The 55,669-nt window shown below is 55.1% G+C and carries 62 protein-coding genes and 3 tRNA genes (1 of these 65 cut by a window edge); 28 read left to right on the forward strand and 37 right to left on the reverse strand.

The window, feature by feature from the left end; genetic code table 11:
- The first annotated feature begins 672 nt into the window (after positions 1-672).
- Entirely contained in the window at positions 673-1,092 is a 420-nt protein-coding gene (gene uspC / locus V6942_RS13145) for a universal stress protein UspC (RefSeq protein ID WP_182967638.1), read from the forward strand.
- A gap of 94 nt (positions 1,093-1,186) precedes the next feature.
- On the opposite strand, the gene araH is transcribed toward uspC, so the two are convergent.
- The 4 genes from araH to V6942_RS13165 all read right to left on the reverse strand — a co-directional run bounded on the left by araH (position 1,187) and on the right by V6942_RS13165 (position 5,601).
- Positions 1,187-2,167: an L-arabinose ABC transporter permease AraH gene (araH, locus tag V6942_RS13150; RefSeq protein WP_333501330.1), complete on the reverse strand. Its 981-nt coding sequence runs from the start codon at positions 2,165-2,167 to the stop codon at positions 1,187-1,189.
- 14 nt (positions 2,168-2,181) lie between these two features.
- Entirely contained in the window at positions 2,182-3,696 is a 1,515-nt protein-coding gene (araG, locus tag V6942_RS13155) for an L-arabinose ABC transporter ATP-binding protein AraG (protein WP_106927843.1), read from the reverse strand.
- Positions 3,697-3,759: 63 nt separating this feature from the next.
- Positions 3,760-4,740: an arabinose ABC transporter substrate-binding protein gene (locus tag V6942_RS13160; RefSeq protein ID WP_106927845.1), complete on the reverse strand. Its 981-nt coding sequence runs from the start codon at positions 4,738-4,740 to the stop codon at positions 3,760-3,762.
- A 303-nt stretch (positions 4,741-5,043) separates the two neighbouring features.
- Positions 5,044-5,601 carry a DJ-1/PfpI family protein gene (locus V6942_RS13165; RefSeq protein ID WP_106927847.1) on the reverse strand — a complete coding sequence of 186 codons (558 nt, stop codon included), beginning with the start codon at positions 5,599-5,601 and terminating at the stop codon, positions 5,044-5,046.
- Between the two features lie 632 nt (positions 5,602-6,233).
- Between V6942_RS13165 and V6942_RS13170 the strand changes: the two genes are divergently transcribed.
- Positions 6,234-6,740: a non-heme ferritin-like protein gene (locus tag V6942_RS13170; protein WP_106927849.1), complete on the forward strand. Its 507-nt coding sequence runs from the start codon at positions 6,234-6,236 to the stop codon at positions 6,738-6,740.
- Positions 6,741-6,814: 74 nt separating this feature from the next.
- On the opposite strand, the gene V6942_RS13175 is transcribed toward V6942_RS13170, so the two are convergent.
- Both V6942_RS13175 and azuC read right to left on the reverse strand, forming a co-directional pair.
- Positions 6,815-7,066 carry a DUF2766 family protein gene (locus tag V6942_RS13175; protein ID WP_064544613.1) on the reverse strand — a complete coding sequence of 84 codons (252 nt, stop codon included), beginning with the start codon at positions 7,064-7,066 and terminating at the stop codon, positions 6,815-6,817.
- Between the two features lie 81 nt (positions 7,067-7,147).
- Positions 7,148-7,237, reverse strand: coding sequence for a stress response protein AzuC (gene azuC, locus V6942_RS13180; RefSeq protein ID WP_015963980.1), 90 nt, complete (start codon positions 7,235-7,237; stop codon positions 7,148-7,150).
- A 210-nt stretch (positions 7,238-7,447) separates the two neighbouring features.
- Here azuC and V6942_RS13185 point away from each other — a divergent pair, with 210 nt between their 5' ends.
- Entirely contained in the window at positions 7,448-8,875 is a 1,428-nt protein-coding gene (locus tag V6942_RS13185) for an MFS transporter (RefSeq protein ID WP_333501331.1), read from the forward strand.
- Positions 8,876-8,928: 53 nt separating this feature from the next.
- Here the strand turns inward: V6942_RS13185 and V6942_RS13190 are convergent, their stop codons facing one another.
- Positions 8,929-9,567, reverse strand: a complete 639-nt coding sequence (locus V6942_RS13190) for an RpiB/LacA/LacB family sugar-phosphate isomerase (protein WP_106927853.1) — start codon at positions 9,565-9,567, stop codon at positions 8,929-8,931.
- Between the two features lie 289 nt (positions 9,568-9,856).
- Between V6942_RS13190 and V6942_RS13195 the strand changes: the two genes are divergently transcribed.
- The 3 genes from V6942_RS13195 (at position 9,857) to ftnA (ending at position 13,153) form a co-directional block, all read left to right on the forward strand.
- Positions 9,857-12,046 (forward strand): HD domain-containing phosphohydrolase, encoded by a 2,190-nt coding sequence (locus V6942_RS13195; RefSeq protein ID WP_182967634.1) that lies wholly within the window; start codon positions 9,857-9,859, stop codon positions 12,044-12,046.
- Between the two features lie 85 nt (positions 12,047-12,131).
- A complete protein-coding gene (yecR, locus tag V6942_RS13200) occupies positions 12,132-12,467 on the forward strand; it encodes a YecR family lipoprotein (RefSeq protein WP_106927915.1) in 336 nt (111 codons plus the stop codon).
- 188 nt (positions 12,468-12,655) lie between these two features.
- The gene (gene ftnA / locus V6942_RS13205; protein WP_106927857.1) at positions 12,656-13,153 is read left to right on the forward strand and encodes a non-heme ferritin; all 498 of its coding nucleotides are present in this window, start codon (positions 12,656-12,658) and stop codon (positions 13,151-13,153) included.
- A 34-nt stretch (positions 13,154-13,187) separates the two neighbouring features.
- On the opposite strand, the gene V6942_RS13210 is transcribed toward ftnA, so the two are convergent.
- On the reverse strand, positions 13,188-13,427 hold the full coding sequence (locus V6942_RS13210; protein WP_106927917.1) for a YecH family metal-binding protein: 240 nt from the start codon (positions 13,425-13,427) through the stop codon (positions 13,188-13,190).
- A gap of 194 nt (positions 13,428-13,621) precedes the next feature.
- On the opposite strand from V6942_RS13210, the gene tyrP reads away from it, so the two are divergent.
- A complete protein-coding gene (gene tyrP / locus V6942_RS13215; RefSeq protein ID WP_333501332.1) occupies positions 13,622-14,833 on the forward strand; it encodes a tyrosine transporter TyrP in 1,212 nt (403 codons plus the stop codon).
- Positions 14,834-14,886: 53 nt separating this feature from the next.
- Here tyrP and V6942_RS13220 read toward each other — a convergent pair whose 3' ends face one another.
- The 7 genes from V6942_RS13220 to V6942_RS13250 all read right to left on the reverse strand — a co-directional run bounded on the left by V6942_RS13220 (position 14,887) and on the right by V6942_RS13250 (position 21,733).
- Positions 14,887-15,555 carry a YecA family protein gene (locus tag V6942_RS13220; RefSeq protein ID WP_333501333.1) on the reverse strand — a complete coding sequence of 223 codons (669 nt, stop codon included), beginning with the start codon at positions 15,553-15,555 and terminating at the stop codon, positions 14,887-14,889.
- A gap of 85 nt (positions 15,556-15,640) precedes the next feature.
- On the reverse strand, positions 15,641-16,357 hold the full coding sequence (locus V6942_RS13225) for an ABC transporter ATP-binding protein (protein ID WP_333501334.1): 717 nt from the start codon (positions 16,355-16,357) through the stop codon (positions 15,641-15,643).
- Positions 16,354-17,232 (reverse strand): ABC transporter ATP-binding protein, encoded by an 879-nt coding sequence (locus tag V6942_RS13230; protein WP_333501335.1) that lies wholly within the window; start codon positions 17,230-17,232, stop codon positions 16,354-16,356. The genes V6942_RS13225 and V6942_RS13230 overlap by 4 nt, the downstream gene beginning before the upstream one ends.
- Complete coding sequence (livM, locus tag V6942_RS13235) at positions 17,229-18,518, reverse strand: high-affinity branched-chain amino acid ABC transporter permease LivM (protein WP_106927867.1); 1,290 nt, start codon at positions 18,516-18,518, stop codon at positions 17,229-17,231. The genes V6942_RS13230 and livM overlap by 4 nt, the downstream gene beginning before the upstream one ends.
- 9 nt (positions 18,519-18,527) lie before the next feature.
- A complete protein-coding gene (locus tag V6942_RS13240; protein ID WP_106927869.1) occupies positions 18,528-19,442 on the reverse strand; it encodes an ABC transporter permease subunit in 915 nt (304 codons plus the stop codon).
- A 79-nt stretch (positions 19,443-19,521) separates the two neighbouring features.
- Positions 19,522-20,640: a branched-chain amino acid ABC transporter substrate-binding protein gene (locus V6942_RS13245; RefSeq protein ID WP_182930402.1), complete on the reverse strand. Its 1,119-nt coding sequence runs from the start codon at positions 20,638-20,640 to the stop codon at positions 19,522-19,524.
- Positions 20,641-21,028: 388 nt separating this feature from the next.
- On the reverse strand, positions 21,029-21,733 hold the full coding sequence (locus V6942_RS13250) for a GNAT family N-acetyltransferase (RefSeq protein ID WP_106927873.1): 705 nt from the start codon (positions 21,731-21,733) through the stop codon (positions 21,029-21,031).
- Positions 21,734-21,977: 244 nt separating this feature from the next.
- Between V6942_RS13250 and cho the strand changes: the two genes are divergently transcribed.
- Positions 21,978-22,853, forward strand: coding sequence for an excinuclease Cho (gene cho, locus V6942_RS13255; RefSeq protein ID WP_333501336.1), 876 nt, complete (start codon positions 21,978-21,980; stop codon positions 22,851-22,853).
- Between the two features lie 92 nt (positions 22,854-22,945).
- Here cho and V6942_RS13260 read toward each other — a convergent pair.
- The 6 genes from V6942_RS13260 to uvrY form a co-directional block, all read right to left on the reverse strand.
- A tRNA-Leu gene (locus V6942_RS13260) sits at positions 22,946-23,032 on the reverse strand.
- Positions 23,033-23,044: 12 nt separating this feature from the next.
- Positions 23,045-23,118: transfer RNA gene (locus V6942_RS13265), tRNA-Cys, on the reverse strand.
- 40 nt (positions 23,119-23,158) lie between these two features.
- Positions 23,159-23,234, reverse strand: a tRNA-Gly gene (locus tag V6942_RS13270).
- A gap of 151 nt (positions 23,235-23,385) precedes the next feature.
- On the reverse strand, positions 23,386-23,934 hold the full coding sequence (gene pgsA / locus V6942_RS13275; protein WP_182930399.1) for a CDP-diacylglycerol--glycerol-3-phosphate 3-phosphatidyltransferase: 549 nt from the start codon (positions 23,932-23,934) through the stop codon (positions 23,386-23,388).
- Positions 23,935-23,989: 55 nt separating this feature from the next.
- Complete coding sequence (gene uvrC, locus V6942_RS13280) at positions 23,990-25,822, reverse strand: excinuclease ABC subunit UvrC (RefSeq protein WP_106927881.1); 1,833 nt, start codon at positions 25,820-25,822, stop codon at positions 23,990-23,992.
- Positions 25,819-26,475 (reverse strand): UvrY/SirA/GacA family response regulator transcription factor, encoded by a 657-nt coding sequence (gene uvrY, locus V6942_RS13285; protein ID WP_064544562.1) that lies wholly within the window; start codon positions 26,473-26,475, stop codon positions 25,819-25,821. The genes uvrC and uvrY overlap by 4 nt, the downstream gene beginning before the upstream one ends.
- A 457-nt stretch (positions 26,476-26,932) precedes the next feature.
- Here uvrY and V6942_RS13290 point away from each other — a divergent pair, with 457 nt between their 5' ends.
- The gene (locus tag V6942_RS13290) at positions 26,933-27,157 is read left to right on the forward strand and encodes a DUF2594 family protein (RefSeq protein WP_035894108.1); all 225 of its coding nucleotides are present in this window, start codon (positions 26,933-26,935) and stop codon (positions 27,155-27,157) included.
- Between the two features lie 72 nt (positions 27,158-27,229).
- Here V6942_RS13290 and sdiA read toward each other — a convergent pair whose 3' ends face one another.
- From sdiA to V6942_RS13330, 8 genes are all read right to left on the reverse strand, one after another.
- Entirely contained in the window at positions 27,230-27,952 is a 723-nt protein-coding gene (gene sdiA / locus V6942_RS13295) for a transcriptional regulator SdiA (RefSeq protein WP_106927883.1), read from the reverse strand.
- Positions 27,953-28,270: 318 nt separating this feature from the next.
- Positions 28,271-29,023: an L-cystine ABC transporter ATP-binding protein TcyN gene (gene tcyN, locus V6942_RS13300; protein WP_182930398.1), complete on the reverse strand. Its 753-nt coding sequence runs from the start codon at positions 29,021-29,023 to the stop codon at positions 28,271-28,273.
- Positions 29,020-29,688 (reverse strand): cystine ABC transporter permease, encoded by a 669-nt coding sequence (tcyL, locus tag V6942_RS13305; protein ID WP_106927887.1) that lies wholly within the window; start codon positions 29,686-29,688, stop codon positions 29,020-29,022. The genes tcyN and tcyL overlap by 4 nt, the downstream gene beginning before the upstream one ends.
- Positions 29,689-29,701: 13 nt before the next feature.
- Entirely contained in the window at positions 29,702-30,688 is a 987-nt protein-coding gene (dcyD, locus tag V6942_RS13310; protein WP_106927889.1) for a D-cysteine desulfhydrase, read from the reverse strand.
- Between the two features lie 81 nt (positions 30,689-30,769).
- On the reverse strand, positions 30,770-31,570 hold the full coding sequence (tcyJ, locus tag V6942_RS13315) for a cystine ABC transporter substrate-binding protein (protein WP_333501337.1): 801 nt from the start codon (positions 31,568-31,570) through the stop codon (positions 30,770-30,772).
- 86 nt (positions 31,571-31,656) lie between these two features.
- A complete protein-coding gene (gene fliZ / locus V6942_RS13320) occupies positions 31,657-32,208 on the reverse strand; it encodes a flagella biosynthesis regulatory protein FliZ (RefSeq protein WP_106927891.1) in 552 nt (183 codons plus the stop codon).
- A gap of 60 nt (positions 32,209-32,268) precedes the next feature.
- Positions 32,269-32,988 (reverse strand): RNA polymerase sigma factor FliA, encoded by a 720-nt coding sequence (locus V6942_RS13325; protein ID WP_106927920.1) that lies wholly within the window; start codon positions 32,986-32,988, stop codon positions 32,269-32,271.
- A 164-nt stretch (positions 32,989-33,152) separates the two neighbouring features.
- On the reverse strand, positions 33,153-34,865 hold the full coding sequence (locus tag V6942_RS13330; RefSeq protein WP_333501338.1) for a FliC/FljB family flagellin: 1,713 nt from the start codon (positions 34,863-34,865) through the stop codon (positions 33,153-33,155).
- A 264-nt stretch (positions 34,866-35,129) separates the two neighbouring features.
- Here V6942_RS13330 and fliD point away from each other — a divergent pair, with 264 nt between their 5' ends.
- Genes fliD through fliT form a run of 3 tightly spaced genes read left to right on the forward strand, consistent with a single transcriptional unit; the run spans position 35,130 to position 37,351 of the window.
- Positions 35,130-36,542: a flagellar filament capping protein FliD gene (fliD, locus tag V6942_RS13335; RefSeq protein ID WP_333501339.1), complete on the forward strand. Its 1,413-nt coding sequence runs from the start codon at positions 35,130-35,132 to the stop codon at positions 36,540-36,542.
- A gap of 24 nt (positions 36,543-36,566) precedes the next feature.
- On the forward strand, positions 36,567-36,977 hold the full coding sequence (gene fliS, locus V6942_RS13340) for a flagellar export chaperone FliS (RefSeq protein WP_106927897.1): 411 nt from the start codon (positions 36,567-36,569) through the stop codon (positions 36,975-36,977).
- The gene (gene fliT / locus V6942_RS13345) at positions 36,977-37,351 is read left to right on the forward strand and encodes a flagella biosynthesis regulatory protein FliT (protein ID WP_106927899.1); all 375 of its coding nucleotides are present in this window, start codon (positions 36,977-36,979) and stop codon (positions 37,349-37,351) included. Before fliS ends, fliT begins: the two co-directional genes overlap by 1 nt.
- Before the next feature lie 42 nt (positions 37,352-37,393).
- On the opposite strand, the gene yedD is transcribed toward fliT, so the two are convergent.
- Both yedD and fliE read right to left on the reverse strand, forming a co-directional pair.
- Positions 37,394-37,807, reverse strand: coding sequence for a lipoprotein YedD (gene yedD / locus V6942_RS13350; RefSeq protein ID WP_106927901.1), 414 nt, complete (start codon positions 37,805-37,807; stop codon positions 37,394-37,396).
- A 230-nt stretch (positions 37,808-38,037) separates the two neighbouring features.
- On the reverse strand, positions 38,038-38,349 hold the full coding sequence (gene fliE, locus V6942_RS13355; RefSeq protein WP_106929938.1) for a flagellar hook-basal body complex protein FliE: 312 nt from the start codon (positions 38,347-38,349) through the stop codon (positions 38,038-38,040).
- 214 nt (positions 38,350-38,563) lie between these two features.
- On the opposite strand from fliE, the gene fliF reads away from it, so the two are divergent.
- From fliF to rcsA, 14 genes are all read left to right on the forward strand, one after another.
- Positions 38,564-40,255, forward strand: a complete 1,692-nt coding sequence (gene fliF / locus V6942_RS13360; protein ID WP_106929940.1) for a flagellar basal-body MS-ring/collar protein FliF — start codon at positions 38,564-38,566, stop codon at positions 40,253-40,255.
- A complete protein-coding gene (gene fliG, locus V6942_RS13365; protein WP_182930393.1) occupies positions 40,248-41,243 on the forward strand; it encodes a flagellar motor switch protein FliG in 996 nt (331 codons plus the stop codon). The genes fliF and fliG overlap by 8 nt, the downstream gene beginning before the upstream one ends.
- Complete coding sequence (gene fliH, locus V6942_RS13370) at positions 41,236-41,934, forward strand: flagellar assembly protein FliH (RefSeq protein ID WP_106929944.1); 699 nt, start codon at positions 41,236-41,238, stop codon at positions 41,932-41,934. Before fliG ends, fliH begins: the two co-directional genes overlap by 8 nt.
- Positions 41,934-43,304: a flagellar protein export ATPase FliI gene (gene fliI, locus V6942_RS13375; protein ID WP_333501340.1), complete on the forward strand. Its 1,371-nt coding sequence runs from the start codon at positions 41,934-41,936 to the stop codon at positions 43,302-43,304. The genes fliH and fliI overlap by 1 nt, the downstream gene beginning before the upstream one ends.
- 21 nt (positions 43,305-43,325) lie before the next feature.
- Positions 43,326-43,769 (forward strand): flagellar export protein FliJ, encoded by a 444-nt coding sequence (fliJ, locus tag V6942_RS13380; protein ID WP_106929946.1) that lies wholly within the window; start codon positions 43,326-43,328, stop codon positions 43,767-43,769.
- Positions 43,766-44,974 (forward strand): flagellar hook-length control protein FliK, encoded by a 1,209-nt coding sequence (locus tag V6942_RS13385; protein ID WP_333501341.1) that lies wholly within the window; start codon positions 43,766-43,768, stop codon positions 44,972-44,974. Before fliJ ends, V6942_RS13385 begins: the two co-directional genes overlap by 4 nt.
- A 104-nt stretch (positions 44,975-45,078) precedes the next feature.
- Positions 45,079-45,549, forward strand: a complete 471-nt coding sequence (gene fliL, locus V6942_RS13390; RefSeq protein WP_182930390.1) for a flagellar basal body-associated protein FliL — start codon at positions 45,079-45,081, stop codon at positions 45,547-45,549.
- A 4-nt stretch (positions 45,550-45,553) separates the two neighbouring features.
- Positions 45,554-46,558, forward strand: a complete 1,005-nt coding sequence (gene fliM, locus V6942_RS13395) for a flagellar motor switch protein FliM (protein WP_106929952.1) — start codon at positions 45,554-45,556, stop codon at positions 46,556-46,558.
- Positions 46,555-46,971, forward strand: a complete 417-nt coding sequence (gene fliN / locus V6942_RS13400) for a flagellar motor switch protein FliN (RefSeq protein ID WP_106929954.1) — start codon at positions 46,555-46,557, stop codon at positions 46,969-46,971. The genes fliM and fliN overlap by 4 nt, the downstream gene beginning before the upstream one ends.
- Before the next feature lie 100 nt (positions 46,972-47,071).
- Positions 47,072-47,410, forward strand: coding sequence for a flagellar biosynthetic protein FliO (fliO, locus tag V6942_RS13405; RefSeq protein ID WP_106930063.1), 339 nt, complete (start codon positions 47,072-47,074; stop codon positions 47,408-47,410).
- A complete protein-coding gene (gene fliP, locus V6942_RS13410; RefSeq protein WP_106929956.1) occupies positions 47,410-48,147 on the forward strand; it encodes a flagellar type III secretion system pore protein FliP in 738 nt (245 codons plus the stop codon). Before fliO ends, fliP begins: the two co-directional genes overlap by 1 nt.
- 9 nt (positions 48,148-48,156) lie before the next feature.
- Positions 48,157-48,426, forward strand: coding sequence for a flagellar biosynthesis protein FliQ (gene fliQ, locus V6942_RS13415; RefSeq protein WP_035896987.1), 270 nt, complete (start codon positions 48,157-48,159; stop codon positions 48,424-48,426).
- Between the two features lie 5 nt (positions 48,427-48,431).
- Positions 48,432-49,226 carry a flagellar biosynthetic protein FliR gene (fliR, locus tag V6942_RS13420; RefSeq protein WP_106929957.1) on the forward strand — a complete coding sequence of 265 codons (795 nt, stop codon included), beginning with the start codon at positions 48,432-48,434 and terminating at the stop codon, positions 49,224-49,226.
- Positions 49,227-49,503: 277 nt separating this feature from the next.
- Positions 49,504-50,127 (forward strand): transcriptional regulator RcsA, encoded by a 624-nt coding sequence (gene rcsA / locus V6942_RS13425; protein WP_182930389.1) that lies wholly within the window; start codon positions 49,504-49,506, stop codon positions 50,125-50,127.
- A gap of 50 nt (positions 50,128-50,177) precedes the next feature.
- Here the strand turns inward: rcsA and dsrB are convergent, their stop codons facing one another.
- Positions 50,178-50,366, reverse strand: a complete 189-nt coding sequence (dsrB, locus tag V6942_RS13430; protein ID WP_181358039.1) for a protein DsrB — start codon at positions 50,364-50,366, stop codon at positions 50,178-50,180.
- Between the two features lie 171 nt (positions 50,367-50,537).
- Here dsrB and V6942_RS13435 point away from each other — a divergent pair, with 171 nt between their 5' ends.
- A complete protein-coding gene (locus V6942_RS13435) occupies positions 50,538-50,744 on the forward strand; it encodes a YodD family protein (RefSeq protein WP_182930388.1) in 207 nt (68 codons plus the stop codon).
- 317 nt (positions 50,745-51,061) lie between these two features.
- On the opposite strand, the gene dgcQ is transcribed toward V6942_RS13435, so the two are convergent.
- The 3 genes from dgcQ to V6942_RS13450 all read right to left on the reverse strand — a co-directional run bounded on the left by dgcQ (position 51,062) and on the right by V6942_RS13450 (position 54,038).
- The gene (gene dgcQ, locus V6942_RS13440) at positions 51,062-52,765 is read right to left on the reverse strand and encodes a cellulose biosynthesis regulator diguanylate cyclase DgcQ (RefSeq protein WP_227673958.1); all 1,704 of its coding nucleotides are present in this window, start codon (positions 52,763-52,765) and stop codon (positions 51,062-51,064) included.
- A 117-nt stretch (positions 52,766-52,882) separates the two neighbouring features.
- The gene (locus V6942_RS13445) at positions 52,883-53,062 is read right to left on the reverse strand and encodes a YodC family protein (RefSeq protein ID WP_182930386.1); all 180 of its coding nucleotides are present in this window, start codon (positions 53,060-53,062) and stop codon (positions 52,883-52,885) included.
- 73 nt (positions 53,063-53,135) lie between these two features.
- Entirely contained in the window at positions 53,136-54,038 is a 903-nt protein-coding gene (locus V6942_RS13450) for a DUF808 family protein (protein WP_146145738.1), read from the reverse strand.
- A gap of 177 nt (positions 54,039-54,215) precedes the next feature.
- Between V6942_RS13450 and yedA the strand changes: the two genes are divergently transcribed.
- Positions 54,216-55,127, forward strand: a complete 912-nt coding sequence (yedA, locus tag V6942_RS13455) for a drug/metabolite exporter YedA (RefSeq protein WP_106929971.1) — start codon at positions 54,216-54,218, stop codon at positions 55,125-55,127.
- On the opposite strand, the gene V6942_RS13460 is transcribed toward yedA, so the two are convergent.
- Positions 55,102-55,596, reverse strand: coding sequence for a very short patch repair endonuclease (locus V6942_RS13460; RefSeq protein ID WP_182930385.1), 495 nt, complete (start codon positions 55,594-55,596; stop codon positions 55,102-55,104). The genes yedA and V6942_RS13460 overlap by 26 nt on opposite strands.
- Positions 55,577-55,669 carry the 3' portion of a DNA cytosine methyltransferase gene (locus V6942_RS13465; protein WP_333501342.1) on the reverse strand. The gene runs 1,329 nt beyond the window's last position, so the window shows 93 of its 1,422 coding nt (coding positions 1,330-1,422); the start codon falls outside the window, past its right edge — the gene reads right to left on this strand; it ends in the stop codon at positions 55,577-55,579. The genes V6942_RS13460 and V6942_RS13465 overlap by 20 nt, the downstream gene beginning before the upstream one ends.

Consider the following 55,669-nt stretch of genomic DNA (forward strand, 5'->3'; position numbering starts at 1 on the left):
CTCCGGATGAATATGATGATCTCATATCAGGAACTTGTTCGCACCTTCCCTAAACATTTCTTACAATTTACTAAGATTTTTCCTAATTCGACGCAACTTTACTCGCCAGATGTGACACATACAATGTTACTTCACTGTTAATGTGAAATTTATGTGATCTGCATCACAAAATCAAAGCCTATTTTTATTCTCTATCCATCAGTCATTGTTGTATTTTGAACAATAATTAACCAATCAAAACGCTGTTTTATTCCTGATTGATGGATATTCATTCACCCCAACTATTAAACAACCGCAGGGGACGGGCAACTTTACGCGAGCCAATGACGAAAGAATTATCACAGATCATAGTTTCATTCGATATACAAAATTCATCGTAAATTCAATAAATTGAAACAATGAATCATTTGCAGCATATTCATTTGCATGTAATTTACCTTTAGTTAACATTGTTTCAGCAAAAATAAAATATTAAATAACCATATTGATTACATAAAACATCACGTGACGCGGATAGAAACTGCGTAGCTTTTAATCAATAATTAGCATAAAGAATGCTAATGTATTTGGTTAATATATCGTCATAAGTATTCGCTATATCACTTGCGAGGGTCAGGCAAAAAGAGTAAGAGATTAAGAAGAGAGTGCGTATTATTCGAGCAAGGAGGTCTGATGTCTTACTCACATCTTTTGGTTGCCGTGGCGCCAACCCCGGAAAGCCACGCCCTGCTTCGCAAAGCGGTGGATATCGCCCGGCCGACCCAGGCCCGCGTGAGTCTGATAACCCTGGCCACCGACCCGGAAATGTATAATCAGCTAGCTGCGCCGATGCTGGAAAGCCTGCGCGAGCTGATGCAGGAAGAGACCCAGCATTTTTTGCGCAGTCTTGCCGAGGCCGTTGATTACCCTATCTGGAAAGCGCAAATTGCATCGGGTGAGCTTGGTGAGCACATTAGCGCATTCAGCAAAAAGCACCAGGTTGACCTGGTTATCTGCGGGAACCATAACCAAAGTTTCTTTTCACGCGCCACCTGCGCGGCAAAAAGCATCGTGGGTAACAGCGGCGTAGATGTCTTATTGGTGACACTGTAACAAATCAAACTTCTCGCCGCCGACGGGGTACAACAGCGCCGCATGCAGGGACATCACCAGCATCTGTCATACCCCATCGTGACGGGAGTGAACGCTATACGGTCCGCTTAGCCTTCTGCTTGTAACGGTCGAAAATCACCGCTGCCAGCAGAATCAGACCACGCACCACGTACTGTGAGAACGGCGAAATGTTCAGCAGGTTCATCGCATTCTCCACGGTGCCCAGAATTAAAATCCCGGCCACCACGTAAGAGATTTTACCAATCCCCCCTTTCAGCGATACGCCGCCCAGCACGCAGGCGGAAATGACGATCAGCTCATAGCCTATTGAGGTCATCGGCTGGCCGCTGGTCATGCGTGAGGCCAGAATAATCCCCGCCGCCGCCGACACCAGCCCGGAGAGCACAAAGATAATAATCTTGGTGCGTACCACCGGAACCCCGGCCAGCCGCGCCGCTTCTTCGTTACCGCCGATGGCCAGCGTGCTGCGACCAAAGGTGGTTTTATTAAGCAGCAGACCAAAAATCACCAGACAGCCCACCGTCAGCCAGATAGGTGCCGGTAGCCCGAGCCAGTTGGCGTAGCCGAGCGTGAAGAAACGTTCGTCTTCAATCCCCACCGCTTTGCCGTCGGAAATAATATAGGCCAGCCCACGCACAATTTGCATCGTCGCGAGCGTGGTGATCAGCGCGTTAATTTTCAGCTTCGCAATCACGAAACCGTTCACCAATCCACTCACGGCCCCCAGCAGCAGCCCGGCAAAGACGCCGACCCACAGGCTTTCGGTCATGTTAATGACCACCGCTGTCGTCACCCCGGCGCAGGCAATCACCGACGCGACCGACAGATCAAAATCCCCCGAAGCAAGGCAGAACAGCATGCCGCAGGCCACCATCCCGGACATGGAAATCGCCAGCCCCAGGCCCTTCATGTTGATAAAGGTGGCAAAATTCGGCACAAAAATCGCACAGCAGACGAAAAGTGCCGCAAAGACCACCAGCATGCCGTACTGATCCCAGATGCGGCTAAAGCTTAGCGACGCGCGTTGGGCGCCCGGCGTTGTAACAGATGACATCATAATCTCCTTACTCAGGCGACCGCCTGACTGACTTTAGGCATAGCCAGGCTTAACGCCTGTTGTTCATTGGCGCTCTCATGCAACAGTTCGCCGGCGATCTCCCCTTCGCGCATCACCACGATCCGATCGGCAACGCCCAGCACTTCCGGCAGATCGCTGGAAGCAAACAGCACCGCCACGCCAGAAGCCGCCAGTGCGTAAATCACGTTGTAGATTTCGTGTTTCGCACCAACATCAATGCCGCGCGTCGGCTCGTCGAGCAGGATCACTTTCATCTCCTCCGACAGCCAGCGCCCGAGGATAGCCTTCTGCTGATTGCCCCCGGAAAGGTTCATAATCAGCTGCTCGGCCCCAGGCGTTTTGATATTGAGCGACTGGATGTGGTGGTCGGCGTTGGTGGCCTCCCAGTCATTGTTGATAAGGCACCCAGCGTGGATGTGCTTGCGGCGGGCGCTGATGTTGATATTGTCGCGCACCGAATGCACCGGGATGATCCCTTCCGCTTTGCGGTCTTCCGGGCACAGCATCATACCCGCACGAATCGCCTGCGCCGGTTTATCAATGGTTATCCGCTGGCCGTCGATGTAAATCTCGCCGCCGGTGATCCTGGAACCGCCGAATATCCCCTTCATCAACTCGCTGCGCCCGGCCCCCACCAGCCCAAACAGGCCAACGATCTCGCCGCTGCGGACCGTAAGCGAAATCGGCGTACGCACGCCCGGCGCTTTCACCTGTTCAAGACGCAGCCGCTCTGCCCCGTGCGGGCGAGGCTGCCAACCGTAGATGTCGCCAATATTGCGCCCGACCATCGCTTGTACCAGCCGGTCATGGCTGACCGCCATCATGTCGTCAAACGTGCAGACATAGCGGCCGTCCTTAAACACCGTAATAGCGTCGCTCAGCGCAAAGATCTCTTCCATGCGGTGCGAGACATAGATGATGACTCGCCCCTCTTTACGCAGTTCGCGGATCACCCGAAACAGGTTGTCTATTTCGCGGGCGGAAAGCGAACTGGTCGGTTCGTCAAAGGCAATCACCTTGGCGTTACGCGCCAGCGCCTTAGCAATTTCCACCATCTGCCACTGGCCGATAGACAGATACTTAAGCGGGGTGTCCGGGTCAATATCCAGCCCCAGATGTTCGAGCTGGAGACGCGCTTCATAGTTCAGCAGCTTGCGGTTAACCATCCCGCCGCGGCTCGGCAGCTGACCCAGATAAATATTTTCCGCCACGGTCATTTCCGGGACGAGATGCAGTTCCTGGTAAATAATCGCGATACCCGCGTTCAACGCCGCGGTAGTATCGACAAATGAAATCTCTTCGCCGCGCAGCGCCAGCGTGCCCGCCGTCGGGGCATAGTTACCGCTGAGTATTTTCAACAGCGTCGACTTTCCGGCGCCGTTCTCCCCCATCAGCGCGTGCACCTGCCCGCTATAGCAGTCGAAACTGATATCGGACAGGGCCTTAACGCCGGGGAACGTTTTGCTGATACCGCGAAAGGAGAGATAAGGGGTAGACTGTTGCATCGCAACCTCCACATTGACACGATCCCTATCCCCCCGCGCACGCGGGAGGAGAACCATCAGGACTTAGAGGCCTTTTTTCGCCAGCTCTTCTTTGAAGTTATCGCGAGTAATCAGCACCACGTCGGTCACCGCCGTGAATTTCGGCGGCTCAGCACCTTTCTGTACCCAGTTATACAGCAGCTCACTGGTTTTATAACCGTGGATATCCGGGCTTGGCAGCAGGGAGCCGAAGAAACCGGTAGCCTGCGCTTTCGACAGTTCGTTGACGGCATCTACGCCGTTAATCCCGATACCGATAACGTTAGCCGCTTTAAAGCCCTGACCTTCCGTGGCGCGAACGCCGCCCAGCACGGTGTTATCGTTCATGCCGATAACCAGCCACTGTTTCACTTCCGGGTGCTGCACCAGCAGCGAGTTACCGGCGTCGAACGCACCGGGGATATCGTTAGATTTGGTCGGGACCTGATAGATCTGTTTTTCCGGGAAACCGGCGGCCTTCAGCGCATCCATTGAGCCCGTCGTGCGGCGACGTGCGGTATCCAGTTCGTTGGCCGTAATGGCCATCACGCCGGTGGTTTTGATATCCCAACCGCGCTTTTGCATCTCTTTATACAGCTCCTGGCCCTGACGAGCACCGATTTCACTCGCCGCCATCATGACCAGCGGGACCTCTTCCATCGGCTTGCCTTTGGCGTTGACGAACTGATCGTCGACGGTGATCACTTTCATATCATAGCCGCGCGCTTTGGCAACAATAGCGGGCCCCAGCTTCGGGTCTGGTGTACATATAACAAAGCCTTTCGCGCCGCTGGCCGCCAGGCTGTCAATCGCATTAAGGGTTTTCTCACCGTCAGGTACGGCAATTTTAATGACGTCAAAACCGAGGTCTTTGCCCGCTTTATCGGCAAATTTCCATTCCGTCTGGAACCACGGTTCTTCCGGCTGTTTGACGAGAAAGCCGAGCTTAAGATTCTCGGCCATAGCTGATTGTGACATAACGGCTGCCAGCCCGATGGCCGCCAGCGCGTGGGTAAATTTGTGCATGGTTAACTCCAGCCTTAATGTTCTTTTATGTAGGGAAAAATCAGACCAACGATTTAAATCGGACATAAAACAAAGTATTAGCTGTGTCATTAACAGCATTAACGTTGTTGAAACATTAATAGCCAGGAATTAATCTTCCATAAGAGAGCGCCATCACACCGCTGAATTACAGTGATGTGATGCATAGATTCAGCAGATAAATACATATCTGCTGCGCGAATTGTCTGACAATTCGCGCAGGGAAATAGCTATTTTATCTATATTGATAGCGTGAAAATCCCTTCCGCCACAGGGCAGGATGAATTACCAGCGATAATAGATGTGATCGGCGTGATCGCGTACCGGCGCTTCATCGCCCAGCAGGCGCGCCGCTACGGTAAAGGCGAAATCAAACACATGGCCAAAGCCTTTACCGCTGATTAGGTTGCCATCTTCAACAACCGGTGCATCAACGTATTCACCGTTTTTGACGTCCTGCCACAGGTCGCCAGAGCACACGTAGCGGCGGCCTTTCAGCAAATCGTTTCCGGCGAGTACGCGCGCGGCGGCTGAGCAGATCGGGCAAATGAATTTGCCTGCGGCATCGTGGTTCGCCACAAACCGGACAACGTCTTTGCTTGCTGCCAGATTCACGCTTCCCTGCGGCCCCCCCGGTAGCACAACCGCGTCGTACAGCGTATCAAGACGCTCTGCCAGCGTGGCGTCAGCCACCATCGGAATATCGTGATAGCTCACCACAGCCCGCGACTCTGCGCACGACACCAGCTCAACGCCAATATGTAAGCGACGCAGAATATCGATAGTGACAATCGCTTCCCCTTCCTCAAACCCTGGGGCCAGCAGTACGGCAACCTGTTTCATTATAACTCCTGTGAATTTAAATTAACGCATCCCCCCGAACGAGAAATAAAGAGGGATTATGCACATATGTCATGCCGGCGAACATAATCCCCTCGTCGGTCATTATCAAAAATGATCTAAAACAAATTTACCCACATTCTAATATCTGAGGTCCAGGTACATATCATGATATATAAATGGGGAATATTACTTGCCATACACCATTCATAACAAATATTGCGTATCGCGCCTATGTGTACGTTCGGCACGGGCGGATAAATGAGATATTCATCACACTTTTATTCATTATCAATGCAACAAACATCTTCGCGTTCAACCCCGTCTTAACGACTCAAGAGAGAAGCCTTATACTTCATATTATTCATGGTGTTATGACGGAATTTCTTGATAATTATCCTCCACTTTAATATAGGTTGTAACGAAACGTAAAAAGCGAGTCATAAGAGTTTTCTTATACGCAAACTCAGAGTATTATTTTTGTGAACTAAAGAAGGTTTATATCTTGCGTTCATGATTGAAGACGACAGGTAATATGTCGTCACATTCAAACGCGTAAATAGCGCATGGTTAGCGGCTATTTAGAACTATGCGATGTCACGCGTATCGTTCCTACCAGTAATAAGGATATTTATATGGCAGCTCCAGGAATGGTTAAAAAGCTTAATGCTCAGATGAATCTCGAATTCCATGCATCTAATCATTATTTGCGTTTGAGCGAGTGGTGTTCAGAACATCGACTAAATGGCACTGCGACGTTCTTACGTTCGCGCGCGCAGTCCAGCGTCACGCAAATGATGCGCGTGTTTGATTTTATCAAGAAAGCCGGCGCTTACCCGGTGGTGAAAGCCTTCGAAATTCGCCAGGCTAAATGTGCAACCCTCGAAGATCTTTTCCTGACAACAATTGAAGACCACGATCAGCGTAGCTCAACGCTGTCGGAACTTACTGAACAGGCAAAAGTGCTTCAAGACGATAACACCCTGAGCTTCCTCAATACGCTGGAAGAAGAACAGCAACAGGATGGTATCTTGCTGAAGACCATTCTGGATGAGGTGCGCAGCGCGCGTGAAGCGGGCCTGTGCATCCAGCAAACCGACCGCCACCTGCTGAACATCGTGAATAAACGGCAGCCATCATAATGCAACAAGGGCGGCTATGGCCGCCCTTGTTGTTTCTGTTTTCAGGACGCGTGCCTGAACCCATCAGACAGGCATTAATGCGTCGCATCCTGCGGTGTAAACTTCAGCTCAATCAGCGCGATCGCTTTTTGAATCGCCCGTAGCGTCACGGGGTCAGCCCCTGCCGGATGCGTCGTGAAATCAATGGCCTTCAGCTGAGTCGCCATTTTCTCGCGTACTTCTACCGGGGCAATCACATCAATCACGTCGAGGATCTGTTTGATGACCAGCTGGCAGGCGACAACGTCGGAAACCAGCTCATCGTTAGGGGTCAGGTTCTGAGACATTTTTTGCTCCTTTTTTGCGGAGCGTAATAGTACCCTACTTTTGCGAAAGATAAAAAAACCTGCCGCAGCATGTTTTTTTTATCAGAACATAGCGCCTGGCGGTACGTCTTTGAAAGTCTTGCAATAGTTTTCAAACATGCTTTTGAGGATTTTACGCATACGCTGTTTCATGTGAATGCTCCGGTTTTTGTTATGCAGATGTTATTGTCTTTACGTACATAATATGACCGCCGTCACAAAAATCAACCATTTTGCGATTTATATCACATAAAATTGGTGCATCGCGTTAAATTTATATAAATTTTGTTATTAAAATCTGTTACTTACAACGTCTACAAAATTTGTAAATTTTACGCATTTTTTTGATAGGGTAACACAACAATGAATGAGCCTCTCCAGGCCCAGGCAACACGCGGGGTATCCCCTGCCGCGCTGCTGGTGGCCGGTGCGTTCTTTATGGAGTTTCTTGATGGGACGGTGATTGCCACTGCCCTGCCGGATATGGCGAAAACCTTTGGCGTTGAAGCCGTCGATTTGAATATCGGTATCAGCGCCTATCTGATCACCCTTGCGGTACTGATTCCCGCCAGCGGCTGGATAGCCGACCGCTTCGGGGCCCGTACTATCTTCAGCCTGGCGCTGGCTATTTTCACCGTCTCCTCGGTATTTTGCGGCCTCGCCACCAGCGCCCACAGTTTCGTGGCAATGCGTATTCTACAAGGCGTTGGCGGCGCGTTAATGGTCCCCGTTGGCCGACTGGCGGTACTGCGCACCACGCCAAAGCATCTGCTGATCTCGGCGATTGCCACGCTCACCTGGCCCGCGCTGATTGCGCCCATTATCGGGCCGCCGCTGGGCGGATTTATTACCCAGGTCGCCGACTGGCGCTGGATCTTCTTTATTAACGTTCCGCTCGGCATTATTGCGATTATTCTGGCGCTGCACATTATTCCCAACGTTCGCGACGATGAGCGTCGTCCATTCGATCTGCCGGGCTTCCTGGCCACCTCGGTATCGATGGTGAGCCTGGTGTATGCGATGGAGATGCTTGGCGCCGAAAAAATGCAGGGCTGGACGGTCATCGCGCTGCTTATCGTCGGTGGGGCCACCTTCTGCTATGCGCTGCGCCATTTTCGCCGTAGCCCGGCGCCGATGATCCGCATGGATGCGCTGCAGGTCCCCACCTTTCGCGTCACGATGTACGGCGGTTCGCTGTTCCGCGCATCCATTAGCGCCGTACCGTTTCTGCTGCCGCTACTCTTCCAGGTTGGGTTCGGTATGGACCCATTCCACTCCGGCCTTCTGGTGCTGGCGGTGTTTGTGGGCAACCTGACGATCAAACCCGCCACTACGCCGCTGATACGCTGGCTGGGCTTTCGCCGCCTGCTGCTGCTCAACGGTTCGCTGAACGTGCTGGCGCTGCTTGCCTGTGCTTTCCTGACGCCGCAGACGCCGGTCTGGGTCATTATGCTGGTGCTCTATCTCGGCGGCGTGTTCCGCTCGATCCAGTTTACCGGCGTCAGCACGCTGGCATTTGCCGACGTCCCGTCCTCCCAGATGAGCTACGCCAATACGTTGTTCAGCACCGCCAGTCAGTTAGCCATTGGCCTTGGTATTACGCTCGGGGCGATTGGCATCCGCATCGGCGAGAAGTTAAGCGCGACGCTGGCGCTGAGCGAGGTGCCGGGCATCAGCTTCCGCCTCGCCTTTGTCTTTATTGCGCTGATTTGCCTGGTTGGCATGTTCGATACATTGCACCTGACGCGGGACGCCGGCAGCGCGGTATCACAGAAAAGGAAGCCCTCTTAAGCGAAAAAACCCACGCCTTGGCGTGGGTTTTGGTCAAACAGAAAGATTCAGGCTTACGCCAGGATCTCACGAACAAAGGCTTCAATTTCTTTGTTCTGGCAGTTTTCGAAGAAGCATTCCTGGAAACGCTGACCGGAAACGGCGGTTTTCACCAGCGCCGGGTCGATAGCGCGCAGGGTGTCGAGGTAGTTTTCTTTAACGACCGCTGCTTTCACCTGGTTCAGGATGCCTGCGTTACGAACCTGCGGCTCTTTACGCTCCGGCGGGTAGCCTTCGCCGTTACGGCCGGTGAACGCTTTTTCAAACATGTAGCGTACGTTCAGCTCTGCGCCCCAGCCAAAGCCTTTCGCGAAGGCCAGAGACAGCGCGTTACCGTTGTTGATCTGGGCAAACAGGAAGGCATCTGCCGGATCCAGGCAGTAGCCGCAGACAACGCCCGGGTGAATGTTCAGGGACATCAGCGCGCCCTGGCCGGTGCCACAACCGGTTACTACGAAATCTACCGCTTTCGAGTTCAGCAGGATGCTGGCCATGATACCCAGGTGAATGTAGGTCAGGTGGTGATCGTTTTCATCACACATGCCCACGTTGTATACCGGGAAGCCTTTTTCATCGGCAACGGCTTTTAACTCATGATGAATGGTCGCGTTTTTGCTGGCCTGGCTGTTTTCCATCATCAGTGCAATTTTCATTCTTTCCTCTCCTGAAAGCTACGCGGGAGCGCCCGCAGTCGTTCGATTACGTTGGGGTAACCTTACTACCAGACAAACACACTTTCAAATTTTATGAAAAATGGTTTTATTTTTTATTGAGACGGTCACACTTTTGCGCGTTCAGGCGGATAAAAATCATTACATAACCCCGATTTTATTTACTGTCATCAGGCCATTTGGTCGACTAAACTGGGGGTGGGGTTATGAGAACCCCGGTGCTAGATCAGCTATTAAATGGATAGAATAGTCACTGCAAAGGAACTGACTTGTGACACAGAACTGCCGAATTTTTCGACACGGGCTGGGTCTCCTTGTTCTACTGACCCTGTTACTCGTTTGCACACTGCGGGCGTTTGCCGTCCCGCCGCAGAAGGTCAAACCCGCGGCGCCCGTTCCCGTGTGGGTGCTGGATGCCGACAGCTTTGAATTCTGGCGCGATAGCCACGGGCAGTACCGCGGTTTTTACCCCGAACTGCTGCATGCCATCAATGCGCGCTATGGCTACAATCTCACCCTGCGCCCTGTCGATGGCCAAACGTTCGAAAAGCGTTTTGCACACCATGACTATGGCCTCTATACCAGCGTGCTGCAAACCAAACCGAACGCTGAAAATAAGACGCTCTCCGTGCCGCTGTTTGATACTGAAGTCGTCGCGGTGAGCATCACCCGTCAGGCTAAGAACCCTAACGATCTCAATAACACACGCGTTATCTTCCGCCGCCACGATCGCACCCAGGCGCTGGTGAAAAAAGCCTACCCCACGCTTGAACTACAGCAAATCATAGAGGTTGATACCAGCAAAGAGGCGCTGCAGATCCTGCGCAGCGGCGGCGCCGACTTCTATATCAACGAAGACCGGGAAATGGGCGGCCCGCACTACTACTTCACCCTTTCCCGCCCCTTCCCTGCACTGCGATTGAGCGCCGCTTTCGGCATCAGTCCGGAACAAAGCTACATGCGCGGCAACGTGAATCAGTTGCTCAATGAATGGCGACAAAACGGCAGGCTACAGGCATTGGAAGAGCAAAGCCAACTGATGTTTTTGCGACAGCACCTTACGCTGACGCCTGCCGAGCAAAGCTGGCTTAGAGAGAACCGGCTGACGATTCCGCTGCCGAAAAATGAAAATTTTGCGCCAATTATCTGGAAAGACGAGCGGGGCTATCACGGCAGTGCCATTAACATGGTGAATGATCTACGCGACCTGTTAAACATTGACGTCGACGTGCAGTTTCTCGATAACTATATGGTTCGCATGCAGAATGAAGACTGGCCAATTCACCTTGCCGATATTTTTGATATTCGCAACGGCAGTCAGATGGAGGGGCTGATTGGTCCGTTGGTCAACTGGTACAACGCGTACTACAACAAGGTCGGGATGCCGTTTATCCTCGATGAGGAGCAGGTACGCCATCAGCGGGTTGGTGTCATCCGTGGTTCCTTCGCCGCCTATTACCTGCGCCAGCGTTTTGGTACCGACGTTACGCTTGTCGCCCGCGCTAGCATCGACGAGCTGCTGGATACCATTGATAATCATCAAATCGATTTTATCCTCGGCGACTTGAGTTCGCTGGAGCAGGCGCTACGCGGCAGCGATCTGTTCCGCGGTGCGCTGAAGGTGGCCGGACTCACCCACTCCGGCTATCAAATCGGGACCTGGGTCAACATCGAACATCCGCTGAACGCGCTGCTGTCGCAGGTACACCTGATTTCCAGCTATCGCCATCAGCTGACGCCATCGTCCACGCCCCCGGCCACCCCGGGTGCGCTAAGCAAAAATGCATTACAAATCGTGAGCGCTGGCCTGCTGGTGCTGGTGGTGTTTATTCTCAGCCTGATGCTGATGATGTGGCGTCATATGAACAAACATCGCGCCGTCAACCGCAGCATTGTCGAAGCAATGGAGAAAATTAACCACGTTCATGATGATGAAACCGGCTGCCATATTCGCCGCGTTGCCGCTTACTGCAGCCTGCTGGCTCGTGGGCTTAAGCTCCCGTATAAACGGGTTCGCGATATCGAAAATTTCGCGTCGCTGCACGATATCGGCAAAATCGCCGTTCCCGAACATATTTTGCATAAGCAGGGTAAACTGACGGAGGACGAGTTCAGAGAAATCCAGCAGCATTCGGTTAAGGGCTGGCGCATCGTTCAGGGCCTGGCGCTGGGCTCGGTGGCGGAAAATCTGATCCGCCACCATCACGAAAAGTGGGACGGCAGCGGTTATCCGGACGGGCTGGCCGGTGAGGCCATTCCGATTGAAGCCCGAATTCTGGCCATTGCAGACGTTTACGATGCGCTGCGGCAAAAGCGGGTTTATAAGCCGAGCTTTTCCCACGAGCGGGCCTACGAAATTATCGTCAGCAGCGCCGGAAGTCATTTTGACCCTTCGCTGGTCAAGCTGTTTTGCCAGCTGCATCTGCAGTTCCAGGCTATTTATGAGTCACAAACGGATTAACACCTGGATCTGGCGACTATTCAAAGGATTGGCTGCCGTCTCGACGGCTACAATCAGGCTACGACAGATTGCGCAGAGCGAAATGATGAAAAGCCTCATTCTTATCCCCGCCCTGCTGACACTTTCCGCGTGCACGGTTCCCCGCGCGGCAAGCGTCAGCGAAGTTGATGCCACCAGCGGTATCGTTCGTCTGACCTACGGGCAGGCAGTACTGCAAAATGCCCGTACCGACGGCTATCTGGCACAGTCCGAGGCGAACAAAGCCTGTCAACAAATGGGCTATGCAACCGCCTTTTCCTACGGCCAGCCGATTACCACCTGTTCAACCATCAGCGGCTCGCTGTGCCTTAACGAGCATATCACCTTGCAGTACCAGTGCCGGGGGATTGCCAATATCCCCGCCGCAACGGCCTATTATTAATTGCCCAGCGCCGGTCCTGCCGGCGTCATTATATTCCCCGGTGAACACCCATTATATTTATGCCAATGAGTTTTATTCCCATTCGCATTATTAAATAAATATTTTTATATTTACTTTTTGCAAATAACTTAATAACAACTTATAGTTCCGCTGTAATTAACTATTAACGAATTTGGGGGAGCGACACGATGCTGAAAGCACCAATGATCGAGAAATTAAATGAACAGATGAATCTCGAACTTTATTCTTCGCTGCTGTATCAGCAGATGAGCGCCTGGTGCAGTTTTAACAGCTTTGAAGGTGCCGCCGCCTTTTTGCGCCGCCACGCCCAGGAAGAGATGACGCACATGCAGCGCCTGTTCGACTACCTGACCGATACCGGCAGCCTGCCACGCATCAACACCGTCTCCTCGCCGTTTGCTGAATATGCCTCACTGGACGAACTGTTCCGCGTCACCTACGAGCACGAGCAGCTTATCACCAGCAAAATCAACGAACTGGCACATGCCGCAATGACCAACCAGGATTATCCGACCTTTAATTTCCTGCAGTGGTATGTGGCTGAGCAGCACGAAGAAGAGAAGCTGTTCAAATCCGTTATTGATAAGCTGACGCTGGCGGGTAAAAGCGGTGAAGGGCTGTACTTTATCGATAAAGAGCTGGCAACGCTCGATACCCAGAATTAATTACCGCGCAGCGGCGTATAAACGCCGCTGCCCATTAATGGCGGCAAATTTTACTTTCTGCGGTAGTAAAACCAGATTCCAGTGGAATAAACTTGCCCTTCTTATGCAGAAAAGCCACCAGTTCCCCCGCGCTCATATTTTCCGCCGAGCAGGTATGAAATCGTGCCTGAGTACCAAAGCGCTCATGAATAGCCGCTTCCAGACTTTCCAGACTGTATTGTTCGCCTGATGCCATCATCATATTCAGGACTTCGTGACCGTGAATAGAATTCATTTTTCCTCCCAATAAAAACACCAGGATAAACTGCATTTGTATTGCATGTTTTGCGCTAGCGCAGCTTTCCCGCGCCTTCATTTTTCGTAAACTTAAATGTACAGTAGTTGTATTTGATATTTGACGAAACTGCGGGTTTAACATACTCTGCGCGGCATCTTTGGTTATGAATACGTTGTAAAGCAGAGGAAAGCGTGAAGAACCGTACCCTGGGGAGTATTTTAATCGTAGCCGGCACCACGATCGGCGCGGGCATGCTAGCCATGCCGCTGGCATCGGCGGGCGTCGGTTTTGGCGTCACGATGGTCCTGCTGCTAGGGCTGTGGGCGTTGATGTGCTATACCGCCCTGCTGCTGCTGGAAGTGTATCAGCATGTCCCGGCCGACACCGGGCTGGGTACGCTGGCACTGCGCTACCTGGGGCGATACGGGCAATGGATAACCGGCTTTAGCATGATGTTCCTGATGTACGCGCTGACGGCAGCGTATATCAGCGGCGCGGGCGAACTGCTGGCCTCCAGCCTCAGTCAGTGGTTCAACGTTGAGATACCGCCGGCCATCGGCGTGCTACTGTTCACCGCCATTGGTGGCATGGTTATCTGCGTCGGCACTTCATTGGTCGATCTGTTTAACCGCTTCCTGTTCAGCGCCAAAATTATCTTCCTGATCGTCATGCTGGCGCTGCTGCTACCGCATATTCACCAGATTAACCTGATGACGCTGCCGCTGGCTCAAGGGCTGGCGCTGTCGGCGATCCCGGTTATCTTTACCTCGTTTGGCTTCCACGGCAGCGTACCCAGTATTGTCAGCTACATGAACGGTGATGTACGTAAACTGCGCGGCATCTTTATCGTCGGCAGCGCAATCCCGCTGGTGGCCTATGTGTTCTGGCAGCTTGCCACGCTTGGCAGCATCGACTCACCGGTATTCGGCGCGCTGATGTCGCAGCATAGCGGGTTGAACGGGTTGCTGCTGGCCATTCGTGAAGTGGTGGCTTCACCGCACGTTGAGCTGGCGGTACATCTGTTTGCCGATCTGGCGCTGGCAACCTCATTCCTCGGCGTCGCGCTGGGTCTGTTTGATTATCTGGCGGATCTGTTCCAGCGTAAAAATACCGTCCGTGGACGCCTGCAAACCGGCGGCATTACCTTCCTGCCGCCGCTGGCCTTTGCGCTGTTCTACCCGCGCGGTTTCGTGATGGCACTGGGCTATGCGGGCGTCGCACTGGCGGTACTGGCGCTGATTATCCCCTCGCTGCTGACGCTGAAAAGCCGCCAGCAGCACCCGCAGGGCGGCTACCGCGTAGCGGGCGGCAAGCCGATGCTGTGGCTGGTATTTGCCTGCGGAATTGCGGTGATATTGATTCAGGCAGGGATTGCCACCGGCCTGCTGCCGTCGGTGGGTTAACCCCCGACAAGCCGGTCTTCAAGCCAGAAAAAGGGGCCAATTGGCCCCTTTCCTTATTTTGCTAAACAGCACTGCTTGTATTTCTTACCGCTGCCGCACGGGCACGGGTCGTTGCGACCCACCTTGTTTTCATTTTTGATCGGCTGCTTTACCGGCGCTTCCTTTGGGTTGTCCATCCAGTAATCGAACAGCGCCAGCGCCGCCGGGCGGATTTTATCGACGCTTTCCAGATACTGGTCAGCGCTAAAGCCCTCCAGCGCGGTGCTTTTTTCTTCGTCGCCGTGCAGCGCGATGCAGTCCAGCGCCGCCTGCTGTTCCTGCGGTAATCCGCTCCAGTCGCTCAGACGCACGCCACGCAGGTAGCCATAGCACCACTCTTCAACGATGGTCAGCTCCTGGCCTTCTTCGTCACGGGTGCCGAACAGCGGTTCAAACTGATCGGGATAGTCGTTTAAGCGATCGGCAATATCGCTCATGTGCTGCAACGTAAGATTGACGAAACGGTCGCGCTCGCGGTCGGTTGCCCAGTGCGGTACATGATCGGCCCCGCCCCAGACGGCGAACATCCACTCAGCGGGTTCAATCTCCAGCGGTGAGGAGAGGATGGCGGTCAGCATACCGTCCAGTTCAGACACGTCGATAATTGACGCGTCGGAGGTATACTTCGCAATGGTCTCGTCCAGCCATTCCAGTTCGCTTTCGGTTAAAGGTCCCGTTTTCATACTCAATCTCTATCGTGGTTAATGAGGAAGCTCAGTTCAGGCGCAATGATGCAGCAGTTTAGCGTTGAACTCCAGCCCGGCGTTGCTACACGCCGCCCAGATAGGCCTTGCGCACCTCCTGATTTCCCAGCAGTTCCTCACCGCTGCCGCTCAGGCGGATCTGCCCGTTCACCATCACATAGCCGCGATCGGACAGCTTCAGCGCATGATGGGCATTCTGCTCCACCAGGAAAATCGTCATGCCATTGCGCGCCAGTTCACGCAGCGTCTGGAAAATCTGCTTCACCACGATCGGTGCCAGTCCCAGGCTCGGCTCATCGAGCAGCAGCAGCTTGGGGCGGCTCATCAGCGCGCGGGCAATCGCCAGCATCTGCTGTTCGCCGCCGGACATGGTCATCGCCCGCTGTTTGCGCCGCTCTTTAAGACGTGGAAACAGATCGAACATGCTTTGCAGATCCTCCGCCGCATACTGATTGCCGATCGGGATGGTGCCCATCAGCAGGTTTTCCTCAACGCTCATATCCGGGAAAATACGCCTGCCCTCCGGTGCCTGGGCAATGCCCGCCGACGCCACATAATGGGTGGTGCGATGGCTGATATCATCGCCGCAAAACAGAATCTGCCCGCTGCGCACGCGTGGCTGGCCGAATATCGACATCAGCAGCGTCGATTTCCCCGCGCCGTTAGCGCCGATCAGCGATACGGTTTCGCCTTTATTCACCTGGAGCGAAACCTGCTTTAACGCCTGGATAACGCCGTAGAACACATCAACATCACGAAATTCCAGCATTGGCTCGCTCATAGGCTCACCTCGTCTTCGCTGGCACCAAGATAAGCGGCAATGACTTTTTCATCATGCTGAATTTGCTCCGGCTTGCCCTGAGCAATGACGTCTCCGTGGTCCAGTACGATAATATTGTCGGAAATCTCCATCACCATCCCCATATCGTGTTCAATCAATAGCACGGTGATTGCATGGTGCTCGCGCAGGAAGCGGATAATTTTACTCAGCGCCCGCGTTTCTACCGGATTCAGCCCGGCGGCGGGTTCATCCAGGCAGATCATCTCCGGGCCGGTGCACATAGCGCGAGCAATTTCCAGACGCCGCTGTTGGCCGTAGGACATCTCCCCCGCCAGGCGGTTGGCGCACTCTACCAAATCCACCACCTCCAGCCAGTAAAAGGCGCGGTCCAGCGCGTCACTTTCCGCCCGGCGGTAGGCTGGCGTATTCAGAATGCCGCTCAACAGATTACGGTTAACCTGCATATGCTGCGCCACCAGCAGGTTCTCCACCACCGACATTTCGCGGAACAAGCGGATGTTCTGGAAGGTTCGCGCCAGCCCTGCCCGGTTAACCAGGTGGGTGCCGCCAAACATTTTATAGTACAGCCGCTGACCAAACTGCGCCGGATTCACCCAATCACCCGGCTGGAATTTCTGCCCGAGAATCTGAATCACATTGGTCGTTTTGTCGCGCGTATTGAACAGAATATTGCCACCAGAGGCCTTGTAGAAACCGGTCAGGCAGTTGAATACCGTGGTCTTTCCCGCACCGTTGGGGCCGATTAGCGCGGTTATCGACCCCCGCTGTACCTCCAGATTGACATCATTAAGGGCCTTAATGCCGCCAAAATGCATCATCAGATGCTCAACGCTTAAAATCATATCCTGGCTCATGGCGCCACCCCTTTGCGCACCGCAAAACCGCTGCGGTTGATACGAATCAGGCCGCGCGGCCGCCAGATCATCATCACCACCATCAGCACGCCAAACAGCAGCACGCGGTACTCGGCAAAGCTGCGCAGCAGTTCCGGCGTGACGGTCAAGACAAAGGCCGCCAGCACCACGCCGATGGTTGAGCCCATCCCGCCCAGCACCACGATGGCGAGTATCAGCGCCGACTCAAAGAAGGTGAAGGAGGTCGGGTTCACAAACCCCTGATAAGTCGCAAAAAACACCCCGGCAATCCCGGCGGTGGATGCGCCGAGCGTAAAGGCTGACAGCTTCACCAGGACGTGGTTGAGCCCCATTGAGCGGCAGGCGATTTCGTCCTCACGCAGCGCTTCCCATGCGCGGCCTATCGGCATCCGCGTCAGTCGATGCTTAATGTAGAGCACCAGCAGAACCACCAGCACCAGCACCGCGTAGATGAAAATAAACTTCAGATTTGGGTTGTAGGTTAAATGGAAGAACTCGTGGAACGGTATGCCCCCTTCTTTCGCCCGTCGACCAAATTCAAGACCGAAGAAGGTGGGCGGCGGCGCGGAAATACCGTTGGGCCCGCCGGTAAAGCTCAGCCAGTTATTGAGGATCAGACGAATAATTTCACCGAAGCCCAACGTGACGATCGCCAGGTAGTCGCCGTGCATTCGCAGCACCGGAAAGCCGAGCAGCGCCCCGGCGGCCGCAGCCATCAACGCCGCCAGCGGCAGCATCGACCAGAAACCGAGGCCCAGATACTGATACCCTAGCGCCAGGCCGTACGCACCGATGGCGTAAAACGCCACGTAGCCCAGGTCCAGCAGCCCGGCAAGGCCCACCACGATATTCAGCCCCAATCCCAGCAGCACATAGATTAGGCCGAGGATCGCCACCGTCAGCACATATTTGGTGGCCACAAACGGGAAGCAGACCGCCAGCGCCAGCACCAGCGGAATCACCCACCGCAGCTGGCTTTTATAGCCCGGAGCGCGGACATAGACGCCCGCGCTATCGCCTTCAAACCGCGAGGCAAACCGTCTGCCGACGCGGGTGGTCGCCAATGCGCTCAGCGCAAAGCGGCCGACCATTACGGCAGCAACAATCCAGACCAACCGCTGGCCTTCAAAGTTAAAGCTGTAGCCATCGAGCACAACGCCGACGATGGGACCAAAAATAATCAGCGCCACCAGCCCTGAAAATATCGCATCCAGAATGCAGCGCTTGAGTGAAAACGCATCGTGTGAAGCCGTTGAATGGGTCATCGTCCGCTCCTACACCTTGGCCACAATCGGGCGGCCAAGCAGCCCCTGCGGACGGAAAATCAGGATAACCACCAGCAGCCCGAACGAGAACACGTCTTTATAGTCTGAGTTGACCATCCCCGAGAACTGCGCTTCAGCCACGCCCAGCAACAGCCCGCCGAGCATCGCGCCTGGCAATGAACCAATACCGCCCAGCACCGCCGCGGTGAAGGCTTTGATGCCGATAATAAACCCGGCATAGAAATCAAACGTACCGTAGTTCATGGTAATTAATACCCCGGCAAGCCCTGCCATCGCCGCGCCAATAACGAACACCAGCGAGATGATGCGATCGGTATTGATCCCCAGAATGGAGGCCATTTTACGATCCTGCTGTACCGCACGGCACATTCGCCCAAGACGGGTGTGGCCGATTATCCAGGTCAGCAGCAGCATCCCGGCAAACGAGGCCAGCAGGATAAAGATTTTGGTGTAGGTTATCTGCACAAATCCTTCACCCAGATGCAGGCGCAGTACGCCGTCCAACATCGTCGGCACGCCCTGCTGACGCGGCCCCTGGCTGATTTGCGCGTAGTTCTGCAAAATGAGCGACATGCCGATCGCCGAAATTAGCGGCGCCAGGCGTGTGGAGTTACGCAGGGGCTTATAGGCGATACGCTCAATCGTCCAGCCGTATACCCCCGTCACCACGATGGTAAACACCAGCGTGCCGAGGATCAGCAGAGGAAAAGAGTGCAGGCCAAAGAAGGACAGCAGCGCCAGTCCAATGGCGCAGAGATAGGCGGAGATCATATACACTTCGCCGTGGGCGAAGTTAATCATGCCGATAATACCGTAAACCATGGTGTAACCAATGGCGATAAGCCCGTAGACCGATCCTAGCGTCAAGCCATTGACTAACTGTTGTAAAAAGAATGTCTCCATCTTCGCGCGCTCGTGTTATTGGCCATGTTATAAAGCGCCGGTATGCTGCCATACCGGCGCTGAGCGTGACTCCATCCGGTTACTCAACTTCCTTATACTTGCCTTTGTCATCCCATTGATAAACGACATAGTCGGAGACTTTCAGATCGCCTTTGCTGTCCCAGGCTTTTTTACCCATCACGGTTTCCACCGGATTGGCCTTCAGCCAGGCGCTGGCTTTCGCCGAGTCGGGTCCTGCGGCTTTAAACGCCGCTGCGATAGCCTGAATAGAAGCATAGGAATAGAGGGTATAGCCTTCCGGCTCGAACTTATTGGCGCGGAATTTCTCAATCACCGCTTTACCGTCCGGGATCAGGCGCGGATCTTTGCCGAAGGTCATGTAGATGCCATTGGTGTACTGTGGTCCGCCGGCAGCGGTCACCATCTCTTCGTTCACAATGCAGTCACCGGAGAAGAATTTCGCCTGCACGCCCTGCTCACGCATCTGGCGTACCAGCGGTCCGGCTTCCGGATGACAGCCGCCGAAGAACACCACGTCCGGCTTCTGCGCACCAATTTTGGTCACCAGCGCGTTGAAGTCTTTCTCGCCGCGCGACAGGCCTTCATACATCACCTCTTTCACGCCGCGTTTGGCCAGCGCTGCGCGGGTGGCATCCGCCAGGCCCTGACCGTAGGTATCTTTATCGTGAATGATAACCACCCGTTTCGCCTTCAGCTTATCAATGATGAAGTTGCTGGCAACGTCACCCTGCTGGTCATCGCGGCCGCACATACGGAACATGTCATTCATACCGCGTTCGGTAATAAGCGGGTTGGTTGACCCCGGGGTAATCGCCAGCACCCCGGCATCGTTATAGACCTCGGAAGCCGGCATAGTAGAAGATGAACAGAAGTGGCCGACAACGGCCTGAACTTTATCCTGATCGACCAGACGGTTCGCTACCGCTACGGCCTGTTTAGGTTCACAAGCGTCATCGCCCTGCACCAGCTTAATCTTTTCGCCGTTAATCCCACCGGCGGCGTTAATATCTTCCGCCGCTTGAGTCGCACCGTGCCAATATTGATCGCCATAGGTCGCGTTAGGCCCGGTAAAAGGCCCGGCAACGCCAATAACGATATCGGCCTGGGCGGAAAACGCCGTCACCAGACACCCTGCCAACACAATCGAAAGCGGACTTTTTATTAATTTCAGCGACATTATTATCTACCTTAGCAAAAGAGGTTTATGCATTACGGTGTGAAGCCGAACCACCGGCGCATTGCGCCGGACAAACGACATCCTGACAATATCCTGCTGATAACGGCGAGGTTTCCTTACGCTTCTCAGGCCAAATCATTAAGCAAAATGGTTGCCAACTTTGCACAACCCGCGCTCGGATTTTGACAATTCTGAGTATAGAGCGCCGTTGCAGGGCCTCTGCACCGGCGAAGTGAAATTACGGGAGGGATCACATCTGCTTAACAATAAAGTACATAAATATTGCAATAGTCACGGTTTGTGCATTTTTGTTGCAAATTGTGCAACTTATGTTAACTAATGGTGCAACGGCCTGCCGCTGAGGGTCTGACGCTAACGTAACGTCAGATCACGCGTTGTCCCTGAACGTTTCCAGACGCTGAATTTGCCGCCCATGCGCATCAAAGTTAGTTTCAGCCAGCCAGGCACAGATGACCGCTTCGCAGCGCGCCCATTCACCGTCGATGATAGACAGATAGTCGCTATCGCGGGTGCGACCTTTACGGATCATCCGCTGACGCAGGCGCCCTTCCCAGCTAAACCCCAGGCGCTCGGCGGCGCGGCGGGATTCGAGATTCATCGAATCACATTTCCACTCCAGCCGTCTGTAGCCCTGTTCAAACGCATTTTTCAGCAGCAGCCACACGGCTTCGGTTCCCAGCGGCGTTTGTTTCATCAACCGCGACCACGTCACGTGGCCAATTTCTACCGACCCCATCTGGCGATCGATGGCCATAAAACTGACCAGTCCGACTGCCCGCTCGGTGCGTCGGTCGATCACCGCATAAGGCACCAGCGCAGCGTCATCAACTTTGACCTGCACCCACCGTTCGGTGGCGACAAGAGAGTCGGGGCGCGAACTGGCAAGCCACGTCCAGTCGCTCTCTTCGCCCTGCGCGTAGGCCTCGTACAGATCGGCGGCGTGACGGGCTGCATTGAGGGGTTCCAGCCAACAAAAGCGGCCGTACAGCGGCGCACGCGCCAGCGCCCCGGCCCCCTGCCAGTCGGGGATACGATCGTTTACCCACTGGCCAAACTCATTGATTTCCGGCATAAACATTTCCTGTCAAAACGGTAAACTAAGGGTTATAGCAGAAAGACCACAAATGTTACACATTTGTAAATTTCACTGTGCGCAATAAGAATAATATCGTCCATAACATCATGAATACCCGGCGCGATATTCTGTATCCGGCCTGACACTCCCCGCCCCAACGATTGACGTGTTCCCCTGGCCATTCTGGAGCCCTCTGGATTTTGTCGTTATACTGTTTAAATAAACAGATACCGGAGGCCACTTGCCCTCACGCCCAACGTACCGCTCACAATTTTCCCCCGCCGCAATATACGCGTACCCCGAGCACCTGCGCCCGTTTATTTCGGCGATCCCACCCTTGCCCGGCGTGTATGTCTTTCATGGCGAAAGTGAAACGTTGCCGCTCTATATTGGGAAAAGCATAAACCTGCGCAGCCGGGTGCTGTCACACCTGCGTACGCCCGATGAAGCCGCCATGCTCTATCAGGCGAAACGAATAAGCTGGACGCGCACCGCGGGGGAAATCGGCGCACTGCTGCTGGAAGCTAAAATGATTAAAGCACAGCAGCCGCTGTTCAATAAGCGCCTGCGCAGCAGCCACCAGCTGTGCGCGTTGCATATGCAGAACAGAAAGCCTGAGGTAGTGTACGCAAAAGAAATCGACTTTTCTCATCACGCTGGCTTATACGGGCTGTTCGCCAATCGTCGCACTGCGCTGGAAGCGTTGCGGTCTATTGCCGACGCGCACCGGCTCTGTTACGGATTGCTCGGCCTCGAACCGCTGAATAAAGGGCGCGGCTGTTTTCGCTCGGCGCTTCACCGCTGCGCCGGTGCCTGCTGCGGTAAAGAGACCCTCGACGCACACCACCACAGGTTGCTTTGTGCACTTGAGCAGCTTCAGCTCATCTGTTGGCCGTGGCGTAGGGCGATCGCATTGCCAGAGGAGAGCGATGATCTCATTCAGTATCATATTATCCGCAACTGGATGTGGCTGGGCTCGGTTGGTTCGCTTGCCGAAGCTGCAACCCTATCGCGCCAGCAGGCCGGTTTCGATCACGATGGCTATAAGATTTTGTGTAAACCGCTGATGTCAGGCAGTGCAGCCGTTATCGATCTGAGTGGGGAAAGCGATGGCTGAGGCGCAGTGAACACAAGGGACAAAAACAAAAAAACCACCCGTAGGTGGTTTCACGACACTGCTTATTGCTTTGATTATTCTTTACTTTCCCATGGTACCCGGAGTGGGACTTGAACCCACACAGCGCGAACGCCGAGGGATTTTAAATCCCTTGTGTCTACCGATTCCACCATCCGGGCTCGGGAAGAAAGTGGAGGCGCGTTCCGGAGTCGAACCGGACTAGACGGATTTGCAATCCGCTACATAACCGCTTTGCTAACGCGCCTTTAAATCTTAAACACCCGCTATTGCCGATGCTTTTAATTTGGAGCGGGAAACGAGACTCGAACTCGCGACCCCGACCTTGGCAAGGTCGTGCTCTACCAACTGAGCTATTCCCGCATTATCAAGTTGATTCGTTAACCACTTGATTTTGCTATCGTCTGGCAATCAGTGCTGCCGTTCGATGCGTTGCATTCTACTTATCTGACGCGGTGAGTCAACGGTATTTTTCGCAACTTTGTATCGTTTGCTGAAAATTGCGTCGAAACGATCACTCTTGAAGCAAATCACCGCGCGCCGCGTTCAAATATTGCAGCATAGACCACAGCGTCAGCACGGCCGCCACCAGGAATAATGCAATACCCGCCCACTCAACCCAGATATTCGGACGCCACAGCATCCACACCAGCGCGGTCATCTGCGCGGTGGTCTTCACTTTACCAATCCAGGAGACGGCAACGCTGCTGCGTTTACCCAGCTCAGCCATCCACTCGCGCAGCGCGGAAATAATAATTTCACGGGCGATCATCGTTGCCGCCGGTAACGTAACCCACCAGGTGTGGTAGTGCTCGGCTACCAGCACCATGGCGATGGCGACCATGACTTTATCGGCGACCGGATCGAGGAAAGCGCCAAAGCGGGTGCTCTGGTTCCAGCGACGGGCAAGGTAGCCATCAAACCAGTCTGTCACGGCGGCGACAAAGAAGATCAGCGCGCACGCGAACGGCGCCCAGACAAAAGGAAGGTAGAACGCCAGCACGAAAAATGGAATCAGGATGACGCGGAACAACGTAAGCAATGTAGGGATATTATATTGCATGGCGCGGTAACTATCTGTTGTTAGTAAATATTAGCCCTATGTTGCTACAGAGCCCCTAATGTTTCAACGAGTAGAAGATCTTTTCTGCTAAGCCAAGCGAGATTCCGGGCACTTTGGCAATTTCTTCGACGCTGGCCTGCTGTAAACCCTGCAGGCCGCCCATGTATTTGAGCAGCATCTGGCGCCGCTTCGGCCCTACGCCTTCGATGGTCTCCAGCGAACTGGTGCTCTTGACCTTCGCGCGCTTTTTACGGTGGCCTGAAATGGCGTGATCGTGCGACTCATCACGAATATGCTGAATAACGTGCAGCGCCGGCGAGTCCGGAGGCAGACTAAACCCCTCGCCCTCCGGTTCAAAGAACAGCGTCTCGAGCCCCGCTTTGCGGTCGCTGCCTTTTGCCACCCCCAGCAGCAGCGGATGATGTTTATCCCACGGCACATCAAGTTCGGCAAACACGGCTTTCGCCTGCCCCAACTGCCCTTTCCCACCGTCAATCAGGATAACGTCAGGAATTTTACTCTCATCAATCGCTTTACCATAGCGGCGACGCAGCACCTGGTTCATGGCCGCATAGTCATCGCCCGGGGTAATGCCGGTAATATTATAGCGGCGATACTCGGCGCGCAGCGGGCCGTTGGCATCGAACACCACGCAGGACGCCACCGTCTGCTCGCCCATGGTATGGCTGATATCAAAACACTCCATCCGCTTAATCGCCGGCAGCTTCAGCTCGGCGGCCAGCGCCTGCAGGCGCTGATGGACGGTGGACTGTTGGGAAAGTTTAGTCGACAGCGCGGTCACCGCATTGGTACGCGCCAGCTTTAAATAGCGCGCGCGATCGCCGCGCGGTTTTGTCTGCACCTGAATGCGTCGCCCGGCCAGCTCTGATAAAGAATCGGCGAGTAGCGTTTTGTCCTGCAGCGTAAAGTCGAGCAGGATCTCACCCGGCAGCGTGCGCACCTGGCTGCCCTGGAAATAAAATTGACCGACGAAGGTTTCCACCACCTCGCCCAGTTCAGTATCGTTCGGCACCTTCGGGAAGTAGCTGCGGCTGCCGAGCACTTTGCCCTGGCGAATAAACAGCACGTGCACGCAGGCCATACCGGCTTCAAAGGCCACGCCGATCACGTCCAGATCGTCACCGTTGTTGGAGACAAACTGTTTCTCGGTAACCCGGCGCACCGCCTGAATCTGGTCGCGAATACGCGCCGCTTCTTCAAAGGCCAACGCCTGGCTGGCTTTTTCCATACGCGCAATCAGCTGCGTCAGCACCTGATCATCTTTACCGGCAAGGAATAGCCGCACGTATTCAACCTGCTGCGCATACTCTTCTTCGCTCACCAACCCCTTCACGCACGGCCCGAGGCAGCGGCCGATTTGGTATTGCAGGCAGGGGCGCGAGCGGTTGCGGTACACGCTGTTTTCACACTGGCGGATGGGGAAAATCTTTTGCAGCAGCGCCAGGGTCTCCCGCACCGCATAGCCGTTCGGGAATGGCCCGAAGTATTCGCCTTTCGCATGCTTAGCGCCGCGATGGGTCGCCAGGCGCGGGTGGGTATCGCCGCTGAGAAAAATAAAAGGATACGATTTATCATCACGCAGCAGTACGTTATAGCGCGGCTGATAGAGCTTGATGTAGTTGTGTTCGAGCAGCAGCGCTTCCGTTTCGGTGTGGGTCACGGTGACGTCAATTTGCGCAATTTGCGCGACCAGCGCTTCCGTTTTGCGCGAAGCAACCTGAGCACGAAAATAGCTGGAAAGGCGTTTTTTGAGATCCTTGGCTTTGCCAACATAAATAACCGTGCCGCCGGCATCATACATACGATAAACGCCGGGTTGGCTGGTTACGGTTTTCAGAAAGGCTTTTGAATCAAAAACATCACTCACTGACTTGCTAACGACTCCGCATTGCACAGGCCATGGCGAATTGCCAGGTGCGTCAACTCAACGTCACCGTGTATGTTCAGCTTGCTAAACATACGATAACGGTAGCTGTTGACCGTCTTGGGACTCAGATTCAACTGTTCTGAAATCTCATTCACCTTCTGACCTTTTGTGATCATCAGCATAATCTGCAATTCACGTTCAGACAAACTGGAGAACGGCGATTCCGTTTTTTCTGGCTCGATCTGGCTTAAGGCCATCTGCTGAGCGATATCGGACGCAATATAACGCTGGCCGGAGAACACGGAGCGGATAGCATTAACCACTTCCTGCGGCGCGGCGCCTTTGCTGAGATAGCCTGCAGCCCCAGCCTGCATCACTTTCGCCGGTAGCGGATTTTCCGTGTGTACGGTCAGCATAATGACTTTGGTATCGACCGCAGACCGCGCAATTTTGCGCGTAGCTTCGAGGCCGCCGATGCCGGGCATGTTCATGTCCATCAGCACAACGTCGACAGGGTTAGCACGGCACCACTTCACCGCATCTTCCCCGCAGTTTGCCTCGCCGGTCACTCTAATACCTTTTATATCTTCCAGAATGCGTCGTATCCCTGCGCGCACCAGTTCGTGGTCATCAACAAGAAGGACGTTGATCAAAGGAATAATCTCCAGAATAGGGATAACGCTACTACTGCTTAATTCCCCCATACTACCGGGTTTTATATCATCTGTGAAAGTCTAAAAATGCCAGAGCTTCGATTTCGATCTCGTTTTTGGAAATATTCATGTACAGATGCTGGAAAGCTCTTAAAAACAGTAAGATGCCAAAGGCCGTTATCAGTATGCAGGCGGTGATTATCGGCGTAAACAGGCGCTTTATCGTATATTTGCTAAATAGCCCCTATAATATGTAACAACTATTAACGATGCAGGAACCGTATTTAAACAATTTGCGGCTAACCCACTGCCCATGCAGTCGAAAATAATAATTAATATCAGCTCTGAGCAGCGCGCAAAAAACAGGCACTCCTTTTTTTCTCTCCGCTTGTGGTATACTGCGCCGCTTTCATCATCCGCATCGCGCATAATGCGCAGAAATTGTACGAGGCAATAAATGAGCACACCTGATTTTTCCACCGCTGAAAATAATCAAAATCTGGCCCAGGAACTCTCCTGCCTGAAGGCCATGCTGACCCTGATGCTGCAAGCGATGGGGCAGGCTGACGCCGGTCGTGTGATTATTAAGATGGAAAAGCAAATTGCGCAGTTAGAAGATGAAGCTCAGGCTGCCGTATTTTCCAGTACCGTTAAGCAAATTAAACAAGCTTATCGCCAGTAATTAAAAACCGGCCGTCGGCATCGCTGCTGACGGTCGGTTTGCCGTCTGGCACGCAGAACGTGTGAATACAAGTCAGATCAAACCAATCGCCGCCGCATAGCAGGCAATCTGCGTTTTATTAGGCGCATTGAATTTCTTCTGCATATTCTTTTGATGGAAATTCACCGTATTCTCTGAAATAGACAGAATCATCGAAATTTCCGCCGATGTTTTTCCTTCCGCAGTCCATTTCAGAATTTCTAATTCCCGCTTACTGAATTTCATCTCGCGCGGCATCACCATTTCGTCTTCGACGCGTAATAATGCCAACAGGCTCATTTCCAGCAGAATCTGTAAGCGCAGCGCCATTTCATCCTCATCCTGAGCAACGCGCAGCACGCGTGAACGCGACACCGATAAGAAACCGTGCGCATGATTCGGCAACATCAGGCACTGCGTGGCCCCCGTTTGCAAACCATGCTCGCGCGCAGCGTGCCACAGCTCCTGGGCGTCGCTAAAGAGCTCATCATCCCAGCGCAAATGGCCCAGTGAGAAATTATCCGGTTTCAGCACCGGATCGATAGCCATATAGTTTGCCGACTTATAGTGCGACATCCAGGCATCTGGATAGGTGGTATACACCGAAATGCGGGGCCGGGTAAACGGCACCGGGTGACGAACGCACAGGGCGAAGAAATCATATTCCAGATATTCGGTTTGCTGCTGAAGTAACGTGTATATCTGCGCGCTTGCTGTCGCCGCCTGGAAAAGATGCAGCACTTCCCGCCGCCAACTGAAAAAATCATCGTCTCTCATAACAAACGAGAAACCCCCTGATCAACAATCATTTTTATGAATACTGAAACCTAACACATAAATCTTATTTATATGTATAAAATATCACGCTATCGCAAAATAATCTTAAATTGCCGCATTTTTGCAACGTAACACGCGATATAGCTGCAATCAGGCCCTTTACGCGCGCCCGTAATGAAATAATGTCCACCTATTAATAAGGCGAACTTAAGTAAAATTTTTCATTGAAAAGAGGATGCCCGCACGTGGTCATCCTTTGCGATATAAATTAAGTAGCCGCCGCCGCGCGCCGGTTAGGCTACCCGGCGCGCATTAGCGCTATTGCATGAGGAATTTTTCGAGGAACTGACGCGTACGCGCCTGCTGCGGATTGGCAAACAGGGCTTTTGCCTCCGCTTGCTCGACGATTCTCCCCTGATCCATAAAAATAGCCCGATCGGCCACATCACGCGCGAAGCTCATCTCATGGGTAACGATAACCATCGTCCGCTTTTCCTGCGCCAGCGCGCGAATGGTATTCAATACCTCGCCGACCAGTTCCGGGTCCAGCGCGGAGGTGGGCTCATCGAAGAGAATGACGTCCGGACGCATCGCCAGCGCGCGGGCTATGGCTACGCGCTGCTGCTGGCCGCCGGAAAGACGTCGCGGATAGCTCGCTTCCTTGCCTGTCAGCCCGACCTTCGCTAACAGCTCGCGAGCGCGGGCGATCGCACCGGGTTTATCCTCGCCTTTCACAATCACCGGCCCTTCAATAATGTTTTCCAGCACGGTGCGGTGTGGAAACAGGTTAAAGCTCTGAAACACAAAACCAACGTGCTGTCGCAGGCGGCGAATCAGCCCCTTCTGCTGGCTCATTGGCCGCGCGGTATCAATGGTTATCTCCCCCACGCGAATGGTGCCACTCTCCGGCTGCTCCAACAGGTTAATACTGCGCAGCAGCGTGGTTTTACCAGAACCGCTCGGCCCGATAATCGCCACCACTTCGCCCTCTTTCACTTCAAGGTCAATGCCGTGCAGCACCGTCTGTCCGTGGAATTTTTTCACCAGGTTTTTGACTTCTATCGCGCTCATTTCGGATCTCGCTCCTGGCGGTTAAGCTGGTTTTCAAAATAGTTTTGCAGCATCGACAGCACTGTCGCCATCACCCAGTAAATCAGCGATGCGGCCAGGTACATGGTGAACACTTCCAGCGTGCGCGAAGTAATCAGCTGCGCCTGGCGGAACAGTTCCGGCACCTGAATGGTGGCGGCCAGCGAGGTATCCTTCACCAGGCTGATAAAGCTGTTCGACAGCGGCGGCAGCGCGACCCGCGCCGCCTGCGGCAGAATCGCCCGACGCAAGGTCTGCCACGGGGTCATGCCAATACTGGCGGCCGCTTCCCACTGCCCTTTGTCGATCGATGAAATCGCCGCTCGCAGCGTTTCGGCGGCATAGGCCGCGGTGTTAAGCGACAGGCCAATCATCGCCGACGGAATGGGGTCCAGCTCGATGCCAAACTGCGGCAGGCCGTAGTAAATCATAAACAGCTGGGCAATCAGCGGCGTGCCGCGAAAGATAGAGATGTAGCAGCGCGCCAGCCAGCGCACCGGCGCAATCGGCGACAGGCGCATCAGCGCGAGAATAAAGCCCAGCACCAGCCCGAAGAACATCCCGCCAATACTAAGCTGGAGGGTAAAGACCGCACCTTTGAGCAAATACGGTGCGGAATCAATCACTAATTGAATACTTTCTTGCATGAGCGCGTTCTATTTAGATGTGAGGATGATAGGCGAACAGCGCAGGCGCGCCGCCGGTGTGAACAAACAAAATGGGGCCTTCATCCTTAAAGCGTTTCTGGCTGATGCCATCAATAAGCCCGGCCATCGCCTTGCCGGTGTACACCGGGTCGAGCAGAATACCTTCCAGACGTGCCAGCAGCTTAACCGCCTCCATGCCGTCATCGTTAGGGATGCCGTAACCCGGCGCGAAATAATCGTCCCACAGCGTAATGTTGGCCTTCGCCGTCAACTCAAGGCTACGGGCAATCTCCTGCTGAAGCGTCACCACTTTCGGCAACTGATCGGCAACCTTGCGCGAGACGGTTACGCCAATCAGTTCGGCTTCCGGCATGACCTGCTCCAGACCAACGGCGAGGCCCGCATGGGTACCCGCGCTGCCGGAGGCGACCACGACGGATGAAATCGACACCGCGCCTTCGCACTGCTGGGCGATTTCCAGCGCGCTCTCCACGTAACCCAGCGCGCCCAGCGCGTTTGATCCGCCTACCGGGATCACGTACGGACGAAAGCCCTGCGCCTCAAGGCGCGTCGCCAGCTCGGCAAGCTGGGCGTTCGGATCGTTCAGCGCATCGCACATTTCGACCTGAGTATTGAATAAATCCAGCAGCAGGCGGTTGCCGTTGCTGAGGTAGTTTTCCGCCGTGGTGCCCATCGGGTTTTCCAGCAGCGCCACACAGTGCAGGCCCAGTTTGGCCGCCACGGCCGCCGTCTGGCGCACGTGGTTAGACTGAATCGCGCCGGCGGTCACCAGCGTATCGGCCCCCTCGCGCAGCGCATCGGCGGCGAGAAACTCAAGCTTGCGCAGCTTGTTGCCGCCCATTGCCAGCGGCGTGACGTCGTCGCGCTTAATAAAGATATCGCGCCCGATGTAGTCAGAAAAGCGCGGCAGGTATTCCAGCGGCGTCGGCGCGCCAATAAATTCCAGGCGCGGAAAGCGGGTTAAATTTTGCAGTGACATAACATCTCCTTGGTCTCGTTTTTATTATGCGCCCAAAATAAAAAAAGGCGCCCTTTCAGCGCCTTTTTTCGATCGGAGCGATTACTGCGTCACGTCTGCGCCGAACCATTTTTCGGACAGCGCCTTCAGGCTACCGTCTTTATGCATGGCGTCAATCGCACTATCAACCGCTTTCAGCAGGTCTTCGTTGCCTTTACGCAGCGCCACGCCCGATTCCTGGCGGGAGAACGCATCACCGGCAACGGCCAGCGTGTCGTTGGTTTTCTTCACCAGGTCCAGCGCGGCCAGACGGTCAACCAGGATAGCATTGATGCGGCCTACGCGCAGGTCCTGATACTTGGTCGGGTCATCATCATAGGTACGAATGTCTACGCCCTGCACGTTCTGACGCAACCACTCTTCGTAGTTGGTTCCCAGGCCGACGCCGACTTTTTTGCCTTTCAGATCGGCGGCGGTTTTGATGGTGCCTTCATTCCCCTTTTTCACCAGCGCCTGAATACCGGAGATGGTGTACGGGGTGGAGAAGTCATATTTCTTCTGACGTTCCGGCGAAATGGTGACCTGGTTAATCACCACGTCAATACGTTTGGAGTCCAGCGACGCCAGCATACCGTCCCATTTGGTCGGCTTCAGATCGGCTTTCACACCCAGATGCTTCGCCAGCTCGTTAGCGAACTCGACTTCAAAACCGGTCAGCTTGCCATCATCGCCCTGGAAACTAAACGGAGGATAGGTGCCTTCCAGCCCAACGCGCAGCGTGCCGCGTTCTTTGACCTGGTCTAATAAATTTTCAGCCGCAAAAGCGTGAACACTTGCGCCTGCGACCAGCGCAGCGGCCATTACGCCCATCAGCGCCTGACGACCCAGAAACTTCAGCTTCATCATTCCCCCGAAAAACATCATTTTTTCAGTAGTGTAAACCGTTCATCATCAATGACAAACACCTATGCGATACATGTTATTCCAAATTAATATATATCAGAGGTTTCACAATCTGCGAAATCTTGTTCGCCGCTCCGGGGAGCGTGGCGCTGAAAACGCAGGTATTTACGCAGCGCAATGCGATAATTGTTGGTGCTGGTGTCCGGCAGCCAGGCTTCCAGCTTTTCATCCGCGTGGCGCTCTTGCAGCAATGCGTGCGGCACCTGCTGTTCGGTGAAATGATTGCCCAAACGACGCAGGCGCACCACGTATTCGCGCACGGTGCCAGCGCTCATGTCGGTTTGTTCGAGAAGGTATTGTTTAAAGCCGATGATATTGAAGAAAGCGCTCCGCTCTTTGCAGTGCAGATCGCCACAGAAGCGGCACAGTGCGGACCACGCGCTACGCTCCTGCTGCCACGCGGCGTCATCCATCAGGGTATCGAGACGGGAAATCGCGATTTTGTTCACTATCTCCCCGTGGCGGACCAGCGTGATGCGATCGAGCAGTTTATGACAATGTGCGCAGTGCGTTTGGCTGTGTTTGAAGTCTTTCAAATAGCGGCTTAGCGGCCGTCTTTTTACCTGCATCATCATGATAACTCCGGGTTTTCATTGATTAATGCGGCATTTTTTGGTCAAACTTTACGTTATTCCAACCTACAACTTACCCAGCTTGATGCGTAAACGCTTGATCGCCTGGCTGTGCAGCTGGCTGACGCGCGACTCCCCGACTTCCAGCACCGCGCCAATCTCTTTAAGATTGAGCTCTTCCTGGTAATAGAGGGTTAACACCAACTTCTCGCGTTCCGGCAGGGCCTCAATGGCCTCCATCACGCGATGGCGCAGATCGCCTTCCAGCAGTTGATGCAGTGGGTTTTCGTGCTGATTCTCTTCCGTCACCAGTTCGATGCTGTCGCCGTACTCTTCCCGCCACTCATCGTAGGAAAAAAGCTGGCTGTTATTGGTATCCAGCAGCACCTGACGGTATTCCTCAACCGCAATCCCCAATCGCTGCGCGACTTCGGTTTCCGTCGCGTTTCGTCCCAGCTCTTGCTCCAGTTGACCCAGCGCTTGCGCAACTTCACGCGCGTTTCGCCGGACGCTACGCGGAACCCAGTCACGGCTGCGTAGTTCGTCCAGCATCGCCCCACGGATGCGCTGCACTGCGTAAGTGGTAAATGCCGTACCTTGCAGAGCGTCATAGCGTTCAACAGCGTTCAATAAGCCGATACCGCCCGCCTGGAGCAGATCGTCCAGTTCCACACTCGCCGGCAAACGCACCTGGAGGCGCAGCGCTTCGTGTCGTACCAACGGCACATAGCGTTGCCATAGCGAGTGTTTATCCATTACACCTTCAGCGGTATACATTGAATTCACGATAAACAGCCCTGCATCAATATGAGTTATCGGCACGATTATCCGTTTCTATAGCCGTTTTAATCGATGGAACAGTGGGGAAAATGTGGGGTTATTTGCAGAGTAAGTAAAATTTCAGCAACAAAAAACCCCGCCGAAGCGGGGTTGAGTCAGGTTGAGAGCGATTAGCCCTGCAGCAGAGACAGAACCTGCTGCGGTACCTGGTTAGCTTTTGCCAGCACGGAGTTACCGGCCTGCTGAATGATCTGCGCTTTAGACATGTTGGACACTTCGGTCGCATAGTCGGCGTCCTGAATACGGGACTGCGCTTCAGACAGGTTGGTGGTGGTGTTGTTCAGGTTGGTTACCGCAGAATCCAGACGGTTCTGAATCGCACCCAGGGAAGAACGGAATTTGTCGATGGAGCTGATTGCGGCATCCAGGGCAGCCAGAGGATCTTTGGTTGCGGTGCCTGCGCTTGTGGTTTCGGTAGTCAGTTTACCGTCAGCGCTGACATAAGCCTGAGCACCAACGTTAGCTGCGTATTTACCAGAGCCTGTACCGCCGGTCACAGTGACGCTACCGGTATCTTTATCAACAGAGTAAGTGGTGTTGAAGGAACCCGTGGTCGTCAGTTCACCATCGCTATCAACATAAGCTTTCACGCCTGCAGCGCCAGTAGAAGAACCAGAAGTGAAGGTTGTGCTGAAGGTCAGCGGACCGTTGTTGAAGGTCATGCTAACGTCATTAGCAGTAGTATCAGCATTAACTGCAGCCAGCAGAGCATCAGACGACACGGTATCTTTGTAAGTAACGCCGCCACCGGTAGTACCATCGCCACCAGCGAAGTTGTAAGTCTTACCGCCGAAATCAACGGTAGATGCACCAGCAGCCGCAGTCTTACCATCAGCGGCGGTAAACAGAGCGCCCATGGTTGCAGCAGTAGCACCAGTCGGGTTGTTGGTGGTCAGGACGCCGCCAACCAGGTAAGCCTGCTGTCCACCGATGGTGATATTGCCACTCGCATCAGCATCAAAGTTAACTTTGCCAGAAAGGGTGGTATAGGTACCAGAAGCAGTCTGGCCTGCAGCCGCTTTCAGTGAAGCACCCAGGCTATCAGTATTCGCACCCGAGGTAACGGTTTTCGTGGTGGTAAAGTTTTTAGCCGTTGCGTCGTAAGTATAGGTACCCGCGTCGGCACCACTTGTGATGGTTACCTGGTCGCCATTGCTCAGCTTACTAAACGCCGTTGCTGCATCCAGGGCATTAAAGTTCGTCGCAACGCTGATATTGCTGGCGTTTGATACGTTAGCACCCGTGGCAGCCAGATCGCTGATGGTCGCCGCTTTGTTGGCAATAGTACCTTTGCCATTCACGTTAAAACCGTTCAGGCCCAGGGTATCAGAGTCAATTTTTTTCAGGTCGATGGAGATAGTCTGGCCATCGTTCGCGCCAACCTGAATTTTCAGGGAACCGTCTTTAGACAGTACGTTCACGCCGTTGAACTGGGTCTGGCCGGATACACGGTCAATTTCAGACAGGCGGGATTTGATTTCGTCCTGGATAGAAGACAGGTCGGAATCGGAGTTAGTGCCGGTGGTTGCCTGAACGGTCAGTTCACGCACACGCTGTAAGTTGTTGTTGATTTCAGACAGTGCGCCTTCCGTGGTCTGTGCCAAGGAGATACCGTCGTTGGCGTTACGCGCAGCCTGAGTCAGGCCTTTAATGTTGGAAGTGAAACGGTTAGCAATCGCCTGACCCGCAGCATCATCCTTCGCGCTGTTAATACGCAGACCTGACGACAGACGCTCAATAGAAGTCGACAGAGCAGACTGGTTCTTGTTGATGTTGTTCTGAGTGATCAGCGAGAGGCTGTTGGTATTAATGACTTGTGCCATGATTCGTTATCCTATATTGCAAGTCGTTGATTACGTATTGGGTTTCCACCCTTCGGCTCAATCGCCGTCAAACTTGTTATCGTCTGCCGTAAACCAACCTTTAGAATTTTTTTTCGCAATCACGCATTTTTTTAGCCGCCGAATTACTCTTTTCTCTTGCCCTTATTCCTGCCATTAAAAAAAAACAATTAAGCGTAAACTTTGACGCATTCAGGCCGATAACCCAGACATTCATTCTACGTGTCGACAAATCAAGGAATAACAATGGCAAGCATTTCTTCACTAGGAGTTGGATCGGGCCTGAATCTGAGCGACATTCTGGATAGCCTTACCGCCGCACAAAAACAGACGCTGACGCCGATTTCTAAACAACAGTCTTCCTATACCGCAAAGCTGAGCGCCTACGGCAGCCTGAAAAGCGGGCTCGAAGCATTCCAGACCGCCAACACCGCGCTGTCGAAAGCCGATCTGTTCACCGCGACCACTACCACCAGTTCGACCACCGCGTTTAGCGCCACCACGACCGGCAGCGCCATTGCGGGAAAATACACCATCAGCGTCACGCAGCTGGCACAGGCGCAAACGCTGACCACCAAAACCACCCAGAGCGATAGCAAGACCGCCATTGCCACCGGCGACAGCACCTTAACTATCCAGCAGGGCGGCGATAAAAAGCCGGTGACCATCGATATCAGCGCCGCTAACTCGTCGTTAACCGGTATTCGCGATGCCATCAACAATGCGAAAGCGGGCGTCAGCGCCAGTATCATTAACGTCGGCAACGGCGCCTATCGTCTGTCGATCACCTCGAACGATACCGGTTCAGATAACGCCATGACCTTAAGCGTCAGCGGCGACAGCGCGCTGCAAAGCTTTATGGGCTATAACGGCACCAGCACCGATGCCAGCAACGGTATGGAACAGAGCGTTAACGCGCAAAACGCGAAGCTGACCGTCAACAACGTTCCGATTGAAAACAGCAGCAACACCATCAGCGACGCGCTGGAAGACATTACGCTGAACCTCAACGATGTCACCTCCGGCAACCAGACGCTGACTATCACTCAGGACACCAGCAAAGCGCAGAGCGCCATCAGCGCCTGGGTGACCGCCTATAACACCCTGCTCGATACCTTCAGCAGCCTGACAAAATACACCGCTGTAGACGCGGGCGCAGACAGCCAGGATGCCAACAACGGCGCACTGCTGGGCGACACCACGCTGCGTACCATTCAGACCCAGCTGAAAAGTATGTTAAGCAATTCGCTGAGCTCCTCTTCTTACAAAACGCTGGCGCAGATCGGTATTACCACCGACCCGAGCGACGGCAAACTGGAGCTGGACAACGATAAACTGACCGCGGCGCTGAAAAAAGATTCTTCCGGCGTGGGCGATCTGCTGGTCGGCGACGGTAAAAAAACCGGCATCACCACCACCATTGGCACCAACCTGACCAGCTGGCTGTCCACCACCGGCATCATCAAGGCCGCTACCGATGGCGTCAGCAAAACGCTGAACAAATTAACCAAAGACTACAACGCGGCCAGCGATCGTATCGATGCCCAGGTCGCACGTTATAAAGAGCAGTTTACCCAACTGGACGTGTTAATGACCTCGCTGAACAGCACCAGCAGCTACTTAACCCAGCAGTTTGAGTCGACCAGCAGTTCCAAGTAATCATCGTTAACCGGGAGAAAGCGCATGTACGGGGCAAAAGGTACGCAGGCCTACGCACAGATTGGAGTGGAAAGCGCCGTCATGAGCGCCAGTCAGGATCAGCTCGTCACGATGCTGTTCGACGGCGCGCTGAGCGCGCTGATCCGCGCCCGCCTGTTTATGCAGGACGGTAACCAGCAGGGAAAAGGTCTTTCTCTGTCGAAAGCCATCAACATTATCGACAATGGGCTGAAGATTGGCCTTGATGAAGACAGCCGCGATGAGCTGACGCAGAACCTGCTGTCGCTCTACGCTTATATGGTCAGACGCCTTCTGCAGGCCAACCTGCACAATGATGTTAGCGCCGTTGAGGAAGTTGAGGCATTAATGCGCAATATCGCCGAAGCCTGGAAGGAATCTTTACTTACGCCCAATACGATTCAGGATGCCGTCTAATGAGCTATGCATCGCACCTTTACCTCTCATACCAACAGCTGGTTGAAAAAAGCAATATGATGCTGCGGCTTGCCACGGAGGGTCTGTGGGACGAACTGATTGCCAGTGAAATAGAGTACGTAAATGCGGTGCAAAAGATTGCTCAATTGACGCGAGATAGCGATCCGACCGATCCGCTTCAGGAACAGCTGCGTCCTTTGCTACGCAAAGTGCTGGATAACGAAAACACCGTCAAGCGCCTGCTGCAGGGGCGGATGGATGAGCTGGCAAAACTGGTGGGTCAATCGTCGATGCAAAAGACGGTCATGACTACCTACGGCAATCAGGGCGGCCACGTGCTGGTGCCGCAGGACAACGTCGACCTCAACCATTGACGAAAAGCGCTCCGGCATGGTGCATGTCGGAGCGTCAATGGCTTACGGCAGCGTCGACTTCAGCGGCGTTTTCGCCAGCGCCTTCTCGCACTCTACCGTCGGACGCGCCACCCGCTGCAGCGTCATACCGTCATAGCTCAGCGAATTCCCTTCCCGCTCGATCGCGTAAACATCCAGCTTATGCGTGACGTTATAGACGTCTTTGTCGCGCAGGGTCAGTTTACCCGGCAGAGCAATCACGCGCTGCCACTGGCGGCAGTCGAGAGTGTCGCCGTCGCGAGTGATGATCAGGCTCGCCATCGCCTGCGGGCTCACCAGCGCGCTCTGTGGCCCCATGGTCTGCCAGTAGCCGGCCAGCCCTTCCGGTGCAGGCGCTTTCACCACCGTTGAGTAGTTGTCAATCTGCGCACAGCCCGCCAACGTCATCAGCGCCGCCACAATGGCTAATTTTTTCATTATTCATCCTGTTCGGGGAGAAAAAAACAGAAACATTATAGCGTTAAACACGCTGGCGTTTCACGGGAAATGACGATGTAGAGCGATAGCCCTGAAGAGAGAAAACGACTTTATGGATTAACGCCAGGCAGGCACAACGCCAGCGTCAGGCTCAACGGCAGCCGCGACGAGCCAACAAAAAAGAGGTGAGAGGAATGGTGGTGGCGAACGTTTCGCCACCCATACAGTCGCTACACCTGCATGCCCATCACGTCCTGATAGGCGCTTACCAGCTTATTACGCACCTGAATCCCCATTTGCAGCGACACGGACGCTTTTTGCAGATCGGTCATCACATCGTTCAACGCAATACCCGGTTCCCCTAAGGTGAACTTCTCTGCCTGCGCTTTGGCGCTGTTTTGCGCGTTGCTCACGCGGTCCAGCGCCGCGGTCAGCTGACCGGCAAAGCTAATGTCAGGCTGCACATCAACGCTTTGATTGCGCGCCATCGCCGCCGTGGCCTGCATCTGCGACAGCACGCCCTCAATACCCTGAATCGCCATATTGACTCCAGATTGTTTTTACCTGTGAACGAGCTTATCAGTTTGTCAATAAGATAAAGGCGTTAAATAGCGCTATAAAAACGGGTTATTTGGCCCATCAAAATTTCTGAAGCATCAAATAATGTCATGGCTGTCTTTATACGTTTTGCGCCAGGGAGTCTGCTTTGTTTTCGTTTACGTTTAACGCCATTGATCAGGATCGACGAGGTGCGCAATGAGCGCGAGTGCTACGGCTACGCCACAAAATAAAACGATAGAATGGGTCAATCGCCTGCGCGCTAATCCTAAAATCCCGCTGATGGTGGCCAGTGCCGCCGCGGTGGCTATTCTCGTGGCGATGGTACTGTGGGCCAAATCCCCGGACTACCGCACGCTGTTCAGCAACCTGTCCGACCAGGACGGGGGGGCCATCGTCACCCAGTTGACCCAGATGAACATCCCCTACCGTTTTGCCGATAACGGCGGCGCGCTGGAAGTGCCGGCCGATAAAGTGCATGAACTGCGCCTGCGCCTGGCACAGCTGGGCCTGCCAAAGGGCGGCGCGGTCGGTTTTGAGCTGCTCGACCAGGAAAAATTCGGCATCAGCCAGTTCAGCGAGCAGGTGAACTACCAGCGCGCGCTGGAAGGTGAACTGTCGCGCACCATCGAAACTCTGGGGCCGGTGAAAAGCGCCCGCGTGCATTTAGCGATGCCGAAGCCGTCGCTGTTCGTGCGCGAACAAAAATCCCCTTCTGCCTCCATTACCGTCAACCTGGAACCGGGCCGCGCGCTCGATGAAGGGCAAATTTCGGCCGTTGTCCATCTGGTCTCCAGCGCGGTCGCCGGGCTACCGCCGGGTAACGTGACGGTGGTCGATCAGGGCGGTCATCTGCTGACGCAATCCAACACCAGCGCCCGCGACCTCAACGATGCCCAACTGAAGTACACCGCCGACGTAGAAGGCCGCGTCCAGCGCCGTATTGAAGCGATTCTCGGCCCGATCGTGGGCAACGGCAACGTCCACGCGCAGGTCACCGCACAGGTTAACTTCGACAACAAAGAGCAGACCGACGAGCAGTATCGTCCGAACGGCGATCCTAACCAGACCGCGATACGTTCGCGCCAGGTCAGCGAAAGCGATCAGATTGGCAGCCCGTATCCGGGCGGCGTACCGGGCGCACTGTCAAATACGCCAGCGCCAGCGCCGTCAGCACCGATTTCCACTCCGCCGGCGAACCAGGGCAACCAGGCTAACCAGGCTAACGGCCAGAACACCAATACCCGCACGACCGCGACGACAAGCGGCCCGCGCAATACCCAGCGTAGCGAGACCAGCAACTTTGAACTCGACCGCACCATTTCGCACACCAAAAAGAACGTTGGCGACGTCCAGCGTCTGTCGGTGGCGGTGGTAGTCAACTATCGCAATCTGCCTGATGGCAAGCCGCTGCCGCTGACCAGCGATCAGATGAAGCAGATTGAAGATTTAACCCGCGAAGCCATGGGCTTCTCCGGGCAGCGCGGCGACACGCTGAACGTGGTCAACTCGCCGTTTAACAGCACCGATGAAAGCGGCGGCGAACTGCCGTTCTGGAAGCAGCAATCGTTTATCGATCAGCTGATGTCCGCCGGACGCTGGCTGCTGGTACTGATCGTTGCCTGGCTGCTGTGGCGTAAGGGGATTAAACCTCAGCTGGCGCGCCGCGAACAGGTTGCTCAGGCCGCCGAGGAAAAAGCCAAAGCGCAGCAGGAAATTCAGGAAGCCGTTGAGGTTCGCCTCAGCAAAGATGAGCAGACGCAGCAACGCCGCGCCAACCAGCGCCTGAGCGCCGAAGTCATGAGCCAGCGTATTCGCGAAATGTCTGATAACGATCCGCGCGTGGTGGCGCTGGTCATTCGCCAATGGATGAATAACGACCATGAGTAATCTTTCTGGAATCGACAAAAGCGTCATTTTGCTGATGACCATTGGCGAAGATCGCGCGGCTGAGGTGTTTAAACACCTCAGCACCCGCGAAGTTCAGCAGCTCAGTACCGCCATGGCGGCGGTCAAGCAAATCTCGAACAAGCAGTTAACCGACGTGCTGGCTGAATTTGAGCAAGAGGCCGAACAGTTCGCGGCGCTGAGCGTCAACGCCAACGAATACCTGCGTTCGGTGCTGGTGAAAGCGCTGGGCGAAGAGCGCGCCTCCAGCCTGCTGGAAGACATTCTCGAAACCCGCGAAACCACCAGCGGCATCGAAACGCTCAACTTTATGGAGCCGCAGAGTGCCGCCGATATTATCCGCGACGAACACCCGCAGATTATCGCCACCATTCTGGTGCACCTCAAACGTGGCCAGGCGGCGGATATTCTGGCGCTGTTCGACGAGCGTCTGCGTCACGATGTGATGCTGCGTATTGCCACCTTCGGCGGCGTGCAGCCGGCGGCGCTGGCGGAGCTGACCGAAGTGCTGAACGGACTGCTCGACGGCCAGAACCTCAAGCGCAGCAAAATGGGCGGCGTGAGAACGGCGGCCGAAATTATCAACCTGATGAAAACGCAGCAGGAAGAGGCGGTCATTACCGCCGTACGCGAATTCGACGGCGAGCTGGCGCAGAAAATTATCGACGAGATGTTCCTGTTCGAAAATCTGGTCGAGGTCGACGATCGCAGCATCCAGCGCCTGCTGCAGGAAGTGGATTCCGAATCGCTGCTTATCGCACTCAAAGGCTCCGAGCCGCCGCTGCGCGAGAAGTTCCTGCGCAATATGTCCCAGCGTGCGGCCGACATTCTGCGCGACGACCTGGCCAACCGCGGCCCGGTTCGTCTGTCTCAGGTGGAAAACGAGCAGAAGGCCATTCTGCTTATCGTTCGCCGCCTGGCCGAAACCGGCGAGATGGTGATTGGCAGCGGAGACGACACCTATGTCTGATACCACACCGTGGAAAATCTGGCAGCCTGACGATCTTGCGCCGCCGGTGGAAATGGAGTTCGCCCCGCTCTCCCTCGACGAGCCCGACGTGGAGCAGGCAGAAATTTCCGCCGAGCAGCTGCAACAGCAGCAACTGGCCCAGTTGCAAATCCAGGCCCACGAGCAGGGCTATCAGGCCGGGCTGCGGGAAGGTCACGCCGCCGGCCAGCAGCAGGGTTATCAGGAAGGGCTGGCGCAGGGACTGGAACAGGGGCTGGTGCAGGCCAGACAAGAGCAGGCCCCTATTCATGCCCGTATGCAGCAGCTGGCAAGCGAATTTCAGCACACGCTGGACACGCTCGACAGCGTGATTGCCTCGCGCCTGATGCAGATGGCGCTGGAAGCCGCGCGGCAAATCGTTGGCCAGGTGCCAGTGGTCGATAACACCGCGCTGATTAAACAAATTCAATCGCTGCTGCAGCAGGAGCCGCTGTTCAGCGGTAAACCACAGCTGCGGGTGAGCCCGGAAGATCTCCCGCGCGTGGAAGAGATGCTGGGCGCGACCCTGAACCTGCACGGCTGGCGGCTGCGCGGCGATCCCACGCTGCATCCCGGCGGCTGTAAAGTCTCCGCTGATGAAGGCGATCTTGATGCCAGCGTGGCCACCCGCTGGCAGGAACTGTGCCGCCTGGCGGCGCCGGGAGCCTGCTGATGACCGTGCGCCTGACCCGCTGGCTGAACACGCTCGACAATTTTGAGGCGCGCATTGCCCAGCTTCCGGCCGTGCGTCGCTACGGCCGCCTGACCCGCGCCACCGGACTGGTACTGGAAGCGACCGGTCTACAGTTGCCGCTCGGCGCCACTTGCATTATCGAACGCCAGCAGGGCGCTGAGATGCAGGAGGTCGAGGCCGAAGTCGTCGGCTTCAACGGCCAGCGCCTGTTTTTAATGCCGCTGGAAGAAGTGGAAGGCATTCTGCCCGGCGCGCGCGTTTACGCCCGCAACACCGTTGGCGACGGCCTGCAAAGCGGCAAACAGCTGCCGCTGGGCCCGGCGCTGCTCGGCCGCGTGCTCGACGGCAGCGGCAAACCGCTTGACGGTCTGCCCGCACCGGACACCACCGAAACCGGCGCGCTGATCACCCCGCCCTTTAACCCGCTCCAGCGCACGCCGATTGAACACGTACTGGACACCGGCGTACGGCCGATTAACGCCCTGCTGACCGTGGGTCGCGGCCAGCGTATGGGGCTGTTTGCCGGTTCCGGCGTCGGTAAAAGCGTGCTGCTCGGCATGATGGCGCGCTATACCCGCGCCGACGTGATCGTCGTGGGGCTTATCGGTGAACGTGGTCGTGAAGTGAAAGATTTTATCGAGAATATTCTCGGTACCGAAGGCCGCGCGCGCTCGGTGGTGATTGCCGCACCGGCAGACGTGTCGCCGCTGCTGCGTATGCAGGGCGCCGCCTACGCCACCCGTGTGGCGGAGGACTTCCGCGATCGCGGCCAGCACGTGCTGCTGATTATGGATTCACTCACTCGTTACGCGATGGCGCAGCGTGAAATCGCACTGGCGATCGGTGAACCCCCGGCCACCAAAGGCTATCCGCCGTCAGTGTTCGCCAAGCTGCCCGCGCTGGTTGAGCGGGCCGGAAACGGGATTACCGACGGGGGGTCAATCACCGCCTTTTATACCGTGCTAACCGAAGGCGACGATCAGCAGGACCCGATCGCCGACTCCGCGCGCGCCATTCTCGATGGCCACATCGTACTGTCGCGGCGTCTGGCCGAAGCCGGGCACTTTCCCGCCATCGACATCGAGGCATCCATCAGCCGCGCCATGACCGCATTGATCAGCGAGCAGCACTACGCGCGGGTGCGCAATTTCAAACAGCTGCTCTCCAGTTTCCAGCGTAACCGCGACCTGATTAGCGTCGGCGCGTACGCCAAAGGCAGCGACCCGATGCTGGACAAAGCCATTACGCTCTGGCCGCATCTGGAAGCATTTTTACAGCAAGGCATTCTTGAAAAAGCAGACTGGGAATCGTCAATCCAGGCGCTGGAATTGATTTTCCCCACGTCATAGTGAAGCAAGAGGATCACGAATATGGCGCAGCATGGTGCATTAGCAACGCTTAAAGAACTGGCAGAAACCGACGTCGACAACGCCGCCCTGGTACTGGGCGAGATGCGCCGCGGCTGCCAGCAGGCGGAAGAACAGCTCAAAATGTTGATGGACTACCAGCTTGAATACCAGAACAGCCTGAACAACGACATGACGCAGGGCATTGCCAGCCTGCGCTGGCAGAATTACCAGCAGTTTATTCAAACGCTGGAGAAAGCCATCGATCAGCACCGTCAGCAGCTTGTTCAGTGGAACAACAAAGTGGAGCAGGCGCTGAACTTCTGGCGCGAGAAAAAACAGCGTTTGCAGGCATGGCAAACGCTTCAGGACCGGCAGGCTTCCGCAGCGCTGCTGGCGGAAAACCGCTTGGATCAGAAAAAGATGGATGAATTTGCCCAACGCGCGACCTTGAGGAAACCCGAATGATCACACTGCCTAATCTTGCCGTCAGCGATACAAACCTCGCGGGTGCCGATACCGCGGCAAAAACGTCAGGCGGTGCCGAGGATTTTCTGGCTCTGCTCGCCGGCGCATTAAACCCAACGGCTAACGCCGTGAGCGGCGAAAAAACGGCGCTGCTCACCAGCGATGAAACATCCACACCGCGCGAGCTCAATGCGAAAGGCCAATCGCTGACCGAGTGGCTGGTACAGCAGGAAGCCACGCGTACCGGCGTCGCCGCCGACGCAGCCACCGCAGAGATAACGCAGCAGAGCGATGCGCAAAGCCTGCTGAGTTCACTGGCAGCCCATCTTAAGGGCGAACTGTCGGTCGGCAAGGATAAAGAGAATGACACCGCCAAAACCAGCGATGATGATGACACCGCGCTGAGCGAGGAGCAGCTAAGCAGCCTGAACGCGCTGATGGCCATGTTGCCCGCACCGCTGCAGGCACCGCAAACCGTCGAACGTTCCGCTGCTGCGCCCGCTGGCGATACGCTTGCCAACCTCACGACATCACTGAAACACGGCGGTGCGAAAACCGACGGCCCTGTGGAGATGAAGAGCGCTGCCGCCGCACAGCTGCAAACCGACGTGCGCGCCCTGCCCGCCGATTCGGCCTTTGTCCTTCCGGCGCAAAAGGCAGAGGCAGAAAGTACGCCAAGCCCAGCCGCGCCAACGGCCGCGCTGTCACCAGTTGCCGCACCAAGCAGCACAACGCTTGCCGCACCAGCGTCCGTCAGCGCCAACATCCATGCTCAGTTAGGTACGCCGGACTGGCAGCAAAATGTCAGCCAGCATATCACCCTGTTTACCCGTCAGGGCCAGCAGACAGCCGAGCTGCGTCTTCACCCGGAATCGCTCGGCCAGGTGCATATTACGCTGAAGGTCGAGGATAACCTCGCGCAGATTCAGATGGCCTCACCGCACGGCCACGTGCGCGCCGCGCTGGAAGCCGCGCTGCCGGTGCTGCGCACCCAGCTGGCGGATAACGGCATTCAACTGGGGCAGAGCAACATCAGCAGCGACGGCTTTGCCGGGCAGCAACAGCAGCCCTCTTCACAGCAGTCGTTCGCCTCCCGCGCTGATGCCAACGGCAACGATACACAGGAAGACGACGCGCTTCTGGCTGTGCCTGCGGCGCTTCACGCCGCATCTCGCGGCGATAACGCCGTAGACATCTTCGCTTAAACGCCAGAGGTAACATGATTATTCCCGTCTTTTCCACGCTTTGACCCGCGCGGGAGACGGGATAATCAGAGGATAAGCAGTAGTAAAAAGGAAGACCGCATCAGATGACTGACACCGCTATCAATAAAAAGAGCAAACGCTCTCTCTGGATCCCACTTTTGGTGCTGGTAACGCTCGCCGCCTGCGCAACCGCAGGCTACAGCTACTGGCGCATTGAGCATCAGAGCGCCACCGCCGCTGCGCCGAAAGAAGCCCCGCCGCCGCCTGCTCCGGTCTTTTTCCCGCTGGACACCTTCACCGTGAACCTGGGCGATGCGGACCGCGTGCTTTACGTGGGCGTGACGCTCCGCATGAAAACGGAAGCCGACCGCGCGCGTCTGAATGACTATCTGCCGGAAGTGCGCAGCCGTATGCTGCTGCTTTTATCGCGCCAGGATGCCACAAAGCTGGCGACCGATGACGGTAAAAAACAGCTGGCGAATGACATCAAAGAGACGCTCAGCGCACCGTTGATTGCCAGCCAGCCAAAACAGGACATCACCGATGTTCTGTACACAGCTTTTATTCTGCGGTAGAGCCATGGGCGACAGTATTCTTTCTCAGGCCGAAATCGATGCGCTGCTGAATGGCGACAGCGACAATCCCACAGAACCGCTGGCAGGCAAGTCGGGCGAAGACGATATTCGCCCCTACGATCCCAATACCCAGCGCCGCGTGGTTCGCGAGCGGCTACAGGCGCTGGAGATTATCAACGAGCGTTTTGCCCGTCATTTCCGTATGGGGCTGTTCAACCTGCTGCGCCGCAGCCCGGACATTACCGTGGGGGCGATTCGCATTCAGCCCTATCACGAATTTGCCCGCAACCTGCCGGTGCCAACCAACCTTAACCTGATCCACCTTAAGCCGCTGCGCGGTACCGGGCTGGTGGTCTTTTCGCCGAGCCTGGTGTTCATCGCAGTAGACAACCTGTTCGGCGGCGACGGCCGCTTCCCCACTAAGGTGGAGGGACGCGAGTTCACCCATACCGAGCAGCGGGTCATCAACCGGATGCTGAAGCTGGCGCTGGAAGGCTACAGCGATGCGTGGAAAGCGATTAACCCGCTAGAGGTCGAGTACGTTCGCTCGGAGATGCAGGTGAAGTTCACCAACATCACCACCTCGCCGAACGATATCGTGGTCAACACCCCTTTCCATGTGGAGATCGGCAACCTGACCGGCGAGTTCAATATCTGCCTGCCGTTCAGCATGATTGAACCGCTGCGTGAGCTGCTGGTGAATCCGCCGCTGGAAAACTCCCGCCACGAAGATCAGAACTGGCGCGAGAATCTGGTGCGTCAGGTACAGCACTCTGAGCTGGAGCTGGTGGCGAATTTCGCCGATATCTCACTGCGGCTATCACAAATACTCAAACTCAAGCCCGGCGACGTTCTGCCGATTGAGAAGCCCGATCGCATTATTGCCCACGTAGACGGCGTACCGGTTCTCACCAGCCAGTACGGCACGATTAACGGGCAGTATGCGCTGCGCGTAGAACATTTGATCAACCCGATTTTGAATTCGCTGAACGAGGAACAGCCCAAATGAGTGATATGAATACTCCACCCGATGACAACAGCGGATCCGTGGACGATCTGTGGGCTGAAGCGCTGAACGAGCAAAAAACCACCGTGGGCGGCAAAAGCGCCGCCGATGCGGTATTCCAGCAGCTGGGCGGCGGCGACGTCAGCGGCACGCTGCAGGATATCGATCTGATTATGGATATCCCGGTTAAGCTGACCGTGGAGCTGGGGCGCACGCGCATGACCATCAAAGAACTGCTGCGTCTGACGCAGGGTTCGGTGGTAGCGCTGGACGGTCTGGCGGGCGAACCGCTGGATATTCTGATTAACGGCTATCTGATTGCTCAGGGTGAAGTCGTGGTCGTCGCCGACAAGTACGGCGTACGCATTACCGACATCATTACGCCGTCAGAACGTATGCGCCGTCTGAGCCGCTAAGATGAGCGCCCCCCATTCCGCCTCCGTCGTGACGCCTTCGCACGCCGCGCCGGCCAGCCATAGCGCGACACCGGTCACGGTGGCGCATGCCAACGAACCGATGACCTCGCCGCTGATTCAGGTTAGCGGCGCGCTGCTGGGCATTATTGTGCTGATTCTGGCGGCGGCATGGGTCGTTAAGCGCGTCCTGCCCGGCACCGTCCAGGGCCGGTCAGGCAGCAATCTGAAAGTCAGCGCCAGCGCATCGCTGGGCGCACGCGAACGGGTCGTGATTGTGAATGTTGAAGACGCGCGGCTCGTTCTGGGCGTCACCGCGCAGCAGGTCACGCTGCTGCACACGCTGCCGCCCGCGCCGCCGGAAAGTTCACCGCCGCCGGCCGCCTCGCCCGAGTTTGCGGTACTGATGAAAAACATGCTTAAGCGTCCCGGGAGATCCTGATGCGCCGTTGTTATTCCCTTGCGCTGAGCGGGCTGTTATTGCTCTCCCCCTCTGCCTTTGCCCAGCTTCCGGGCTTGATCAGCCAGCCGCTGGCTAACGGCGGCCAGAGCTGGTCGCTGCCGGTTCAGACGCTGGTTTTTATCACCTCGCTGACCTTTATTCCGGCGATTTTGCTGATGATGACCAGCTTTACGCGCATCATCATCGTTTTCGGCCTGCTGCGCAACGCCCTCGGCACGCCGTCCGCGCCGCCAAACCAGGTCCTGCTGGGGCTGGCGCTGTTCCTCACCTTTTTCATTATGTCGCCGGTTATCGATAAGATTTACACCGATGCCTATCAGCCTTTCAGCGAAGACAAAATCACCATGCAGGAAGCGCTGGATAAAGGTGCGCAGCCGCTGCGTGAGTTTATGCTGCGCCAGACCCGCGAGGCCGATCTGGCGTTGTTCGCTCGTCTGGCTAACAGCGCGCCCATCCAGGGGCCGGAAGCAGTACCCATGCGTATTCTGCTGCCCGCCTACGTGACCAGTGAGCTAAAAACGGCCTTCCAGATTGGCTTTACCATTTTTATTCCGTTCCTGATTATCGACCTGGTGATCGCCAGCGTGCTGATGGCGCTGGGGATGATGATGGTGCCCCCGGCCACCATCGCCCTGCCGTTCAAGCTGATGCTGTTTGTGCTGGTGGACGGCTGGCAGCTGCTGGTGGGCTCGCTGGCGCAAAGTTTTTACAGTTAAGGAGTAACCATGACCCCTGAATCCGTCATGATGATGGGCACCGAAGCGATGAAAGTGGCGCTGGCGCTGGCGGCCCCGCTGCTGCTGGTCTCGCTGGTCACCGGCCTGATAATCAGCATCCTGCAAGCGGCAACGCAGATTAACGAAATGACCCTGTCGTTTATTCCGAAAATCATCGCCGTGTTTATCGCCATTATCGTCGCCGGGCCGTGGATGCTCAATCTGCTGCTCGACTACGTGCGTACGTTGTTCAACAACCTGCCCTATATCATCGGATAAGCACCATGCTGCATGTGACCAGCGACCAGTGGGTTTCCTGGCTCGGCCTTTACTTCTGGCCGCTGCTGCGCGTGCTGGCGCTGATTACGACCGCCCCTATTCTCAGCGAGCGCGCCGTACCCAAGCGGGTCAAGGTCGGTCTGGGGGTGGTTATCACCGTGGTGATCGCCCCTTCACTGCCGCCGGTAGATGTTCCTGTTTTCTCCGCTGGCGCGCTGTGGCTGGCGCTCCAGCAAATTCTCATTGGTATCGCGCTGGGCTTTACCATGCAGTTTGCTTTCGCCGCGGTGCGCACCTGCGGTGAAATCATCGGCCTGCAAATGGGGCTCTCTTTCGCCACCTTCGTTGACCCGGGCAGCAATCTCAACATGCCGGTACTGGCGCGCATTCTCGATATGCTGGCCATGCTGCTGTTTCTGGTCTTTAACGGTCATCTGTGGCTCATTTCACTGCTGGTGGACACCTTCCACACCCTGCCCATCGGCGGCGAACCGATTAACAGCAACGCTTTTCTGGCGCTGACCCGCGCCGGAGGAATGATCTTCCTTAACGGTATGATGCTGGCGCTGCCCATTATCACCCTGCTGCTGACGGTTAACCTGGCGCTAGGCATGCTCAACCGCATGACGCCGCAGCTGTCGGTGTTCGTCATCGGCTTCCCCATCACCCTCACCGTTGGCATTTTGCTGATGGCCGCATTAATGCCGCTGGTTGCGCCGTTTTGCGAACATCTATTTAGCGAAATATTCGATCTATTAGCTGATATTATCAGTGAGTTGCCACGTATAAATTCTCCATAGTACCAACCTGGTTATTATGAGGAAAATCCTAAAGTAAAAGCGGAAAAACATTCACCAGCATATCGCTGGCGCGGGTTATTTGTTTTTACGTTATTCACATAACCTAACATTTACTTTACTTTGGGATGATTCCTGGCAAATTATACGTAACTTTACGGGATAGTTGATGCCGCCTGAACGTCTTCATTCTCTATTTTTATATTCAACAGGTTCATTGCGACGATGAAGTGCGAGGGGAATGGGTTAATTATCGTTACGCATTGAGTGAGGGTATGCCATGTCAACGATTATTATGGATCTATGCAGTTATACGCGGCTAGGGTTAACCGGATACCTGGCCAGTCGTGGGGTAAAAAAACGAGATATAGACAATGTTGAGAGCGTAGAAGGGCTTACTGAGGTCTGTGCAAGCCGCCAGCCGTCTGTAGTGTTTATTAATGAGGACTGTTTCATTCATGACGTGCAGAGTAGTCTGCATATCAAGCAGATCATTAATCAACACCCCAAGACGTTGTTCATTGTTTTTATGGCGATTGCCAATATTCATTTCGACGAATATCTGATGGTGCGGAGTAATCTGTTAATAAGTTCCAAATCGATAAAACCGGAAACGCTGGACAGTATTCTGGGGAATTATCTGAAAAAAGAAAAAACGGACGTAAAGCAAACTAATATGTCTACTTTGTCATTAAGCCGGACAGAGTCAAGTATGCTGAAAATGTGGATGTCGGGACAAGGAACGATTCAGATTTCCGATCAGATGAATATTAAGGCAAAAACGGTATCATCACATAAGGGTAATATTAAGAAAAAAATAAAAACGCATAACAAGCAGGTTATCTATCATGTTGTGCGGCTGGCAGAAAACGTCACTTCCGGCATTTTTGTTAACATGCGCTAGCGCCTGCAGCGATGAAACTGGCGGTAGGACTACCGCCAGACGATTCGCCGCTATTCGCTTTTCTCAACGAAGATACCGTCAGGGTGGCCCGATTCGTTAAAGAACCAGATACCCAGCGGATAATCTTCCAGCGCCACCAGATACATCGTCCCTTCATTGAACGCTTCAATGGCCAGCACCACACCGGAGCGACGCGGGCCCCCATCGGTCTTGACCGTCACACGATCGTTAACTTGCATAAACGCCTCTCCTGATTGGTTTAGCCCAGTGTAGAACAAAATCACCCTGCTGACAGCGGCCCAGCTTGCCAACCGGTGAATTATCCACCAATCCCAAAATAGCGCAAAAAATGAGCAATCCGCAGCCACCGATGTATACTTATACAGGGAGAGGAACAAAGGGTACCTGTGATGAAATCAGCAATCGACCCTCGCGGGGTAAACGTAGATGCGCTGCTGGCGGCGATCAATGAAATCAGCGAAAGCGAAATCCACCGTTCGTCGAACGACCCTCACCACGTCAGCGTGGACGGTCGTGAATACCACACCTGGCGCGATCTGGCGGAAGCATTCGAACTGGACATTCATGACTTCAGCGTGACTGAAGTGACGCGTTAGCGGTAAAAAAAATCCCGACACGTCTGCGTCGGGATCAACCTTGCCGAAGCAAGAAGCATTGAAATATTCGTTACATCAGGAAACCTGACGTGATGAAACATTATCTGTGTTTATTTCGGATGACAAGAATTATTCACCTAAGAAATATGTATGACTTCGTAGTCATGCTTACTCGCTGCGCTTCCCAACACAGAGATAAATCAATCAGATGGCGATTCGAGGCGATCGCGATCACGCTTTGTTTTTTGAGACTTTTCTTATTATATTTCTTATCCATAAGTTAAATTTATGAATTTTAGTACTATTGTACGTATCGCTTAATCTTCCGTACATACCTGATTACGCCCGTTCTGCTTCGCCAGGTAGAGACGGCTGTCGGCAATCGACTGGAGATGTTCAAAGTCATAGCGCTGCAGCTCCTCGCTGCTGCACACGCCCAACGAGGCGCTGACACGCAGCGTCTGGTTACGGCTGATTAAAATCTCCCGTCGATAAATGCTCTCCCGAATGCGCTCGGCGATAACGCTCGCCTGCTCAAGCGACGTTTCTGGCAGCACAATACAGAACTCTTCGCCCCCTACGCGTCCGGCGATATCCGTTTTACGGACCTTGTTAAGAATGATCCGCCCGATATGGCTCAGCACCCGATCCCCAGCCTGATGACCATAGCGATCGTTGATGCTCTTGAAGTGATCCAGATCGAGCTGGATCACCGACATCGGTTCGCCTGCCTGCTGGCAGGCCGACAACGCTTTACCTGCGCGTTCAAACAGCGCAGCGCGGTTGTACAGCCGGGTGAGCATATCGTGCCAGGCGCGCCATTCTAAGGAGTCCTGGAGCGTTGACATGTTGCGGACCATACGGCGGATCACCGCCCACGAAATGAGCAGCATCGTGGTAAACAGCAGCCACAGCAGCGTCAGCGCAATACTGATGCTACCGAAATCGCCGCGAATCCCCTCTTCGAGACTGTGGATACGCAGCAGCACGCCGTCAAAATTGCGCAGCTTTTCCCAGCTGATATAGCGCGAAAGCTGGCGTAAACTGCCCTCGTTATTGTGCTCATAAGCGTGCGCCAGCTGCGCCTGAATCTCCTGCGAGAGCACGGTACGTTTAGCCGGATCCTGCTCCGAGGAGGCGATCAGATTCATACGACGGTCATAGAGCTGGTACTCGCCTTCGTCTTCCCCCTCCACCGACTGCATCAGAAACTGGGTCATCTCGTTCACCGAAAGTTGAATCGCCAGTACGCCAAACCAGTAGTTATCGTAATCGAGCGGCACTGCGGCGGTGACTTTCTGTGCCACCGGCACCTTGTCGTGGCTGAAGCTGGTGCGCCACTTTACCCCGCGATTGGGATTATCCCGCTGCGACTGCTGAATAAACCACGGGCTGGTTGCCAGGCTGTAATAGTGTTCAGTAATGCTCTTTTCATGCCCTTGCTCGGTCGTCAGGTAAAAACCCGCGCGGGAAACGTACAGCATTTCGGTTTCAAAGCGGGAAAGATGCTGGTGCGTAAGGGCGGAAAGACGTAGCAGATAGCCAAGTTCGATGGTGGCCATAAACTCATTGCCCAGCAGCGCATTGTCGCGCGAGAGCAAATTCGTATGTTCGACGAAGTCATCGGAAACGCCGTACAGCGGCAGCGTACGGTTGTTATTGAGCGAAATATGCCAGTCGGGAAGCCCGCGCTTATGCTCAAACTCCAGCTCTGCGGTGCGTAGCACCTCGAAGGCCAGCGGAATTTGCAGCGCCGATGCCATACCGTTACGGAAAAAAAGTAGCCTGTCGGTATTAAACTGCAGCTGCGCGTCCATATCGTTGGCCACATTTTTCAGGTTGTTGCGCTGACTGGAAATGTAGGCTTCTTCCAGCACGATGGTTTCGCGCCAGGTCAGCAGCGTGGAGGTCAGTAGCACCACCACAAAACAAATAGTGACCACACGCTCCGGCCGAATCCGCCGGGAAAGCCGCGCCCACCATCCTGAGGACGCCACCGGACTGACGGTTACGGGACGCACGTCCACCTCCTGATGCGCATTCCACTGCCCTCTACCCGACCGCTGTGCTGCTGATAATTCATGGTGCTCCATTGCGCATCAAAACGCCCGGCAAAACGCCGGGCGTAAACACGAAAGTTACGTCTGCTGTGGTTTGCGGATGTTGCCGGGCTCCAGCTCATCTTCACGAAATGCTTCGCGTTTGACGCCAAAACCATCATACCAGCGGCATTCAACCATCCCGCCGGCATAGCCCGTTACCACCATCCGCGGCCCGCCGTTTTTGGGCCGAACTTCATCACTGACCAAAAAGACCATTACCGCCTCCGGTATCAGGGTGAAACAGTTTCACATTAGCTTATTCGCACCCGGTTTGCGTAGCAGACTCGGATTATTTCCGCAGTCTGGCGATCAGATTTACCCCTGCCAGCACCAGCGCACCGAGGATAAAGCCCAGCACCAGATTCGCCAGCGTCGGCAGCACCATGGTTAGCCACGCGCCCTGCTGTGCCGCAAAATCTTCAATAGCATGGTGCAGCGGCGCCACGCCGTGAACCACGATACCGCCGCCGACCAGGAACATAGCCAGCGTCCCGACGACCGAGAGCGTTTTCATCAGCCACGGCGCGACCACCAACAGACCTTTGCCGAGCCCCTGCGCCAGCATGCTGCGCTTCTCAGCCAGCCAGTAGCCCATATCATCGAGCTTGACGATTACGCCAACGATGCCGTACACGCCAACCGTCACCAGCACCGCGATGCCGGATAAAATCAGTACCTGATTCAGCAGCGGTGCCTGCGCCACAATGCCGAGCGTGATGGCGACAATTTCCGCCGACAGAATAAAATCGGTGCGAATCGCCCCTTTGACTTTGTCACGCTCATAGCTGCCGGGGTCCTGCTGCGCCAGCGCCTCCAGACGCTGCTGACGCGCGGCGTCATCGTCCTTATGTTTACGCGCATGCAGGGAATGGAGCACTTTTTCCACGCCCTCAAAGCACAGGTAGGCCCCGCCAATCATCAGCAGCGGCGTCACCGCCCAGGGAATAAACGCGCTAATCAACAGCGCCAGCGGTACCAGAATCACTTTATTTAGCAGCGAACCCTTGGCAACGCTCCACACCACCGGCAGCTCGCGATTCGCCCGCACGCCGGAGACCTGCTGTGCATTCAGCGATAAATCATCGCCGAGCACGCCTGCGGTTTTCTTCGCCGCCAGTTTGCCCATCATCGAGATATCGTCCAGCAACGTGGCGATGTCATCTAAGAGAGTTAATAAGCTACTTCCTGCCACTCGCGGCATCCTTCCGTTTTTGTTAGGGATAACAAAGTATGAAGCAAAATGACGACGGAGGTAAGAGATACATATTTGCAACACAAATATAACATCAAGCCCTTAATTAAAGCACTCGCCAGCACGGTCGTTTTGGCGTTTACTATCAGCCTGCTTGCTATTTTGCCGTGAGGAAGTATGCGTTTTAATCACCTGTTACCGCTGGTCGGCGCGCTGTTTGCGCTGTATATCATTTGGGGGTCAACCTACTTTGCCATCAGCATTGGGGTGGCCAGTTGGCCTCCGCTAATGATGGCAGGCGTGCGTTTTCTGGCGGCGGGCGTGCTGCTGATGGCGTACCTGCTGGCCACCGGGCACCGTTTACCGGCGCGCGGACCGCTGCTGAACGCGGCGCTGATAGGCGTGCTGCTGCTGGCCGTGGGTAACGGTATGGTAACGGTCGCCGAACACCAGCACGTTCCCTCCGGCATTGCCGCCGTGATGGTGGCAACGGTACCGCTGTTTACCCTGTGCTTCAGCCGTTTTTTTGGTATCGCCACCCGTAAACTGGAGTGGCTGGGAATTGCTATCGGTCTGGCGGGCATCGTCCTGCTGAACAGCGGCGGCAACCTGAGCGGCAACCCGTGGGGCGCGCTGCTGATTCTGATTGGTTCTCTGAGTTGGGCATTCGGTTCGGTTTACGGCTCACGCATTACGCTGCCGACCGGCATGATGGCCGGTGCCGTGGAGATGCTGGCGGCCGGCATTGTGCTGATGCTCGCCTCGGTGCTCAGCGGTGAACGCTTGACCACGCTGCCGAGCCTGCACGGTTTCCTCGCGGTGGGCTATCTGTCCATTTTCGGCTCCATCATTGCGATTAATGCCTATATGTACCTGATTCGCAACGTAACGCCTGCGGTGGCCACCAGCTATGCCTACGTCAACCCGGTGGTCGCCGTACTGCTTGGTACCGGCTTCAACGGCGAACATCTCTCCGGCACCGAATGGCTGGCGCTGGCGATTATTATTGCCGCGGTCGTGCTGGTTACGCTGGGTAAATATCTGTTCCCGGCAAAAGCGACGGTTACGCCCTGCCCGGCAGAAAAGTAACGTCGACGCTCGTCATTCCCTGAATACCGATCTGCGCGCAGCCTTCGCCGCCGCAGATCCATTCCTCCAGCCTTTCAGAGAGCGCGTCGTCGGTAAGCTTGTGTCGGCCACGCAGCGCACACTCCCACACCACCATCACCCGCCACCCCAGCGCCACCAGCCTTGCTCTATCGCGCAGGTCTCGAGTCGCGTTGGCGTCGATTTTCTGTCGCCAGAAATCAGTTCGGGTCGCCGGCAGCGTAAATAGATAACAATCGTGATGGTGCCAGAAGCAGCCGTGGGTAAAGATGACGCAGCGATACGCAGCCAGTGAAAAATCAGGCCGACCCGGCAGGCTCGTATCCTGGGGTTGATAGGACAGGCCCAGTCCCTCCAGCAGGCCTGCCAGCCGTTTTTCAATAGCCGTATTCTGCGCGCGGATGGCGCGCATATTTTTACTGCGGGTGGCCTTATCGTGAACGTCCGCCATCGGCTGTTTCCGCCTTGCGCTGCTCTACGGCCTGTAAAATACGCGACTCCAGCAGCCTGGCGACGGCGGCAAA

This window comes from Kluyvera genomosp. 2 (assembly GCF_036759865.1).
GTDB lineage: Bacteria > Pseudomonadota > Gammaproteobacteria > Enterobacterales > Enterobacteriaceae > Kluyvera > Kluyvera ascorbata_B.

Excerpts from the sequence above, each read along its gene's own strand:
- V6942_RS13160 (WP_106927845.1), bottom strand. The coding sequence starts at position 4,740 with ATGCACAAATTTACCCACGCGCTGGCGGCCATCGGGCTGGCAGCCGTT.
- fliI (WP_333501340.1), top strand. The coding sequence starts at position 41,934 with ATGACCGTGCGCCTGACCCGCTGGCTGAACACGCTCGACAATTTTGAG.
- V6942_RS13190 (WP_106927853.1), bottom strand. The coding sequence starts at position 9,567 with ATGAAAATTGCACTGATGATGGAAAACAGCCAGGCCAGCAAAAACGCG.
- tcyJ (WP_333501337.1), bottom strand. The coding sequence starts at position 31,570 with ATGAAGCTGAAGTTTCTGGGTCGTCAGGCGCTGATGGGCGTAATGGCC.
- yecR (WP_106927915.1), top strand. The coding sequence starts at position 12,132 with ATGAAAAGCCTCATTCTTATCCCCGCCCTGCTGACACTTTCCGCGTGC.
- fliR (WP_106929957.1), top strand. The coding sequence starts at position 48,432 with ATGCTGCATGTGACCAGCGACCAGTGGGTTTCCTGGCTCGGCCTTTAC.
- fliP (WP_106929956.1), top strand. The coding sequence starts at position 47,410 with ATGCGCCGTTGTTATTCCCTTGCGCTGAGCGGGCTGTTATTGCTCTCC.
- fliM (WP_106929952.1), top strand. The coding sequence starts at position 45,554 with ATGGGCGACAGTATTCTTTCTCAGGCCGAAATCGATGCGCTGCTGAAT.
- sdiA (WP_106927883.1), bottom strand. The coding sequence starts at position 27,952 with ATGAGAGACGATGATTTTTTCAGTTGGCGGCGGGAAGTGCTGCATCTT.
- fliN (WP_106929954.1), top strand. The coding sequence starts at position 46,555 with ATGAGTGATATGAATACTCCACCCGATGACAACAGCGGATCCGTGGAC.
- V6942_RS13240 (WP_106927869.1), bottom strand. The coding sequence starts at position 19,442 with ATGGAGACATTCTTTTTACAACAGTTAGTCAATGGCTTGACGCTAGGA.
- V6942_RS13230 (WP_333501335.1), bottom strand. The coding sequence starts at position 17,232 with ATGAGCCAGGATATGATTTTAAGCGTTGAGCATCTGATGATGCATTTT.
- fliL (WP_182930390.1), top strand. The coding sequence starts at position 45,079 with ATGACTGACACCGCTATCAATAAAAAGAGCAAACGCTCTCTCTGGATC.
- V6942_RS13225 (WP_333501334.1), bottom strand. The coding sequence starts at position 16,357 with ATGAGCGAGCCAATGCTGGAATTTCGTGATGTTGATGTGTTCTACGGC.
- V6942_RS13330 (WP_333501338.1), bottom strand. The coding sequence starts at position 34,865 with ATGGCACAAGTCATTAATACCAACAGCCTCTCGCTGATCACTCAGAAC.
- fliO (WP_106930063.1), top strand. The coding sequence starts at position 47,072 with ATGACCTCGCCGCTGATTCAGGTTAGCGGCGCGCTGCTGGGCATTATT.
- ftnA (WP_106927857.1), top strand. The coding sequence starts at position 12,656 with ATGCTGAAAGCACCAATGATCGAGAAATTAAATGAACAGATGAATCTC.
- uspC (WP_182967638.1), top strand. The coding sequence starts at position 673 with ATGTCTTACTCACATCTTTTGGTTGCCGTGGCGCCAACCCCGGAAAGC.
- fliE (WP_106929938.1), bottom strand. The coding sequence starts at position 38,349 with ATGGCGATTCAGGGTATTGAGGGCGTGCTGTCGCAGATGCAGGCCACG.
- fliT (WP_106927899.1), top strand. The coding sequence starts at position 36,977 with ATGAGCTATGCATCGCACCTTTACCTCTCATACCAACAGCTGGTTGAA.
- tcyL (WP_106927887.1), bottom strand. The coding sequence starts at position 29,688 with ATGCAAGAAAGTATTCAATTAGTGATTGATTCCGCACCGTATTTGCTC.
- fliJ (WP_106929946.1), top strand. The coding sequence starts at position 43,326 with ATGGCGCAGCATGGTGCATTAGCAACGCTTAAAGAACTGGCAGAAACC.
- fliG (WP_182930393.1), top strand. The coding sequence starts at position 40,248 with ATGAGTAATCTTTCTGGAATCGACAAAAGCGTCATTTTGCTGATGACC.
- V6942_RS13165 (WP_106927847.1), bottom strand. The coding sequence starts at position 5,601 with ATGAAACAGGTTGCCGTACTGCTGGCCCCAGGGTTTGAGGAAGGGGAA.
- dcyD (WP_106927889.1), bottom strand. The coding sequence starts at position 30,688 with ATGTCACTGCAAAATTTAACCCGCTTTCCGCGCCTGGAATTTATTGGC.
- V6942_RS13245 (WP_182930402.1), bottom strand. The coding sequence starts at position 20,640 with ATGTCGCTGAAATTAATAAAAAGTCCGCTTTCGATTGTGTTGGCAGGG.
- V6942_RS13185 (WP_333501331.1), top strand. The coding sequence starts at position 7,448 with ATGAATGAGCCTCTCCAGGCCCAGGCAACACGCGGGGTATCCCCTGCC.
- V6942_RS13435 (WP_182930388.1), top strand. The coding sequence starts at position 50,538 with ATGAAATCAGCAATCGACCCTCGCGGGGTAAACGTAGATGCGCTGCTG.
- tcyN (WP_182930398.1), bottom strand. The coding sequence starts at position 29,023 with ATGAGCGCGATAGAAGTCAAAAACCTGGTGAAAAAATTCCACGGACAG.
- V6942_RS13210 (WP_106927917.1), bottom strand. The coding sequence starts at position 13,427 with ATGAATTCTATTCACGGTCACGAAGTCCTGAATATGATGATGGCATCA.
- dsrB (WP_181358039.1), bottom strand. The coding sequence starts at position 50,366 with ATGCAAGTTAACGATCGTGTGACGGTCAAGACCGATGGGGGCCCGCGT.
- fliF (WP_106929940.1), top strand. The coding sequence starts at position 38,564 with ATGAGCGCGAGTGCTACGGCTACGCCACAAAATAAAACGATAGAATGG.
- V6942_RS13170 (WP_106927849.1), top strand. The coding sequence starts at position 6,234 with ATGGCAGCTCCAGGAATGGTTAAAAAGCTTAATGCTCAGATGAATCTC.
- fliS (WP_106927897.1), top strand. The coding sequence starts at position 36,567 with ATGTACGGGGCAAAAGGTACGCAGGCCTACGCACAGATTGGAGTGGAA.
- livM (WP_106927867.1), bottom strand. The coding sequence starts at position 18,518 with ATGACCCATTCAACGGCTTCACACGATGCGTTTTCACTCAAGCGCTGC.
- azuC (WP_015963980.1), bottom strand. The coding sequence starts at position 7,237 with ATGAAACAGCGTATGCGTAAAATCCTCAAAAGCATGTTTGAAAACTAT.
- V6942_RS13445 (WP_182930386.1), bottom strand. The coding sequence starts at position 53,062 with ATGGTCTTTTTGGTCAGTGATGAAGTTCGGCCCAAAAACGGCGGGCCG.
- V6942_RS13250 (WP_106927873.1), bottom strand. The coding sequence starts at position 21,733 with ATGCCGGAAATCAATGAGTTTGGCCAGTGGGTAAACGATCGTATCCCC.
- fliQ (WP_035896987.1), top strand. The coding sequence starts at position 48,157 with ATGACCCCTGAATCCGTCATGATGATGGGCACCGAAGCGATGAAAGTG.
- pgsA (WP_182930399.1), bottom strand. The coding sequence starts at position 23,934 with ATGCAATATAATATCCCTACATTGCTTACGTTGTTCCGCGTCATCCTG.
- rcsA (WP_182930389.1), top strand. The coding sequence starts at position 49,504 with ATGTCAACGATTATTATGGATCTATGCAGTTATACGCGGCTAGGGTTA.
- fliH (WP_106929944.1), top strand. The coding sequence starts at position 41,236 with ATGTCTGATACCACACCGTGGAAAATCTGGCAGCCTGACGATCTTGCG.
- V6942_RS13460 (WP_182930385.1), bottom strand. The coding sequence starts at position 55,596 with ATGGCGGACGTTCACGATAAGGCCACCCGCAGTAAAAATATGCGCGCC.
- V6942_RS13220 (WP_333501333.1), bottom strand. The coding sequence starts at position 15,555 with ATGAAAACGGGACCTTTAACCGAAAGCGAACTGGAATGGCTGGACGAG.
- araG (WP_106927843.1), bottom strand. The coding sequence starts at position 3,696 with ATGCAACAGTCTACCCCTTATCTCTCCTTTCGCGGTATCAGCAAAACG.
- yedA (WP_106929971.1), top strand. The coding sequence starts at position 54,216 with ATGCGTTTTAATCACCTGTTACCGCTGGTCGGCGCGCTGTTTGCGCTG.
- V6942_RS13385 (WP_333501341.1), top strand. The coding sequence starts at position 43,766 with ATGATCACACTGCCTAATCTTGCCGTCAGCGATACAAACCTCGCGGGT.
- yedD (WP_106927901.1), bottom strand. The coding sequence starts at position 37,807 with ATGAAAAAATTAGCCATTGTGGCGGCGCTGATGACGTTGGCGGGCTGT.
- V6942_RS13175 (WP_064544613.1), bottom strand. The coding sequence starts at position 7,066 with ATGTCTCAGAACCTGACCCCTAACGATGAGCTGGTTTCCGACGTTGTC.
- V6942_RS13290 (WP_035894108.1), top strand. The coding sequence starts at position 26,933 with ATGAGCACACCTGATTTTTCCACCGCTGAAAATAATCAAAATCTGGCC.
- fliD (WP_333501339.1), top strand. The coding sequence starts at position 35,130 with ATGGCAAGCATTTCTTCACTAGGAGTTGGATCGGGCCTGAATCTGAGC.
- araH (WP_333501330.1), bottom strand. The coding sequence starts at position 2,167 with ATGTCATCTGTTACAACGCCGGGCGCCCAACGCGCGTCGCTAAGCTTT.